The 57,671-nt window shown below is 44.2% G+C and carries 54 protein-coding genes and 9 pseudogenes (2 of these 63 cut by a window edge); 51 read left to right on the top strand and 12 right to left on the bottom strand.

Annotated elements, in window-relative coordinates; all coding sequences use genetic code 11:
• Positions 1-312: 312 nt before the first annotated feature.
• The 6 genes and pseudogenes from HT574_RS16440 to HT574_RS16415 all read left to right on the top strand — a co-directional run bounded on the left by HT574_RS16440 (position 313) and on the right by HT574_RS16415 (position 5,444).
• Positions 313-1,974: pseudogene (locus HT574_RS16440) on the top strand (AMP-binding protein).
• A 1-nt stretch (position 1,975) separates the two neighbouring features.
• Positions 1,976-3,522 (top strand): annotated as a pseudogene (locus HT574_RS16435) (acyl-CoA carboxylase subunit beta).
• A 235-nt stretch (positions 3,523-3,757) separates the two neighbouring features.
• Positions 3,758-4,147, top strand: coding sequence for a VOC family protein (locus HT574_RS16430; protein ID WP_017436050.1), 390 nt, complete (start codon positions 3,758-3,760; stop codon positions 4,145-4,147).
• Positions 4,148-4,167: 20 nt separating this feature from the next.
• The gene (locus tag HT574_RS16425; protein WP_175245431.1) at positions 4,168-4,959 is read left to right on the top strand and encodes a YhfC family intramembrane metalloprotease; all 792 of its coding nucleotides are present in this window, start codon (positions 4,168-4,170) and stop codon (positions 4,957-4,959) included.
• A complete protein-coding gene (locus HT574_RS16420) occupies positions 4,956-5,324 on the top strand; it encodes a VOC family protein (protein ID WP_175245430.1) in 369 nt (122 codons plus the stop codon). Before HT574_RS16425 ends, HT574_RS16420 begins: the two co-directional genes overlap by 4 nt.
• A 9-nt stretch (positions 5,325-5,333) precedes the next feature.
• Positions 5,334-5,444, top strand: coding sequence for an ArsB/NhaD family transporter (locus HT574_RS16415; protein ID WP_175245429.1), 111 nt, complete (start codon positions 5,334-5,336; stop codon positions 5,442-5,444).
• 180 nt (positions 5,445-5,624) lie between these two features.
• Here the strand turns inward: HT574_RS16415 and HT574_RS16410 are convergent, their stop codons facing one another.
• From HT574_RS16410 to HT574_RS16400, 3 genes are all read right to left on the bottom strand, one after another.
• Positions 5,625-6,290, bottom strand: a complete 666-nt coding sequence (locus HT574_RS16410; RefSeq protein ID WP_175245428.1) for a DUF2642 domain-containing protein — start codon at positions 6,288-6,290, stop codon at positions 5,625-5,627.
• A 251-nt stretch (positions 6,291-6,541) separates the two neighbouring features.
• Positions 6,542-7,972 (bottom strand): hypothetical protein, encoded by a 1,431-nt coding sequence (locus HT574_RS16405; protein ID WP_175245427.1) that lies wholly within the window; start codon positions 7,970-7,972, stop codon positions 6,542-6,544.
• Positions 7,973-8,092: 120 nt separating this feature from the next.
• Entirely contained in the window at positions 8,093-9,181 is a 1,089-nt protein-coding gene (locus HT574_RS16400; protein WP_175245426.1) for a CotH kinase family protein, read from the bottom strand.
• 201 nt (positions 9,182-9,382) lie between these two features.
• Between HT574_RS16400 and HT574_RS16395 the strand changes: the two genes are divergently transcribed.
• The 12 genes from HT574_RS16395 (at position 9,383) to HT574_RS16340 (ending at position 21,534) form a co-directional block, all read left to right on the top strand.
• Complete coding sequence (locus HT574_RS16395; RefSeq protein WP_175245425.1) at positions 9,383-9,955, top strand: CotG/ExsB N-terminal domain-containing protein; 573 nt, start codon at positions 9,383-9,385, stop codon at positions 9,953-9,955.
• 266 nt (positions 9,956-10,221) lie between these two features.
• Entirely contained in the window at positions 10,222-11,397 is a 1,176-nt protein-coding gene (gene bioF, locus HT574_RS16390; protein WP_175245424.1) for an 8-amino-7-oxononanoate synthase, read from the top strand.
• Between the two features lie 296 nt (positions 11,398-11,693).
• Positions 11,694-12,617, top strand: coding sequence for a glutaminase A (glsA, locus tag HT574_RS16385; protein ID WP_081161688.1), 924 nt, complete (start codon positions 11,694-11,696; stop codon positions 12,615-12,617).
• 20 nt (positions 12,618-12,637) lie between these two features.
• Complete coding sequence (locus HT574_RS16380; RefSeq protein WP_061579815.1) at positions 12,638-13,036, top strand: hypothetical protein; 399 nt, start codon at positions 12,638-12,640, stop codon at positions 13,034-13,036.
• 238 nt (positions 13,037-13,274) lie between these two features.
• Positions 13,275-14,282 carry a LacI family DNA-binding transcriptional regulator gene (locus HT574_RS16375; protein WP_175245423.1) on the top strand — a complete coding sequence of 336 codons (1,008 nt, stop codon included), beginning with the start codon at positions 13,275-13,277 and terminating at the stop codon, positions 14,280-14,282.
• Positions 14,283-14,379: 97 nt separating this feature from the next.
• Positions 14,380-15,669: an ABC transporter substrate-binding protein gene (locus tag HT574_RS16370; RefSeq protein ID WP_217499581.1), complete on the top strand. Its 1,290-nt coding sequence runs from the start codon at positions 14,380-14,382 to the stop codon at positions 15,667-15,669.
• Positions 15,670-15,765: 96 nt separating this feature from the next.
• Positions 15,766-16,740, top strand: coding sequence for a carbohydrate ABC transporter permease (locus tag HT574_RS16365; protein ID WP_217499580.1), 975 nt, complete (start codon positions 15,766-15,768; stop codon positions 16,738-16,740).
• Positions 16,741-16,745: 5 nt separating this feature from the next.
• A complete protein-coding gene (locus HT574_RS16360) occupies positions 16,746-17,510 on the top strand; it encodes a carbohydrate ABC transporter permease (RefSeq protein WP_061579834.1) in 765 nt (254 codons plus the stop codon).
• A 39-nt stretch (positions 17,511-17,549) separates the two neighbouring features.
• Complete coding sequence (locus tag HT574_RS16355; RefSeq protein WP_175245421.1) at positions 17,550-18,629, top strand: Gfo/Idh/MocA family protein; 1,080 nt, start codon at positions 17,550-17,552, stop codon at positions 18,627-18,629.
• Between the two features lie 12 nt (positions 18,630-18,641).
• Complete coding sequence (locus HT574_RS16350) at positions 18,642-19,391, top strand: ThuA domain-containing protein (protein WP_175245420.1); 750 nt, start codon at positions 18,642-18,644, stop codon at positions 19,389-19,391.
• Positions 19,388-20,542 (top strand): Gfo/Idh/MocA family protein, encoded by a 1,155-nt coding sequence (locus tag HT574_RS16345; RefSeq protein WP_175245419.1) that lies wholly within the window; start codon positions 19,388-19,390, stop codon positions 20,540-20,542. Before HT574_RS16350 ends, HT574_RS16345 begins: the two co-directional genes overlap by 4 nt.
• Positions 20,543-20,562: 20 nt before the next feature.
• On the top strand, positions 20,563-21,534 hold the full coding sequence (locus HT574_RS16340; protein ID WP_175245418.1) for a sugar phosphate isomerase/epimerase family protein: 972 nt from the start codon (positions 20,563-20,565) through the stop codon (positions 21,532-21,534).
• A 64-nt stretch (positions 21,535-21,598) separates the two neighbouring features.
• Here HT574_RS16340 and HT574_RS16335 read toward each other — a convergent pair whose 3' ends face one another.
• From HT574_RS16335 to HT574_RS20665, 4 genes are all read right to left on the bottom strand, one after another.
• On the bottom strand, positions 21,599-21,931 hold the full coding sequence (locus HT574_RS16335; RefSeq protein WP_175245417.1) for a hypothetical protein: 333 nt from the start codon (positions 21,929-21,931) through the stop codon (positions 21,599-21,601).
• A gap of 501 nt (positions 21,932-22,432) precedes the next feature.
• A complete protein-coding gene (locus tag HT574_RS16330) occupies positions 22,433-22,900 on the bottom strand; it encodes a CBO0543 family protein (RefSeq protein WP_175245416.1) in 468 nt (155 codons plus the stop codon).
• A gap of 136 nt (positions 22,901-23,036) precedes the next feature.
• Positions 23,037-23,456: a hypothetical protein gene (locus HT574_RS16325; protein ID WP_175245415.1), complete on the bottom strand. Its 420-nt coding sequence runs from the start codon at positions 23,454-23,456 to the stop codon at positions 23,037-23,039.
• 285 nt (positions 23,457-23,741) lie between these two features.
• A complete protein-coding gene (locus HT574_RS20665; RefSeq protein WP_483874551.1) occupies positions 23,742-24,014 on the bottom strand; it encodes a YoqH family protein in 273 nt (90 codons plus the stop codon).
• Between HT574_RS20665 and HT574_RS16320 the strand changes: the two are divergent.
• From HT574_RS16320 to HT574_RS20055, 13 genes and pseudogenes are all read left to right on the top strand, one after another.
• Positions 24,001-24,167: pseudogene (locus HT574_RS16320) on the top strand (nucleoside triphosphate pyrophosphohydrolase); the annotation flags it as partial. The gene HT574_RS20665 and the pseudogene HT574_RS16320 overlap by 14 nt on opposite strands.
• A pseudogene (locus HT574_RS16315) lies at positions 24,161-24,831 on the top strand (DEAD/DEAH box helicase); the annotation flags it as partial. The pseudogenes HT574_RS16320 and HT574_RS16315, both read left to right, overlap by 7 nt.
• 605 nt (positions 24,832-25,436) lie before the next feature.
• Positions 25,437-25,580 carry a hypothetical protein gene (locus HT574_RS16310; RefSeq protein WP_175245414.1) on the top strand — a complete coding sequence of 48 codons (144 nt, stop codon included), beginning with the start codon at positions 25,437-25,439 and terminating at the stop codon, positions 25,578-25,580.
• Positions 25,581-25,764: 184 nt separating this feature from the next.
• A complete protein-coding gene (locus HT574_RS16305) occupies positions 25,765-26,619 on the top strand; it encodes a Cof-type HAD-IIB family hydrolase (RefSeq protein WP_175245413.1) in 855 nt (284 codons plus the stop codon).
• A 542-nt stretch (positions 26,620-27,161) separates the two neighbouring features.
• Positions 27,162-27,371: a hypothetical protein gene (locus HT574_RS16300; RefSeq protein WP_175245412.1), complete on the top strand. Its 210-nt coding sequence runs from the start codon at positions 27,162-27,164 to the stop codon at positions 27,369-27,371.
• Positions 27,367-27,483: pseudogene (locus tag HT574_RS20065) on the top strand (aldehyde dehydrogenase family protein); the annotation flags it as partial. The gene HT574_RS16300 and the pseudogene HT574_RS20065, both read left to right, overlap by 5 nt.
• A 40-nt stretch (positions 27,484-27,523) precedes the next feature.
• The gene (locus HT574_RS16295) at positions 27,524-28,519 is read left to right on the top strand and encodes a zinc-dependent alcohol dehydrogenase (RefSeq protein WP_175245411.1); all 996 of its coding nucleotides are present in this window, start codon (positions 27,524-27,526) and stop codon (positions 28,517-28,519) included.
• Positions 28,516-30,280, top strand: a pseudogene (locus HT574_RS16290) (thiamine pyrophosphate-binding protein). Before HT574_RS16295 ends, HT574_RS16290 begins: the two are co-directional and overlap by 4 nt.
• Before the next feature lie 271 nt (positions 30,281-30,551).
• On the top strand, positions 30,552-30,734 hold the full coding sequence (locus tag HT574_RS20060; RefSeq protein WP_254698707.1) for a cupin domain-containing protein: 183 nt from the start codon (positions 30,552-30,554) through the stop codon (positions 30,732-30,734).
• Between the two features lie 161 nt (positions 30,735-30,895).
• Positions 30,896-31,087: a hypothetical protein gene (locus HT574_RS16280; protein WP_175245410.1), complete on the top strand. Its 192-nt coding sequence runs from the start codon at positions 30,896-30,898 to the stop codon at positions 31,085-31,087.
• Positions 31,030-31,308, top strand: a complete 279-nt coding sequence (locus HT574_RS16275; RefSeq protein ID WP_175245449.1) for a Gfo/Idh/MocA family protein — start codon at positions 31,030-31,032, stop codon at positions 31,306-31,308. The genes HT574_RS16280 and HT574_RS16275 overlap by 58 nt, the downstream gene beginning before the upstream one ends.
• A gap of 33 nt (positions 31,309-31,341) precedes the next feature.
• Positions 31,342-31,488: a Gfo/Idh/MocA family oxidoreductase gene (locus tag HT574_RS16270; RefSeq protein ID WP_175245409.1), complete on the top strand. Its 147-nt coding sequence runs from the start codon at positions 31,342-31,344 to the stop codon at positions 31,486-31,488.
• 269 nt (positions 31,489-31,757) lie between these two features.
• Positions 31,758-31,934 (top strand): hotdog family protein, encoded by a 177-nt coding sequence (locus HT574_RS20055; RefSeq protein ID WP_254698706.1) that lies wholly within the window; start codon positions 31,758-31,760, stop codon positions 31,932-31,934.
• A 296-nt stretch (positions 31,935-32,230) separates the two neighbouring features.
• Here HT574_RS20055 and HT574_RS16260 read toward each other — a convergent pair whose 3' ends face one another.
• Positions 32,231-33,538, bottom strand: a complete 1,308-nt coding sequence (locus HT574_RS16260) for an MFS transporter (RefSeq protein ID WP_175245408.1) — start codon at positions 33,536-33,538, stop codon at positions 32,231-32,233.
• Positions 33,539-34,069: 531 nt separating this feature from the next.
• On the opposite strand from HT574_RS16260, the gene HT574_RS16255 reads away from it, so the two are divergent.
• From HT574_RS16255 to HT574_RS16235, 5 genes and pseudogenes are all read left to right on the top strand, one after another.
• Entirely contained in the window at positions 34,070-34,846 is a 777-nt protein-coding gene (locus HT574_RS16255) for an IclR family transcriptional regulator (RefSeq protein WP_175245407.1), read from the top strand.
• A gap of 13 nt (positions 34,847-34,859) precedes the next feature.
• On the top strand, positions 34,860-35,639 hold the full coding sequence (gene aroD, locus HT574_RS16250) for a type I 3-dehydroquinate dehydratase (RefSeq protein ID WP_175245448.1): 780 nt from the start codon (positions 34,860-34,862) through the stop codon (positions 35,637-35,639).
• Positions 35,640-35,799: 160 nt separating this feature from the next.
• Positions 35,800-36,999: pseudogene (locus tag HT574_RS16245) on the top strand (CaiB/BaiF CoA transferase family protein).
• A gap of 462 nt (positions 37,000-37,461) precedes the next feature.
• Positions 37,462-38,506, top strand: a pseudogene (locus HT574_RS16240) (LacI family DNA-binding transcriptional regulator).
• A 15-nt stretch (positions 38,507-38,521) separates the two neighbouring features.
• Positions 38,522-39,085, top strand: coding sequence for a shikimate kinase (locus tag HT574_RS16235; RefSeq protein WP_175245406.1), 564 nt, complete (start codon positions 38,522-38,524; stop codon positions 39,083-39,085).
• A gap of 176 nt (positions 39,086-39,261) precedes the next feature.
• On the opposite strand, the pseudogene HT574_RS16230 reads toward HT574_RS16235, so the two are convergent.
• Positions 39,262-39,577 (bottom strand): annotated as a pseudogene (locus HT574_RS16230) (hypothetical protein).
• 193 nt (positions 39,578-39,770) lie between these two features.
• On the opposite strand from HT574_RS16230, the gene HT574_RS16225 reads away from it, so the two are divergent.
• The 4 genes from HT574_RS16225 to HT574_RS16210 all read left to right on the top strand — a co-directional run bounded on the left by HT574_RS16225 (position 39,771) and on the right by HT574_RS16210 (position 43,576).
• Positions 39,771-41,786: a glycosyltransferase family 39 protein gene (locus HT574_RS16225; protein WP_175245405.1), complete on the top strand. Its 2,016-nt coding sequence runs from the start codon at positions 39,771-39,773 to the stop codon at positions 41,784-41,786.
• Positions 41,787-41,798: 12 nt separating this feature from the next.
• Positions 41,799-42,761, top strand: coding sequence for a glycosyltransferase family 2 protein (locus HT574_RS16220; protein WP_175245404.1), 963 nt, complete (start codon positions 41,799-41,801; stop codon positions 42,759-42,761).
• Entirely contained in the window at positions 42,733-43,155 is a 423-nt protein-coding gene (locus tag HT574_RS16215; RefSeq protein WP_175245403.1) for a GtrA family protein, read from the top strand. Before HT574_RS16220 ends, HT574_RS16215 begins: the two co-directional genes overlap by 29 nt.
• 205 nt (positions 43,156-43,360) lie before the next feature.
• Positions 43,361-43,576, top strand: coding sequence for a hypothetical protein (locus HT574_RS16210; RefSeq protein WP_175245402.1), 216 nt, complete (start codon positions 43,361-43,363; stop codon positions 43,574-43,576).
• Here the strand turns inward: HT574_RS16210 and HT574_RS16205 are convergent.
• The 3 genes from HT574_RS16205 to HT574_RS16195 all read right to left on the bottom strand — a co-directional run bounded on the left by HT574_RS16205 (position 43,527) and on the right by HT574_RS16195 (position 46,772).
• Positions 43,527-44,768 carry a glutamate-5-semialdehyde dehydrogenase gene (locus HT574_RS16205; RefSeq protein WP_175245401.1) on the bottom strand — a complete coding sequence of 414 codons (1,242 nt, stop codon included), beginning with the start codon at positions 44,766-44,768 and terminating at the stop codon, positions 43,527-43,529. The two genes, HT574_RS16210 and HT574_RS16205, sit on opposite strands and share 50 nt — an antisense overlap.
• Positions 44,765-45,889, bottom strand: coding sequence for a glutamate 5-kinase (gene proB, locus HT574_RS16200; protein WP_175245400.1), 1,125 nt, complete (start codon positions 45,887-45,889; stop codon positions 44,765-44,767). The genes HT574_RS16205 and proB overlap by 4 nt, the downstream gene beginning before the upstream one ends.
• 325 nt (positions 45,890-46,214) lie before the next feature.
• Positions 46,215-46,772 carry a VanZ family protein gene (locus HT574_RS16195; protein WP_175245399.1) on the bottom strand — a complete coding sequence of 186 codons (558 nt, stop codon included), beginning with the start codon at positions 46,770-46,772 and terminating at the stop codon, positions 46,215-46,217.
• A 188-nt stretch (positions 46,773-46,960) separates the two neighbouring features.
• On the opposite strand from HT574_RS16195, the gene ilvD reads away from it, so the two are divergent.
• Positions 46,961-48,652, top strand: coding sequence for a dihydroxy-acid dehydratase (gene ilvD / locus HT574_RS16190; RefSeq protein ID WP_375154129.1), 1,692 nt, complete (start codon positions 46,961-46,963; stop codon positions 48,650-48,652).
• Positions 48,653-49,271: 619 nt separating this feature from the next.
• The gene (locus HT574_RS16185; protein WP_175245397.1) at positions 49,272-50,423 is read left to right on the top strand and encodes an iron-containing alcohol dehydrogenase; all 1,152 of its coding nucleotides are present in this window, start codon (positions 49,272-49,274) and stop codon (positions 50,421-50,423) included.
• A gap of 24 nt (positions 50,424-50,447) precedes the next feature.
• Positions 50,448-51,917, top strand: coding sequence for an aldehyde dehydrogenase family protein (locus HT574_RS16180; RefSeq protein ID WP_017436002.1), 1,470 nt, complete (start codon positions 50,448-50,450; stop codon positions 51,915-51,917).
• Positions 51,918-52,250: 333 nt separating this feature from the next.
• A complete protein-coding gene (paaI, locus tag HT574_RS16175) occupies positions 52,251-52,652 on the top strand; it encodes a hydroxyphenylacetyl-CoA thioesterase PaaI (RefSeq protein ID WP_175245396.1) in 402 nt (133 codons plus the stop codon).
• A gap of 578 nt (positions 52,653-53,230) precedes the next feature.
• The gene (gene paaK, locus HT574_RS16170; protein WP_175245395.1) at positions 53,231-54,556 is read left to right on the top strand and encodes a phenylacetate--CoA ligase PaaK; all 1,326 of its coding nucleotides are present in this window, start codon (positions 53,231-53,233) and stop codon (positions 54,554-54,556) included.
• 91 nt (positions 54,557-54,647) lie between these two features.
• Positions 54,648-55,616, top strand: a complete 969-nt coding sequence (gene paaA, locus HT574_RS16165; RefSeq protein WP_175245394.1) for a 1,2-phenylacetyl-CoA epoxidase subunit PaaA — start codon at positions 54,648-54,650, stop codon at positions 55,614-55,616.
• Between the two features lie 19 nt (positions 55,617-55,635).
• A complete protein-coding gene (paaB, locus tag HT574_RS16160; protein ID WP_017435998.1) occupies positions 55,636-55,989 on the top strand; it encodes a 1,2-phenylacetyl-CoA epoxidase subunit PaaB in 354 nt (117 codons plus the stop codon).
• Positions 55,965-56,807, top strand: coding sequence for a 1,2-phenylacetyl-CoA epoxidase subunit PaaC (paaC, locus tag HT574_RS16155; RefSeq protein WP_175245393.1), 843 nt, complete (start codon positions 55,965-55,967; stop codon positions 56,805-56,807). Before paaB ends, paaC begins: the two co-directional genes overlap by 25 nt.
• A gap of 30 nt (positions 56,808-56,837) precedes the next feature.
• Complete coding sequence (gene paaD, locus HT574_RS16150; protein ID WP_175245392.1) at positions 56,838-57,332, top strand: 1,2-phenylacetyl-CoA epoxidase subunit PaaD; 495 nt, start codon at positions 56,838-56,840, stop codon at positions 57,330-57,332.
• Positions 57,333-57,363: 31 nt separating this feature from the next.
• A protein-coding gene (locus HT574_RS16145; RefSeq protein WP_017435995.1) for an EthD family reductase crosses the window boundary here: on the top strand, positions 57,364-57,671 show its 5' portion. Its footprint extends 4 nt past the window's final position; the window shows 308 of its 312 coding nt (coding positions 1-308); it begins with the start codon at positions 57,364-57,366; the stop codon falls past the right edge of the window.
• Positions 57,668-57,671 carry the 5' portion of an enoyl-CoA hydratase/isomerase family protein gene (locus HT574_RS16140; RefSeq protein WP_042409885.1) on the top strand. It continues 773 nt past the right edge of the window, so 4 of the gene's 777 nt are visible here — the first part of the coding sequence; the start codon lies at positions 57,668-57,670; its stop codon lies beyond the right edge, outside the window. The genes HT574_RS16145 and HT574_RS16140 overlap by 8 nt, the downstream gene beginning before the upstream one ends.

The following is a 57,671-nucleotide window of genomic DNA, read 5'->3' as shown; positions in this document are numbered from 1 at the left end:
CACGTGACCACAATTTGACCACATATTTAATAGAAACTAATGAATTTGATTAATGGTTGATTTAATACTTGTAAAGCCCTTAAAAATGAATGTTTCATAAATGTTATTTTATTGATTATGGAACATGAATCGGTTACGATATAGAAAAAATATTCAGAATATTAACTTGCACAAAGGAATGAAAAAACACGCGAGCGGTGGTGATGAGCAAATGGAAACAGGCATATTGTTTAACTGAATATTTGTAAACGCTTACTATTTTTGTTATCACGGCATACTAACCGGTTAGAATGTTAAAAGGATGGTGGTAAGATGGAGAAAACGCATTTTTACTGGCCGGACTGCTTGCCAAAACAATTGCATTATCTGCTAGGTGAAAAAACGTTATATGAATATTTGCGCCATCATGGCCTGCATCAGGCAAATGAGCCTGCTTATATTTTTTACGATCGCACGATCACGTAGGGGATGCTGCTTGATCATGTCCACCGCTTCGCACGCTATTTGAAAGAAAAAGGCGTGGGCAAAGGAAGCTATGTCGCGCTTTACATGCAAAACTGCCCACAGTACATCATTGCCCACTTTGCCATTCAGCAGCTCGGCGGCATCGTCGTTCCGCTCAATCCAATGTACCGCGAGTCAGAGCTGGCGTATTTCTTTGCCGAAGTGCCTATAGTGGGAATTGTGACTGGCGAAGAAGGATTGGCGCGCGTCAAGAACGCCGAGCAGCAAACTTCTCCGCTGTCCTTCATCGTCACTTGCCACTACAGGGATTATGCAGCTAAAGACGGCGATATTCCGCTTTGCGGGGAGCTGCTGCAGCCGAAACAACGCTGTGACGGCGCCGATGATTTTGCCTCCATCATGGATACTTGTTCTCCATATGAAGGTGCCGCATCACTAGATTTATGGAACGATGTCGGGCTGATCATTTTCACGTCCGGAACGACGGGGCGGCCAAAAGGGGCAATGCTGACGTATGGAAACGCGTTGTTTAAAACCGCCGCTTCAGCGCACGCCAATCGGCTGACGGAAAGAGAACGGCTGATGGCGCACTCGCCGCTGTGCCATATCGCCGGGATGGTGATGGGATTAAATACTCCTGTATATACGAGAAATCCATGCGTATTGTTTACACGGTTTGACCCGCTCGCGACGATAAAGGTGATCGAGAAATACCGAATTACCGCATGGTACAGCATTGCACCGATGAACGTTGCGATTTTGCAGGCGGCAGAAAGCATCTGCTGCGATTTATCGAGCTTAAAGCGCAATTTAGTGACGAGTTTTGGCTTGCAAGTGACAAAAGAATTAGCCGAGAAATGGGCGCAGGCAACAGGTGGCTGCCTGCTGTACGAAGCTGCTTATGGCTTAAGCGAAACGCATACGTGTGATACGTTTATGCCGGAAGAAAAAGTGAAATTCGGTTCATGCGGCATTCCGACGTATGATACGGAAATCCGCATCGTCGACCCGGAAACGAAGGCGGAACTTGATCCCGGAAAATCAGGAGAAATTGTCGTCAAAAACCCCGGCGTGTTTAAAGGCTATTTCCGCCGTGAAGACGCGACGAACGAAACATTAAGAGACGGATGGGTATATACCGGAGATATTGGCTATTTGGATGAAGATGGCTATTTGTTTTTCCAAGGGCGCCTCAAAGAAATGATCAAAGTTTCCGGCTACAGTGTCTTTCCGGAAGACGTAGAAGCACTGTTGAACCAGCATCCAGCTATCAAGCAATGCGCGGTCATTGGCGTGCCTGATCCGGTCAAAGGGGAAGTACCGAAGGCGTTTGTCGTTGTCAAAGAAGAGTATGAAGGAAAGATTGGCGCGCAGGATATTATTGAATGGGCGAAAGCACATATGGCCGCCTTCAAATACCCGCGCTATGTCGAACTGATCGAACAATTGCCAACGACGCCATCGGGAAAAGTACTGCGAAAATTATTGAGGAAAGAACAGGAGAGATAGCATGAGCGATCTTCGCCATTTAACGCAAGAGTTGCTGGCAAGAAAAGAAAGAGCGCTGCTTGGCGGCGGCATGGACAAAATCAACAGGCAGCAGAAAAAGGATTGTTGACGGCAAGAAAGCGGATTGCCATGTTGGTCGATGCAGGGACATTTGTCGAGTTTGGCCAGCTCAATACATCGGACCAAAGCGGAATGGGAGAAAAAAGCTATGGGGACGGTCTTGTCGCTGGAATCGGTAAAGTGAACGGCTGCGCTGCCGTTATTATAGCAGGGGATAAAACGGTATTGGCGGGAACGGAAGGAAATGTGCATATCCGCAAGTCAAGGAAAATGCATGAGTTTGCTGTACGCAATGGCCTGCCGATGTTTTTCCTGCATGAAGGCGGCGGACTGCGGATGCCGGACGGAATGGGATCAGACGGGATTAGCGAGAAACTGTTTCCGCGCGAGCTGCTTACCCATCACCGTCAAGTGCCGACGATGGCGGCGATTTTAGGCGATAGCTACGGCGGCCCGACATGGACCGCGGTAAGCTGCGATTTTGCCACCCAGCTGAAAGGAACGTGCATGGCGATCGCTGGGCCGAGAATGCTTGAGCTGGCGAACGGGCAGCGGGTGACGTCGGAAAAATTAGGCGGTGTGGACGTGCATTACCAATATACGGGGCAGATTGACACCGACGGTGAGACAGAAGAAGAGTGCATCGAACAGTTAAAAACGTTTTCGCCTATATGCCGCAAAACGGAAACGAACGCCCGCCGATGGAAAAAACGAATGACGACCCGTACTGAATGGTGGACGAGGTATTTACGATTTTGCCAGAAAAAAGCAGCCGCGTCTATGATATGCGTAAAATGATCGCCTGTCTTGTCGATGACGGCCGGTTCTTTGGGTATCAGAAAAAGTTTGGCAAGGCTTTGATAACGGCATTGGCTCATATGAACGGACATGTCGTCGGCATCATTGCCAATCAACCAAGCCAGTACGCCGGTGCGCCGGGCCCGCAGGAATGCCAAAAGGCGGCGGAATTCATTTGCCTATGCGATTCGTATCACATTCCACTAATCTTTTTGCACGATACGCCGGGTTTTCGTATCAGCACGGAAGCGGAAAAAGCGAAAATGGCGACGAAAATCATGGTTTGGAATCAGGCGATGGCGTTGTCGACTGTTCCGAAAATCTCCATTGTCATTCGCAAAAGCATCGGCGCTGCTTACGGAAATATGTGCGGGCCGGGAATGGGGGCGGATATTGTCGTTGCTTGGCCGAGTGCGGAAATCAATTTCACCCGGCCAGGAAGTCGGCATTAACGTTGTCTACGGACGTGAGCTTGAAAAAGTGGAAAACCGTAAAGAGCTGTGCCAAGAACGGTTAAAACATTGGGCGTTTGACAGCTCCCCTTATAAAGCAGCCGGTAAACATTTCATCGATGACGTGATCCATCCGGCAGAGACGAGAAAATTTCTTTGCCAGGCGCTGGAGTTCTTGCTGACGTCGAAGCGGGGGAGAAGCGAGCGTTTGCTTGCCGTGTGGCTGACAGGATTTTAAAAGATATGATAAACGCGCATGGCCGCAGGTCAAGTGTTCAGGTGTGAGGTTTGTTTTTGATTTCCAATGTATAAACTCAACACGGCCAAACGGCGTCCTTATTTGCATCATCTTTTTGCTAGTTTAAGAGCGGGAATCATTCGCTCCTTTTTTCCTTTTATGGTATAATAAGGATGAATAAGTGGATATCAACAATTTGGAACAAGGAATCTAAAAAGCTAGGAGAATGGAACACATGAAAGTGCAAGGATTTAGCCATGTGACCATCAATGTGAAAGATTTGGCCCGTTCACTTCGTTTTTATGTAGATGTATTAGGAATGAAGCTCGTTCATCGTGGCCGGAAGGATGCGTACTTAGAATGGGGAAGCGCGTGGATTTGCTTACAGGAACGTTCGGACATGGCAGAACAGCGTCCACAGATCGGCGTGGACCATGTGGCGTTTTTTATCGATGAACAGGATTTTGCAGAAGCGGTCGAACAGCTAAAAGCGAACGAGGTGACGATTGTCCGGGAACCGACCCGCCGCGGCCGCGGTCTTTCAGTCAACTTTCTTGATCCGGACGGTACGCAATTGGAATTGCATACGTCGACGCTGGCCGAGCGGATGAAAGTATGGAAATAAATAGGAGAGGGTAGACGCAAATGATAAACTCGTTAAGCATTGCCGGGATGGCTGCACAGTTAGTCATATCTCTTTTAGTGCCGCTTGGTTTGCTCATTTACTTTCATAAGAAGAAATGGCTGTCATGGAAGCCTCTCGGCGTCGGCATTCTTATTTTTTTGCTATTTTCGCAGGTGCTCGAAAAAGCGCTGCATGTGGTGATGATTGACCCGAGCGGAACCTCATTAAAATGGACGGATAGCGTGGCGCTGTTTGTCCTGTATGCGGCGCTGGCGGCTGGGGTCTTTGAAGAAGTCGGCCGCTATGTCGGCTTTCGCTGGATGCTGAAAAAACATCATGAATATAAAGACGGGCTGTCGTTCGGGCTTGGGCACGGCGGCATTGAAGCGATTTTGATCGGCGTGTTTGGAGCAGTCAATGCGTTGGTGCTTGCGAGCTTGATTCAATCCGGAATGTTTGACAAAACGATCGCCCCGACATTGCCGGACGGGCAGGCGGAACTCATTAAAGATCAAATTTTGCATACGCCGTTTGCCATGTATATATTGGGTGGGTTAGAGCGGGCGTTGGCGCTCGTATTTCATATCGCGATGTCTCTTCTCGTTTTGCTTGGTGTGCGCAAACGGAATTTCCGTTATGTCATCTATGCGATTTTGCTGCACGCGTTGATGGATACAGCGCCTGCGTTATACCAAGCACATGTTGTCACAAACGTTTGGCTGATCGAAGCGGTGATCTTTTTATTTGCTGTCGCGGCGTTTCTATTTACGCGTCGCATGAAAGAAACATTTGAAGGTGGGGGAGAAGGATGAAGATTACTGTCAAACGATTGGATCATGTACAAATTTGCATTCCTTTTGGCGCCGAAGATGAGGCGCGCGCCTTTTACACCGCTTTGCTCGGTTTTATGGAAATCGAAAAGCCGGACTCCCTAAAAGCGAACGGCGGACTTTGGTACCAAGTCGGCGATATCGAGCTTCATATCGGCGTCGAAGACCGTGACGGCTACAACAGCAAAAGCCATCCTGCATTTGAAGTCGAAAACATCGATGAAGTGCGCCGCTACCTAGAAGAAAATGGCGTTCCGACCAAAGACGAAAAACCGATTCCGGGGGTGAAGCGGTTTTCGTTTCGCGACCCGTTCCACAATCGGATTGAGTTTTTGTCGAAAAGTTGACCACTCCCTATGCCTAAAATTATCGGAAGCGATATCGGTTCCTTGCTATTACCGATCAGGACATTAGCTACGCTATTGTGGCTGCACATTCTGAAGAAACATCATAAAAGGATTTCATGAGCTGCTTATATTAAAATTACGTTTGTTGTCATTCTGCCGGCCATCGTGTTTACCTTATACTGCTGTTTTTTATCTGGTGAATGAGGAAATCAGTCTCTTTTTATCATCCGCACCTTGCGCTAAAATAACTCCCCCCCTGTACATGAGCTTTTGGCGTTACAGAGAGGGAAGTTTATTTTATTAAGGAAGATGAATCGTTTTTACATGTATTAGTTTCCAAAATACGGATATTCCGCTAGCTGTTACAAGTTCAATAATGTTGTTTTGTACTTGCTTAAGCAAACCAATTTTCATCGGATGGTCGCCTAAATCAAATACGACTAACTGTCCCTCAAATTTTTTTAACTGTTCTTCTAATGACCTTTGTAGTGGCATGTCGGTTGGTTTTACTGGCAGCACTTCATTGCCTAGCGTGTATGGAGTAATGTTTGTCTGATAAGGGGTTAGCCATTTCAGATGATTTAAAGAAATAAACATCGTTTTATACACCGGTGAATAGAAAACGAAGTAATCATTTAAAATAGCCGTAACATAGCCATGGATCGATTTATTTCCTGTCACATAAATTTCGACAAAACGACCTTTCGCGTTGATTAATGTTTTCCGATAGGAAATCATCTCATTTTCATCAAAAGGTGATTCAGGGATCACATCCGATAATTCCGTCTGTGGGTTCGTAGATACTCTGATGTTGTGAATGTGCAAATGGGGAATATATAAATATTCTTTTCCGTTATAAATCACAATAATATCTAATCCTACATCGACAAGTATTCCTGTCAACAGGACTTTCCCAGATAATTCCATTTCTACTGGCTTTCCGATTAAAGAATTTAGGTTATTCATTTTCTCCCTCCTTTCAACAGAATAAAAGCAAGTAGTAGATGCACAAATGTGCATCTACTAGACAATGATCTTCTTGTTCACACCAAAGAACGACTGGCAATCGGCATTACAACACATATAACTATTTTCCGATCTTTTACGAAATATAGGAACAAAATGACAAGGAAGCGATTCAAAAGGAGCTGTTGGCGAGAAATGATGATTTTTATTCATGAACGTCGACAATTTTAAAGTAGGGAATAAGAAACGATTTACTTTTTCGGATCCCAAATATAATCAATCGTTTTAACGATTGTTTCCTTAACGATTTTTTCTTTTGGAGAGCTTCTTTGACTTGTAAGCTGTTCTTTGCCCGATGTTCTGTCATATTTGACTTCATATTCTACTTTTTCTACTTTTGTCCGCTGTTCTCTATCCGATGTTCTGTTGTCTTCTGCTTTTGTCCGCTGTTCTCTGCCCGATGTTCTGTCAACTTCTACAACGATGGTTTCCTGTGAAGAGCTTCTTCGACTTGTATGATCATCTCTGTCCGATGTGCTATTATCTTCTACTTTGTTTGACATAACCCAATCTTTGGTGTTGGAATTCTCAGTAGTTTCATTATTTTGTTGTTGCTGTTGTTCTTGTTGTTCTTGCTTTTGTTGTTGTTTGAGAAAGCCTTTTGTACCAATACTAATGCTTTTAATGTGATAAGGGTAAATCCGAATGACTTCATCATTGTTTACCAGTGTAAAATGTTCTCCCTCTTCTTGCACAAGAATTCCTTCTGCCGCTTCAGGACCGCCGCGGTTAATAGAGACCCATTTATAAGCAAAATAATCAAATAACTCATCGAAACTTTGCGCATGGATGTCATCAAAATTGATGGCATTAAAATAATTATTAAGGATAGAGGAATTGTTGTGAGGTGTGTTTTGATCGATATTTTGATCGATATTTTGGCTCGTATTTTGTACACTTACACTTTTGATGTGAGTTATATTATAAAATACAATGCCATCGTCTTCCGTTAAGAGAGCCATATAATTACCAGCAACAGCGAGCACTATTCCTTTTTTAGATTCAGGACCGCCTTGATTCACCTTGATCATACTGCCGATAAATTTTTTTAATAATTCTGTAAAGTTATTCGCTGATACCAGTTCTGGATGGCCGTCAAAATCGATCGACCATTCAACAGAGTTAGCTTTTGAATTTTCATCGATGTTTAGGATATGTCTTAAGTTAGATTCAACATCGTTAGCTTCTGAATTTTTACTGATGCTTCGGACGTGTTTTAAGTTAGCTATTAAATTTTCACTAATGCTTTGAACCTGTTTTAAATTACTATAAATACTTTCATTGATGCTTTGGACGATGTTTTGGACATTTCGTAAGTTAGATTCAATAGAATTAGCTTTTAAATTTTCACTAATGCTCTGGACATGTTTTAAGTTATAATAAATAATTGCGTTGTCGTTTTTCGAGTTATTGTTTTTTGGGTTATCATTTTGTGCGTTGTTATTTTTTGCTTTGTCGTTTGATTGCTCTGGCATTAGTGCAACATAATCGGTCTGAACATCTAAAAGCCTACCTTCACAAGATTCTGGTCCCCCTCTGTATACTTTTACTTTTTTGCCCACTAACGATTTTAGATAATCATTTGACTCCACTGATTGACTATCCATTTGTTTTCTAATCATATATTTGTTCCTCCTTGTTATTTATCCATAATGGTTATTCGTAATGCATATATACGTATCCCATTAGTCAAAAGTTATCCATCAATCGCCCAACATGAAAAAATTCCACTTTAGCCCATTTTATAATAGGACGGACAACTGACTTTTTAAATAAGCGTTTCGTTTTTCGATGAACTCGCAAATCCAATCGGGTTCATCATCAAACTGTTCCATACGGTCTTTTATATACGGATCATTGAGGACATGTGGTCGCAATTGCTGATAAAGTTGCTCCACTTTTGGCTTCATAAACTCCACGGTGAATTCATGATCTAATGTATGTTTCATGATGTCATAATACATTTTTCGAAAGCGCTCTGTATCTAATAATCGGGCGGTTAACGTATTAAATCCCTCGATACGTACGTAATCATAATCCATTTGTTTTCCATTAATATCCCTTCCCCAAGTAGCGTCAAAATCCCAAGGAATGATTTCGAATAAACCGGAATCTGGATTGCGATATAGCGCGTAATTGTGAACGAAGCCATCGAAATTTTGCGTGCAAACAACGCCTGTGAGCCAGCGTAAATATTTATTTACGTCCAAAATCTTTGTTATGACAGATTCGTACTCATATTTTGGTGTCGTATTTATTTGGAAAATGAATTCCTCCAGGTATCGGTGATCCTCTTGAGTTCCCAGCTTCCTTTCATAGCCCGCATCTAAAGACGTTTTAGGGGCCTTGTCAAACGAACTAATCAGCGAAAAATTAGCGTCATCATCAACCGCGTAAAAAATGGGCCCTATTGGCAATTGACGTTTTTTTAAGAAAAATTCATCCACCGATTCTAATTGAAGATAAATTCCCTCATGTTTTCCATTGATGGATAAAAGAACGTGTTGGGAGGAAGGAGAAAGGACGCCAAGTGCCGAGAAAAAATCGAAGGAAAGTTTATTTCTCATGAGAGAAGGATCTTTATATTCCGCGTTCAAGTGAAGTTCATGAGCTCCATGAAAGAAATAAGGTTTATAAAACGAGATAAAATAGGATTTTTTCTTAAATTTTCGAATGTGTGAGCCGCGATAGCTTATATCGATATGAAATTTTTTCTTATGAAATGTAAGCGTGGCAGGAACAAGTTCATCGTTCCAAATGTTGCGACGCAGCTCCCGCAAATCATCAGGGTGGATATAAATCGCAAACAGAGGAAGCTGACTGGTTGACATCTATCATCTCCACCTTTCTGACCATGTTCAATAAATCCTATGTGAATGGTAAGGCTCCTGTTACTGTAGGCATTTATCCTATTTTTATAAAAAACAGACAAGTGTCTAAATCAGCATAAAGGAAAATAACGTAGATTATTATCAGGTAAAGATAGATGACTATCTTTTCTAACAATGAACATGGTATTAGGAGGTTAAAAAATGAGCGTTTATACTCATGATGACATTAAAAACGCTGTAGACGTACTTGAAGCAGAAGGGCTAGGGGAGTTTTTATATCAAGAGCCGACAGGCCGTAGGCATCGTACGCATGGTACAAGTCGTTCCCGCGGGACAGGTCGTATAACAGGGCGGCCAGGTCGCATAACAGGGCGGCCAGGTCGCATAATAGGGCAGACAGGTCGCATAACAGGGCGGCCAGGTCGCATAACAGGGCAGACAGGTCGCACAACAGGGTGGATGGATCGTACAACAGAGCGGACGGGTCGCACAACCGGGCGGACGGATCGCACAACAGAGGGGATGGATCATACAACAGAGCAGACAGGTCGCACAACCGGGCGAACGGATCGCACAACAGAAGGGATGGATCATACAACAGAGCGGACAGATCGCACAACCGGGCGAACGTATCACACAACAGAGGGGATGGATCGCACAACAGGATGGACGGATCACACAACAGAGCGCACAAGTCGTTCTCATAGAAAACGAAGATACTGGCATGACGGAAATATGAAGATTTTATGGATAAAATTGGATGGCATGTTATGAACTAACCATATTTTTCTAGCATCAAAATAGGCGGTGTTAACAAAGCATCTCGCCTATTTTTCTTTTAAAAGGATTCATGGTCGTTAATATGCAAATTTTTTATTAACAAAACATTGTGCTAAATAAACAGTCAGAAAAAGAAAAATTATTCACTAGGCGATTTTGATTTTCTGAGGGAAAAATAGTTTGAAGTATTGTGTAGATTCAAGACGTGTAGTTATAATGTAAACAATAAAAATATTTTGGTTAACAATCGGGGGATGAGGATGAAAAATCATATTCAATCCGTACTTCATCAATTAGAACAAAAAACACAAAAGCGCATGTTGAAGAATGTATCCTCTTCGGATGGCGCATGGATTGTCATGAATGGTAGGAAGATGTTAAATTTAGCATCAAACAATTATCTAGGGCTGGCGAATGATGAACGATTAATCAAAGCAGGTTGCCAAGCAATGCGTACATACGGAGCGGGAGCCACTGCTTCGCGTCTTATTGTCGGCAATTATGAACTATATACGAGAGCCGAAGAAGCGTTAAAAAAATGGAAAAAGACGGAGGCAGCGCTTATTTTCAATAGCGGGTATACAGCTAATCTCGGAATTATTTCGTCTCTGATCGGCCGCGATGATATTGTGTTTAGCGACTGGCTCAATCACGCGAGCATTATTGATGGAATCAGATTAAGCAAGGCAGAACGATATCGTTATCGCCATAACGATTTGGATCATTTGGAGTCATTGTTGAAACAAGCATCTCCGCATAAGCGAAAGTTGATTGTCACCGATTCGATTTTCAGCATGGATGGGGATATAGCGCAGTTGGAAGGATTAGTGACGCTGAAGAAACGTTATAACGCCATCTTAATGGTTGATGAAGCGCATAGCAGCGGCATTTATGGAAAAAGAGGAGAAGGTCTTGTTCACCATCTTCATTTGCAAGACGAGGTCGACATCCAGATGGGCACCTTCAGCAAGGCGTTAGGATGTTTTGGAGCTTATGTCACGGGAGAACAGTGGCTCATTGATTACTTGATGAATACGATGCGCAGCTTTATTTTTACGACCGCTTTACCTCCGGCTGTTCTTGGCGCAATTGAAAAATCGATTGAGATTGTTCAACAAGAACATGCAAGAAGGCAAACGTTGCAAGTTCATAGCCATTATTTCCGCGATGAGCTTCAAAAGCTAGGATTTGATATCGGAAAAAGCACGACACACATCGTTCCGATCATCATCGGTTCAAACGAACAGACGGTTCAAATGAGCGAGCGGCTTCAGGAACACGGAATCGCCGCGGTAGCGATCCGGCCGCCAACCGTTCCCGAAGGCACGTCCCGCATCCGCTTCTCTCTTTCTTCTTCTTTAACGAAGGAAGAATTAGATTGGGCGCTGGAGCGGATTGCGGAAGTAGGAAGAGAAATGGGATTGATAGCTTCATGATGAAATTTTACAACTTTGAACCGATAGGATAGTCATACGAATAGTCGAGCAAAGTTACACCCGCGCTCCGATGTCGCATGTTGTTTGATTTTCTATAATCAATGCAAACAAGACAGAGGAGCGTGAGAAAATGTTGCTCATCCATGATGTCATTCATAAAATGATTTATGATTTCGAAAAAAGACCAGACACGAAAGTCCAAAACAATCGTCAATCAAACCGCTAAACAGACAATGTTTGGCGGTTTTTTACATATTGAACATGTTGCTGGCCATACTAACAACAGGTGATGGCGAATGTACACAAAATCGGAATTAGAACAATTTGTCAAACAAGCAAAACAGTATGCGCGTTATGGAAAAGTCGCTGATTATATTCCCGCCCTTGGCAAGGCGAATCCAAACGATTTGTCAATCGCTATTTACATGCCCGACGGCAATGTCATCGACGCGGGGGATACGACCCATAAAGTGACGCTGCAAAGCATCTCGAAAATTATCGCGTTGGCGCTTGTCCTAATGGACCGAGGGGAACAAGAAGTGTTTCGAAAGGTAGGCATGGAGCCGACGGGAGATCCGTTTAATTCCATTGCCAAACTGGAGGAAGTGCAGCCGGCAAAGCCGCTCAACCCAATGATCAACGCAGGTGCGCTCGCGGTGACGCATATGATTGCTGGAGCTTCGGTGACCGAGCGGTTCGAGCGGCTTTTGCAGTTTGTCCGGAAACTTGCAGGAAATCCGACCATCACGTATTCGGAAGAAGTAGCCCAGTCCGAATTTGAAACGGCGTTTTTAAACCGCTCGCTCTGTTATTTTCTTAAGCAGCATGGTATTATCAATGAAGATGTCGAAGAGCTGATGGATCTTTACACGAAACAATGCGCGATCGAAATGACGTGCGACGACCTAGCGCGCATCGGCCTTGTGTTCGCAATGGATGGACGCGATCCGTTTACCGGGGAGCAAATAATGCCGCTCGATGTCGCCCGCATTTGCAAGACGTTTATGGTCACGTGCGGCATGTACAACGCCTCCGGCGAATTTGCGATTAAAATCGGCATCCCGGCAAAGAGCGGAGTCTCGGGTGGCATCCTCGCCGCCGTGCCAAAGCGGTGCGGCATCGGTATTTTCGGTCCGGCGTTGGACGAGAAAGGCAACAGCATCACCGGCATGAAACTGCTAGAACTGCTTTCAAAAACGTATTCGTTAAGCATTTTCTAAAAACAAGGAGGAAACGACACATGCAAACCTTTACGGTTCAATTTCACCGGGAAGATGAAGTAGAAGCGATGAAAGTGCAAAAACTAAACCAACAAGATTTCGACAAAGCCACCGAAGGCGGGACAAGACATTTATTTGACTTGGATACGAACATCGGCTATTTCGTCTTTTTTGACGCCGAGGACGCAGAGGGAAATGTTTCGTATCTTGTCCTGCAATATGAGGAGGACAACGAAGATCCAAGTGCATGCTACGGATTTGAGCTAAAAGATTTCTATGAATTTCTCGCTCTTTATTTGAACGATCTGGAATTCGGTGACGAACAAGAAGAAAGTGAAGAAGAGGAGTACGGCCCAATCCATCATTTGGCCCATCTTCTTTATCATATTGTAGAAGAAGGGAACTCGATCGAAGTGTAACAACACGATCCTGGATCAGGTGTGATCCAGGATTTATCTTGCCCTCTTTTTGTACTTTTCCACACTGCCTTTCATCAGCCGAAGCTTATGCCCGTCGATGCTCCAATGGATCAGCACTACGTTTTTTAAAAAAAATAATAAAGCCCAAATATACCGCATAAAGTGATAACAAATGTAATCGATTACATAAAATGTCGTCTTCCGGATAGCTTCTAAAATAATGAAAGGAATTGTAACAATGGTAAGAATCAAAGATGTTGCAAAATTAGCTAATGTATCCACAGCAACAGTATCACGCGTTTTACGCAATGCGGGCAATGTTAAGGAAGAAACGAGAAAGCGGGTGCTGGAAGCCATCGAAAAGCTCCATTATCAGCCAAATGTTCTTGGAAGAAATCTGCGCAGAATGGAAACCGAAACGATATTGGTGGTAGTGCCGGATATGACGAACCCTTTCTTTTCGAAAGTATTGAGGGGGATTGAATCGGTCGCCATCCAAAATGGATATCGGGTACTATTAGGCGATACGCAAAATAATATCCGTCTGGAAGAAGAATACTTAAATCTTTTGCGCCAAAAACAAGTAGATGGAACGATTTTTCTAACTGCCCGTATCAACAAAGAGCTTATGGAAGAAATGTCACAGCAATTTCCGATTGTTCTTGCTTGTGAGTATTTAGAAGGGGCAACCATTCCTACCGTTTCCATTGATAATATTAGCAGCGCCCGCAAGGCGACAGAACATTTGATTAAACTAGGGCATCGTCGCATCGCCCATCTTTCCGGCCCGATGAATATTATTTTAAGCCGTGACCGTTTGCGCGGATACCAACAAGCGATAATGCAATATGAATTGGATGTGGATCCGGTACTTATTCAGGAAGGGGATTTTTCATATGAAAGTGGTTATAATTTAACGCTAAAACTCCTTGCCCTTAAAAATCCGCCGACAGCCATTTTTGCAGCGAATGACGAGATGGCAATCGGAGCAATCAAAGCAATTCAAAAACTTTCATTGCATGTTCCAGATGATATAGCTGTCGTTGGCTTTGATGATATTAAAATTGCATCGATTTTCGAACCAAATTTGACTACGATTTCCCAGCCGATGTTTGAAATCGGGGAGAAGGCGATGAATCTTTTACTCCAGCTAATGGAAGGAAAAAAGTTGGATAGACGGCAGTTCGTATTAGAGGATCGGCTGATCGTCCGTGATTCTTGCGGAGGAAAAGGAATGGAAAAATGAATGTGTAATCGATTACATCTTGAGGAGGTGGTGGCAGGGAGCTTAAAAGCTATCGCCACAAATTCATTTTTAGTTTAAACCAAGGGGGGATTTTGAAGTGAAAAAGTGGTTGCGAAGAACGATGACGTTTATTTTTGCCACAACACTGATGGCAACAGTTGGCTGTTCATCCAATTCCTCTAGCGGCAGCGCTTCATCAGATGGAAAGGAAAAAATTAAGATTGTTTGGGCCCATGGCAAGGATGATACACCGCAATCGAAGAAATTGGTGGAAGCGTTTAATGCGAAACATAAGAACATTGAAGTCGTTGAATTGGAAATGCCGCAGAAATCAGACGCCCAGCATGACGATTATGTGACTAAGCTGGCTGCGGGAGATACGAGCATCGATGTATTTTCCCTTGATATTATTTGGCCGGCTGAATTTGGGGCTGCCGGTTGGCTGGAGCCGCTCAACAACTATTTTAGCAAGGAGGACCTTGAAAAACTTTTGCCAGGTCCGGTAGAAGGGACACAGTATAAGGGAAAACAAATCGCCATTCCATTGTATACAGATGCAGGAGTTTTGTTCTACCGCAAAGACATTTTGCAAAAATACGGAAAACAGCCGCCAAAAACGTTTGAAGAACTGATGTCGCTGGCGAAGGAGCTGCAAGGAAAGGAAGGAACGAAATACGGATTTGTATTTCAAGCGAATCAGTATGAGGGGCTCGTATGTGACTGGTTGGAATACGTATGGGCAAACGGCGGAAACGTGCTTGACAAAGACGGAAAAGTAGTCGTCAATAGCCCGAACACCATCGAAGCGACGAAATTTATGAAAGACTTGGTTACACAAGTCGCACCGCCAGGAGTGACTACGTATCAGGAACCGGAAAGCTTGACTGTGTTTTTGGAAGGAAAAGCGGTATTCCATCGCAACTGGCCTTACGCCTGGAAAGCTTCATCTGGACCGGAGTCGAAGATTAAAGGAAAAGTCGGCGTCATTCCAATGCCGAAGGGGCCAAAAGGGACATCCGGCGCTGCGACGCTTGGAGGATGGAATCTTGGCATTAATAAAAATATTGACGAGAAAAAGAAGGAAGCGGCTGTAAAATTTATTAAGTTCGCCGTAAGTCCCGAAGGACAAAAAATTGTCGCCATCGAAGGCGGCCGTTTGCCGGTTTTAAAAGAAATGTATAAAGATCCGGAAGTATTGAAAGCAAATCCATACTTTGCCGAGTTTTTCGAACCGTTAATGGCCGCGAAGCCTCGCCCAGTGTCTCCGAAATATCCAGAAATTTCTGACTCCATCCAACGCAATATTCATAAAGTTCTTACCGGAGTGCTTAGCGCAGAAGAAGCAGTCGCGAATATTCAAAAAGAGATCGAGACGATAGTGAAGTAAATGTACCTTGTCCTTCCCGCTGGCGGAAGAACCAGAGGGGGGATTTCCAGCGTAACGAAGTTTTGTGCGGAGAGGCGGGGAGAGAAAGTGAACAAAATGAAACAACGGGAAGCAAGGCTTGGTTGGTTGATGGTGACCCCAGCTCTTTTGGCGATTGCAGCTGTTGCACTGTACCCAATTGTACATACATTTTGGCTCAGCCTCCATACAGTCAAACTGACTGAACCGGGACTTGGCCGGCCGTTTGTAGGATTGCAAAATTATATCAACCTGTTAACCGATAATCGAACGTTAAATGCCCTATGGAATACGATTATCTTTACCGTTTCATCAGTAAGTTTGGAATTTGTTTTCGGCCTTGCCATTGCGTTATTAATTCATCGCAATTTCTTTGGCCGAGGGATCGTGCGGGCTGCCGTATTGGTGCCGTGGGCGATACCAACAGTTGTCTCAGCCATGATGTGGAAATTTATGTACAATGACCAATATGGCGTCATTAACGATATTTTGAAGAAGTTAGGAATTATTTCGGAGTATAAAGCCTGGTTAGGAGACGCTTCGTGGGCGCTTATCTCGCTGATTGTCACCGATGTGTGGAAAACAATCCCTTTTATGGCACTTCTGCTGTTGGCAGGGCTCCAGCTGATCCCGGAGGAGCTGTACGAATCGGCGAAGGTGGATGGCGCCGGCGCTTGGAAAAGATTTTGGCATATTACGTTGCCGATGTTAAAGCCAACGATTTTGGTGGCTCTTTTATTCCGCACCCTTGATGCGTTTCGTGTCTTCGATATCGTGATGGTCATGACCGGCGGAGGACCTGGAAACAGCACGGAAGTGATTTCTACGTACGCCTACAAGGTGCTCATGCGCTATCTAGATTTCGGAAATGGCTCTGCTTTGGCGGTTATTGTGTTTGTATGTGTATTTCTTATCTGCTTGTTCTTTATTACCGTTCTTGGCGTGCAGCTTGTCGACGATGAAGAGGGAGGGAGAAACTTTTGGTCCAAAAGACGATTCGCTCAATCGGCAAAAACGTTCTCTTCTACGGAGCAGTCGCACTCTTCGTTTTAATTGTTATGTTCCCATTTATTTGGCAGTTTCTTACATCGATGAAACCGCCGGAGCAAATTAATAAGATGCCTCCCGATTGGTGGCCAAACCGCCTATGGATCGATTATTACATCAATGTATTTACGAAACGGCCGTTTCTCCTTTACTTAAAAAACAGTGCCATCGTTTCGGTAGCAACGACGCTGGTTTCATTGGTCATCGGCTCTTTTTGCGCCTATGCGCTGGCAAGGCTTCATTTTAGCGGAAAAAAAATCATCTTGGCTCTAGTATTATCTGTATCAATGTTTCCGCATATTGCGACATTGAGCCCAATATTCCTATTTTTGCGCGAGATGAAGCTGTTAAACACATACACGGGGCTCGTGCTTCCATATACGACCTTTGCCTTGCCGTTAACGATTTGGACGTTAACAAGCTTTTTTCGGGAGCTTCCAAAGGAGTTGGAGGAAGCGGCGATCATCGATGGCTGCTCGCGGATGAAGGCATTCTGGAAAGTTACCGTTCCTTTGGCAGCGCCGGGGATGTTTACGACAGCGATTTTAGTGTTTATCGCGGCATGGAATGAGTTCTTATATGCTCTCTCGTTTATGACCAGAGATGAGATGCGCACCGTGCCGCCCGGCATCGCCATGTTTCCGGGGGAGCATGATCTCCCATGGGGCGATATTGCGGCAGCATCAGTTGTCGTTACCATTCCGTTGATTATTCTCGTTCTTGCTTTTCAACGCCGCATTATTGCCGGTTTGACTTCTGGCGGTGTGAAAGGATAAAGGGGTAACCAAAACAGGAAGTTCAAGGGGGAAGAGTTAATGCAAAAACAAGAAAAAATACGGCTGGGGTTTATCGGGGCCGGAAGCATTTCTAGGTTTCATATGGCTGCGGCGGCCAAACTGGCAGACCGCGTCACGTTGCAGGCCGTTTGCGACATCAATGAAACAGCCGCCGAGGAGAAAGCAGAGAAATACGGAATTCGTTTCGTCTATACAGATTATAAAGATTTGTTGGCATCCCAGGATATTGACGCGGTCATTATCACGTTGCCTAATTTTTTGCATGCCAAAGTATCGGTTGAAGCTCTAGAAGCAGGAAAGCATGTGTTGTGCGAGAAGCCAATGGTTACGAATACGGCGGAGGCTCATGCGGTCATTCGCGCCCGGGATCAATCAGGAAAACAATTTATGGTCAGCATGAACAACCGCTTCCGCAAAGCGGCCCAATGGATCCACCATTATGTACAATCCGGAAAACTAGGGGAGGTTTACTACGCCAAAACAGGATGGATACGTCGCAGGGGAATTCCTGTATGGGGAACTTGGTTTTTCGACAAGAATTTATCCGGCGGCGGGCCGTTGATTGATTTAGGCGTGCATATGCTGGACTTGACGTTGTGGATGCTAGGATATCCACGGCCTATCTCGGTGGTCGGAAAAACATATGCCAAATTTGGCCCACGACATAAAGGGGCCTGGCCTGGGAAATTATTTGCGGCGGATGCCGTATATACGGTAGAGGATTTTGCTGCTGCATTCATCGAGCTGGAAAACGAAGCGACCATCGTCTTAGAAACTAGCTGGGCTTCCCATATTGAGCAGGAAAGAGTATATGTAGAACTGCTTGGCACGGAAGGCGGGGTATGCTGGAACATTGATTTATCCGGCGACGGTCAGGAAGTCAAGCTGTTTCGTGAAGAAAAAGGGGTTCCGGCGGATGTATTGCTGCATTTTGAGGAGAATGATGAACGGTTTGATGTATTTAAAAGCTTTATTACGAGCATTGAAAACAATACTCCGCCGCTTTGCACCGCAGAGCAGGGGCTGTTGATTGGAAAAATACTAGAATCTGTCTATCAATCATCCGAACAAGGCAAGCAAGTGTTTATGGAATGGTAAGGAGGAGAAGGAATGACATTTGCAATTCGCGTGGTCGTTTGGAACGAGTTTCGTCACGAAAGGCAAGAGGAGAAGGTAAGAAACATATATCCGAACGGAATGCATCATGTCATTGGAGATTATTTAAAAAAGGAAGCATTTCATGTTACAACCGCCACCTTGGATGAACCGGAACACGGTTTAACGGATGAAGTGTTAGACCGTTGCGACGTACTCATTTGGTGGGGCCATGTCGCCCACGTGGAAGTAAAGGATGAAGTGGTAGAAAAAATCCACCAGCGGGTGCTGCAAGGGATGGGGCTGATCGTTCTTCACTCCGGACACTTTTCGAAAATTTTTAAAAAGCTCATGGGCACGAGCTGCAATTTAAAATGGCGCGAGGCGAACGAAAAAGAACGTTTATGGGTCGTGGCTCCAGGCCACCCGATTGTCGAAGGGATCGGGCCGTACATCGAGTTGGATCAGGAAGAAATGTATGGCGAATTTTTTGATATCCCTAAACCGGATCAAGTCATTTTCATCAGCTGGTTTGAAGGTGGCGAAGTGTTCCGCAGCGGATGCACTTTTACCCGCGGAAAAGGGAAAATATTCTATTTCCGTCCCGGACATGAAACGTATCCGACTTATTACCATCCGCAAATTTTAAAAGTCATTGCCAATGCGGTTCGTTGGGCCGCACCTGTTAACCGCGGGGAGATGGTCTTTGGCAATGTTCCTCCGCTCGAGGAGATTGCAGCAAAGGGGGAAGGAATCGGACGATGAGAAAAATTAACGTCGGCATTATCGGCACCGGATTTTCTGCCGTTTCCCACATCGAGGCGTTGCGCCGCCTCCCTCAAGTGCAAATTGTCGCCATTGCTTCAAGCAGCCAAGAAAAAGCAAGAGAAAAGGCGAAACAATTTGGAATTCCGAAAGCATACGGCGACTATGATGCACTCATTCAAGATCCCGAAGTAGAAGTGGTTCATAACTGCACAAGAAACTATCTGCATTTTCCGATAAATAAAGCCGTATTGGAAGCCGGCAAGCATTTATTATCGGAAAAGCCTCTGGCCATCAACAGCGAACAATCCGATGAACTCAACGAATTAGCGAAAAAAAGTCCGGTCATCAGCGCCGTCTGCTTTAATTATCGGCATTATCCATTGGTGGCAGAAGCAAAAGAAATACTTGCCCGCGAATGCAGCCGGGTCCACTTAGTCTATGGCGGATATGTCCAAGATTGGCTCTTATATGATACGGATTATAACTGGCGGCTGGACCCATTACAGAACGGCGCCTCAAGGGCCATTGCCGATATCGGCTCGCACTGGTGTGATACAGTGCAATATGTGCTTGGAAAGAAAATTACGGAAGTGTTCGCTGATCTAAAGACGGTGCATCCGATCCGGAGGAAATCAAAACATCAAGCAAGCACATTTGCATCCAGCAACGAAAAAGAGAGAGAAAATATCTATATTGATACAGAGGATTGTGGAAGTGTGCTCATTCATTTTGAGGATGGCACTCACGGAGTGTTCACCGTTTCACAAGTAAGCGCCGGACGAAAAAATCGGTTGTACTTCGAGATTGCCGCTGACACGGCAACGATTGCGTGGGATCAGGAAGACCCTAACCGCCTATGGGTCGGAAAGCGCGATGAGCCAAACCGGGAGATCGTGCGCGACCCTTCCATTTTGTCGCCGCAAGCAGCTGCTTTGTCCCATTACCCAGGCGGCCATCAGGAAGGATGGCCAGATGGGTTAAAAAATCTATTTCTTGAGTTTTACGCCACAGTAAGCGAACGAAAAGCCGGGAAAACAGAAAGTGGGCATTTTTCCTTTGCCACGATCGAGGACGGCCATCAGCTTATGAAATTAGTAGATGCAATATTAGAAAGCCATCGTTTGCAAAAATGGGTTTCCATTTCTTGATTTTGAAGAGGGGGATTCAAGTGAAACTAGGTGTGTTTACCGTATTATATCAAGATTTGCCATTCGAGCAGATGTTAGATAAGGTTGCCGAGATGGGAGTAGAAGCGGTTGAATTGGGAACAGGGAATTACCCTGGCAATAAACATTGCGATCCTGATCAGCTGTTGGAAGATCCGACAAAGATAAAGGCTTTCAAGAAAGCGGTGGAAGGCCGGAGCTTGACCATCAGCTCTCTAAGCTGTCATGGGAATCCGATTCATCCAGACAAGAACTTTGCCAAACAGTCGCATGACACATGGAGAAAAACCGTACTGTTGGCAGAAAAACTCGAAGTTCCCGTCATCAATGTATTTTCCGGGTGTCCAGGCGATCATCCGGGCGCCAAATACCCGAACTGGGTCACTTGTTCGTGGCCGCCGGAATATTTGGAGATTCTGAAATGGCAATGGGAGGAAATCGTCATTCCTTATTGGCGCGAAGAAGCACAATTCGCTTCTTCCCATGGCATTCACCAAATTGCATTTGAGATGCATCCTGGCTTTGTCGTATATAATCCAGAAACGCTATTAAAATTACGCGAACATGTCGGTGCCAGCATCGGCGCCAATTTTGACCCGAGCCATCTGCTATGGCAGGGAATTGACCCCGTCGAAGCAATTAAAAAGCTAGGGCGCGAAAAGGCTATCTTCCATGTGCATGCGAAAGATACGTACATGGATCAGGCAAATATCCGGGTTAATGGTGTACTCGATACGAAGCATTACAGCAACATATTAGAACGGTCTTGGGTGTTCCGCACCGTCGGATACGGGCAAAACGAAAAAATGTGGCGAGACATTGTCAGTACGCTTCGCGCGGTAGGATATGATTATGTACTTTCGATTGAACATGAAGATATGTTGGCTTCGATTGATGAAGGATTATCGAAGGCGATTGATTTGCTGAAAAAGTTGCTTTTCAAAGAGGAATTGCCAAATATGTGGTGGGCGTAAAGAGAAAAGGAAGGTGGCAAGGAGGTCTCCGTCTCTCTTTGCCACCTTATTATTGCCACTGACGTCATATCGCTTGTTTTTCATATTTTTCAATATTTCCTTTCAATAGTTTTAACTCCTGCCCATCGATGCTTAAATCAATCAGCACCCCATTGAAAATATCTTCATTCTTCTTTTTATCATTCGACTGCAAATATCGTACGCGATACCACTTGCGGCCGTATTGAAAATACATATACCGCCCTTTTGCAAAGTCAAACCAAAACTTAACCCGTTCCCCGTTCACCGTTTTCCAGACATATCCCCATGCCCTTTTGTGAGGGAAATTTGTCATTTTTGGTCGGCCCGAATTGATGACTTTGTAGAATAGCTTGTTTTTCACATCGTACAGCATCATGATCTGCTCTGCTGCCCCCCTTTTAGAATCTATTACTACATATATAGAAAAAGCAGCAGAAAATTAGACTTATTTTTTAAGAATGAAGCTTTACATATTGCAACGCATGTTGCGGTTTCTGAAGAACAGCTAGTATCCTGCCATCGCGAAAAAGTATAAGCTGCGCCCCGGCGTTGGGTTGTCGGTGAATCAATTAGATTAAAATTGTTCTCTAACTTGCCATCCATCCTGTTTGCACAAGAAACGAAACCATCGTGCATGGCGGGTCATCAACGTGGTTAGGCTTGAGCCGTTTCGACAAAAGCAAAATTCTAAACGGCAACCTAACGTTTTACTTAACAGCGAATCTTTAGAAATAAAAGGATTTCTTTCTGGCAATGAATAGGTGGGCGCACCATCTTCGTTAGAAAGGAGTCCTTAATGTGTTGGTTGGTGTTAGGTAGAAATCAGTTTACTCTTAGGGGGGGAAACTTCCATTGGCCGAAAGAAACGGTCATGACACTAGCTTGCTGACTGTTCCCTCTTGTTGATTAGCTTCATCAGCATACGGACGAAAAACGATAGAAGAAAAATCGTGATAAACGAATACTCCCACGTCCATGTATGGTACTCAATTAAATCCGTATACTTTTCACAAAGAACCTCAAGGATCGTTAAAGCAGAGGTATACAATGCACATTGCACAATAATGCCTAAAATGCTGGAATGATAAGAGGTTTGATAAAAATAAACACACATGATCGGATACAGAAAGTATTCAAAAAGAATGCTCGTGTCGAAATATTGGCCCAAAAACCTTACAGGGTATTCAATTAAGTGTGCTTCTGCAACAATAACGCCAAAAAAGCTGGAAAAATAGGCTTTCAATAAGTACACTAAAACCGTGTCTTTGATTAATGGTTTTCGTAAACTAAGAAGCAATAAGATCATACCAATAATCAGCAATGCCCACAAAAGGATTCTGTCCATGGATCCATCGTCTCCTATGATTGATTTGCTTATCGTTTAGTATGACCAGGAGAAAATGAAATATTAAAAATGCTTCTTTAAAGTACTGATTTGGTTGTTTCAGCTAACTGTCAGCACAAATAGACAAAAGACGTGCTTATTGATCTCTAAATACGATCATGCCGCAAATCATCGGAATGACCATTAACATGGCGACGGTTAGAGTAGGTATCGGCAGCCGGTTTGCGAATATTGCGCCCATCTCTCCTAGAAAACCGCCCATCACAAAAGGAATGGCGGTTTTTGACTTGTCCGCATTCGGTTTTGCGTAATACCATGCGTCCCATACGCAATAAGCGTAAAATCCAGGATAAAATAGCAAATACCCAAAATTAGTTATTTCAACCGCCTGTTGATGTAATCCGTTAAAATCAAGATGAATGGCTTGGTTGATTCGTCCAAATATATTGTGAAAGTGTTCCACAATGATAAAGAAGGCCCCTTTCATGAATTGGCCATTATATATTTGCCCAAATCCAGGCATCAGTATGGAAAATAAAGCGGCAATGTTTCTCATCGTATCCCCTTTCGTTCTCTGCCAGCGGAAATGATCATCGTTTGTTACTTATATTTCCTTATGAGTATGTTCAGTATGTATATCATGTTTCGGTTTGGATATGAATTTTTTCTTTCATGAATACCGCGTTGTCCGAAGTGCTTAACCAAGCTCGCAGGTGAACCATAGAAGCCATTTATGGACGATTCATCCCGGTTTTTCGGCAGAATATTTAGTTGCATTGACGAATGTCGCTGGTTAAGATAATGGGTTCTAGCGTTTGGGTGTTGAGGCTGGAAGGTGAACTCAAATAGGGGTATTTCTTAGGTTGGCGGTGATGTCATCCAATCTCCCAGACCATGTGGGATTATCTTGTTTGGGAGTTGGATAGAGAGGAAGCTGCCAACTAATAACATTGGTCGTAAAGACAAACCCTTTAAAGCGATTATCGTTTCCGAAAGACGATGATTCATTTTTCGATAGAGAGCAGAAAAGTGCACATTTTAAACAAGGGAATAATCCTGTAAAATATGTAAAAAGAAAACAAAAAATAGGAGAGGATATAATGCCGGTATACAACAAACTTGTCCGTGATAAAATTCCGCAAATTATTGAACAAGCGGGAAAAACATTTGCAACGAGAATATTGGGAGATGACGAATATCGCAAAGAGCTCGAAAAAAAGCATTTGAAGAATTAGAAGAATATATGAATGCGAGTGATGACGAAAGTATTTGGCCGCGTTTTTCCCCGTCGCTTTCCAAAAGTGTTGTTTATTGCGCACCGTGAAGAAATTCTTCGTCAGGCAAAACGCTCATTTAAGCGGGTTATCTCGAATAAAACGTTTGGCATTTATGATAGAAATGAAAAAGAAAAGGATGCTGACATTATTTTTGCTTCCATTTTTACGTTAAGCATGAAAAAACATTTAAAATCCTTTTCCAAAGACGCGTTCGATTTAACTATCATTGATGAATTCCATCACGCTGCGGCGCGTTCTTACCAGCGGGTGCTTGACTATTTCGAGCCAAAATTTCTGCTTGGCATTACCGCAACTCCAGATCGAAATGACAACAAAGACGTATATGCGATTTGTGGCGGAAATGTCGCCTGCAAAATTGATTTTATTGAAGCGGTTCAGCGTGGATGGCTTGCCCCATTCCATTACTATGGGGTATATGACGATACGGATTATTCCAAGATCAAATGGCTCGGCAACCGCTATGATGGGGCAGAGCTGCTTCAAGCGCAGCTAAGGGAAGACATGGCGGACAAGATTTTAAAGGCATGGGAGAAATATAAGAAAACAAGAACGCTTGTATTTTGTTCATCAATCAAGCAAGCCGACTTTTTATCGAACTATTTTCGAAAACGAAATTATCGAACGGTTCTCTTAACTTTTCCATTGCAAAAGAAGATGAAGAAATTCTGTATCAATGGACAAAAGAGATTTGCGAGTATCGGTTGCATGTCTATTTTGAAAGGAAAGAAAACAAAAAATAGAATAGTTTTGCACATTATCTTTCTAGTTTAAGAGGTAACCTTCTTTTTCTACAAGCATGACAAGAGCAAAACAATACTCCTAACATTTCCTATTCAGACGAATCGGAGTTTACGAATATTTTAAGACGATTCACCAAGATCGCCAAAAACCGGATGCGTAGCGATAAAAACTGGATAAATCAAAAAAGTAGAGTGGTTATTTTGCCCCACTCTACTTTCTATTTTTCTCCTAACCCTTACACGTTGCGACGAGTTCTTTTGTGATCATGTTGTTTTCAAATACCGTTTCAAGCGTTGCTTTGTAGTCGAGCGTTTCAAATTCAGTATATTCGTGTTGATGGCCGACGGATCAGTTGACAGCTGGAATGCCGAATTCGGCGAAGATTTTGGTATTGCCAGAACCGCCGGGCCAATTTTCAGCCGGTCATACCGGCGAGTTGGCCGGCGGTTTCGAAAATGCGGCCGTAGTGGTCGGGACAAAATGGGACGATTGCCGGCATGGGAAGTGACGATATCGCGCGATCCGGGGCAGCCGATCTCTTCTTCAACGGTGAGCGCGATTTTCAACGAATATTTCTAGAATGCCAGATGGAAAAAGAGTATGATAAGCTAGTAAAGAACGGAATCATTGTCAACGCTTAAAAAAGAAACGCGTGAACGATCGTATTTTGTCCTGTTTTCGCAGCATCACAATCATGTTTATGATAGAATGAAAAAAGAAAAATTAATGATGATCTGGAATAAAATGGTTTAATTTATCAATTTAAAGATTTGATTACGTGGAGTAGTGATTTACAAACGCACATTGAGAAAGAGGGATGCAATAGTGTTAATCGCATTAGATATGGATGGAACGCTGCTCAATTCGCAAGGGCGGGTGAGCAAAAGAAATAAAGAGGCCATTGCAAAAGCGCAAAAGCATGGCCATATCGTGGCGATCGTAACGGGCAGGGCGTATAAAGACGCGCGCACGCCGCTTGGTGATGCAGGGCTTGTTTGCCCAATTATGAGTTTAAACGGCGCGGTGATGACATTAGAGGATGGGACGGTGCTTGGCGATGTGCCGCTTGACAAGGAAAAGTTGATTCCTTCGCTCGAATGGGTGCGCGCGCAGCTCGATTTATACTGCGAAATTTATGCAGGCGATGCTGTCTACGTCGGGCTCCATAACCGCGCCCACCTCGAGGCGATGGCCGAGCGGGCAAGCGATGTCGCTCCTGAATTAAAGCGCATCGTCGAAAAGCAGTTCCAGCAGGCGCGCGTGACATATGTCGATGACATCCGCATTGTGTGGGAAAAACCAGATATTGTGTTTTATAAGGTGCTTATTTTTTCTCTCAATCAAGAACGTTTACAAGAAGCGGCCGCCCAGTTTTCCGGCATTTCCGGCATTACCGTCACCTCGTCACATCCAAACAACATCGAAATTAACCATGAACAGGCGACGAAAGGACAGGCGCTCATGAAACTGGCCGCCCATTACGGCATCGATCTGAAAGATACGGTTGTTTTCGGTGATAGCCATAACGATTTATCGATGTTCGCTGTCGCCGGCTACCGTGTGGCGATGGGAAACGCCGCTCCCGAATTAAAAGAAGTCAGCGACATGGTAACCGTCTCACATGAGGAAGACGGCGTGGCGGTCGTATTGGAAAAGCTGATTGACAAGCGAAAACAGTGACGGTGGGCATCATGCTCTTTCCCCCGTCCTATTGCCGATGCATGGTCCAAAAACGGCCGAAAAATGGGGGATGCACTGGCGATTTTGCTTTCGCCAGCTAAAGCGGGATGTTGATATATCAAGGATTTGGATGTTTGACGTTTTTTGTTCAAATCGTTTAGTTTACATAACAACAATTTATTTTTTGCGTGGACTGAGGGTGGTGGGCAAAAATGTCCTTTGCCGCCCTAGAAAATCAATGGCAAAATGAAAATGCTCTTTTTACTCTTTTTTAAGGATGGCCTCATTCAGAGGATTAGCACATCCCACGATCCAGATTTTTATCTAGATGTTTTCTGTTTGGTTAAGAAAATCACGGTTTTCCGACGTGGCAAACGGAATTTTTTGCAGTAATGCATGTTAACAGCCAGCTCTCTATAAACAGAGGGCTGGCTGTGTTTTCATATTGTATAGATTCACCGTAAAATATAGGCTGGAAGGATTTTCGGACTGCTTCATTTGTTGTACTATTATGAACAAAGACAAAAAGAGGGGGGATTTTGTTGCGAGTTTTGCTTTATACGTCTGTTGTTCTGCTCTATGTCGTGTCGCAGTTTGTGTCTGGAAGTGTCATTCATTACAGTACCGGGATTCTGGCGATGGCTGCGCTTATTGTTTCCGCTTTTTATGCGCGAGGAGTGTACGCCATTTCAGGGGCTGTATTTTTCGTGATGGGAACGATATTATTTTTGTATCATGATTATCCTTCTTAACCACTGGCCTTACGGCGGAGTGAAAAACAGCAAAATTGGCCGCGAGGGTCCTCGTTATGCGATTGAGGAGATGACAGAATTAAAGATGATTGTCTTTCAGATCACGGAATAGATATGCCGTTATCAGCAAAACAAACATGGTGGTGAATTTAATGATTGAACTATATGTAACAAAACCAAATGAACTCGAATTGCGGCATGCAGATCCTCTACGCGCTCCTAGAGGGGACGAAGTAAAAATCCAGCTCATTTACGGCGGAATTTGCGGCTCTGATTTAAGCGTTTTCAAAGGGAAGCTGCCACACGCAACATATCCTGTACGGCCTGGCCACGAACTGCTAGGCATTGTAGTAGAAAAGGGAGAAAATGCGGTGTATGACATAGGGACGCGCGTTGTTATCCTGCCCAATACGTATTGCGGAACTTGTGATTTATGTATAAAAGGTTATACGAATATATGCCGGCATAAAAAATCATTAGGCATTAATATGGACGGCGGTTTTTCCGAGGAGTTTATCATTTCCTCTAAATATGTTTTACCGGTTCCTGATGATTTACCGGATGAGAAAGCAGTGCTCGTTGAGCCATTTGCAGTTGTGGTCCACGCTTTCAAAAAGGTGAATGTTACGAAGGATACGACAGTCGCTGTGGTTGGCTGCGGCAATGAAGGAATGATGGCAGCGGTGCTGGCGCATCATTTGGGAGCAAAAGTGACCGCAGTGGATATTAATCCACATAAATTTCAGCTCGCGAAAAAAATTGGCGATATTCGCACGCTTTTCCCTCATGAGCTACAACACGAAACATTTGATATCGTATTCGAAGCAGCAGGAACAAAAAGCGCGGTGGAACAGGCGATTCAAATAGCAAATCCTGGCGGTGATGTCATTTTAATAGGATTAGCAACGGAAGCTACTTTTCCAGTAGTTCATATCGTACGCAGCGAATTAACCATTCATGGAACGATTATTTATCAGTTTCCGGATGATTATTTACAAGCTATCGAATATTTGCGGGATCCTTCCTTTTCTATTGATCCCGTTGTTTCAAAAATTTTGCCAGTCACTGATTATCAACAAGCTTATGAAATAGCTGCTTCAGGAAATGTCGGCAAGGTTATTTTGAGTTTCAAGGGAGTTGACGGGTGAAAGAACTTATTTCCCATCGATTAGTGAAGTATTTAGAAAAACGGGGGAGTAGAACATATTTTTGGTCTTTGCGGTCATACGAATATTGCTGTATTAGCTGCCTTAGAAAAAAGCAAGATTAAATTTATCAATGTAAGGCATGAACAAATTGCCGCACATATGGCGGATGGATATGCGAGAGCAAAAAAGACAACATCGGTCATTTTGTGCCATGTTGGTCCCGGATTAACCAATGCGGCGACTGGAGTTGCCAATGCGGCTCTTGATTCTATACCAATGGTTGTGATTGCCGGAGAGGTACCGAGCCACTATTATGGGAAGCATCCACACCAAGAAATTAACCTACATGCAGATGCGTCCCAGTATGAGATTTATCGCCCATTTGTGAAACGGGCTTGAAGAGTAGACCGGACGGAGCTATTTCCAGAAATTATCGAAAAGGCGTTTCAATTAGCGGAAAGCGGCAGACCAGGACCTGTTTTAGTATCGGTGCCAATGGATATTTTTTCGAAAGAAATTGATGCTTCGTTATTTGAAAAACAATATCGCCATACGAAAACATTGCATAAACCTTCGATCGATGAAAAAACAGCAAAACAAATCGTAGAAAGGTTGTTGAATGCAGAACGTCCGTTGCTTTACGTCGGCGGCGGAATCATGCTGGCCGATGCTTCCAAAGAGTTGAAAGAATTGGTTGATCACCTCAGCATTCCGGTGGCTTACACGCTAATGGGAAAAGGAGCCATTTCTGATGATCATCCATTTACGCTCGGAATGACGGGCTTTTGGGGCATGAAATTCGTTAACGATACTTGCTGCAATGCCGATTTAATTTTAGCGTTGGGTACAAGATTCTCCGAAGCAGATTGCAGCTCTTGGGTGTCTGAGTATACATTTAATATTCCAACGACGAAGTTGATTCATATTGATATTGATCCAAATGAAATCGGGAGAAATTATCCGACGGAAATCGGAGTCGTCGCCGATTTGAAGCAGGCTCTTATCGTTTTGAATCGCGTTGCCAAAGAGTTGATCCCGCAAGGTAGACAAAATCATGAACTGAAACAGCGGATTGCTCAGTATAAACAAGAATTTAGAAAATCTAACGAGGAACATATTTGCAACAATAGTTACCCGATGAGTCCGGAACGCATTCTTCAAGCAGTGCGCGAGGTCGTACCGAGAGATGCCTATATTACGACAGACGTTGGTTGGAACAAAAACGGAGTCGGACAGCAGTTTCTAGTATATGAAGCGGGGACGATTCTGACACCTGGCAGGTATGCGACGATGGGATTTGGCGCCCCTGCCGCGTTAGGCGCAAAAATTGCCCATCCGGATAAAGTGGTCGTTTCGTTAGTCGGTGATGGAGGTTTTGGTCAAAATCCAGCCGTTCTTGCTACCGCTGCCGAAGAAAATATTGCTGTTGTTTGGGTGATCATGAACAACTACGCATTTGGAACGATTGCAGGTCTGGAAAAAGCGCATTTTGGCACCACGCACGGAACCGTATTCCAGAAGAATGGAAAACCATATTCACCGGATTATGCAAGCATTGCCAAAGCGTATGGCATTGAAGGAATTAAAATTCAATCGGCGGAAGAATTTAAACCGGCTTTAAAACGCGCGATTGAAGCAAATAAACCGTTTGTTATTGATGTCGAGATGTTGAATGTCCCAACACCAACGTCTGGTCACTGGAATATAATGGGTATTTATTCGCCTGGTAAGAAAGTGCACCACGTATCCGTAAGTTTATAACAATTTTATATATAAATTAACAATAAAAAATTTAGGAGGAATGTAAAGATGCAAGAAACAAAAAATGAAATGAAAATTAAGGTTCCTTGATCTATTCAAGGACGGAAAAACGTTCTAGTTGGGTTTAGAAAAGCCTGAATTAAACCAAATTCGTAAAGTGTTTCAGCTTATTACACCTGAAACAGTAGGATCTAAACACATTATGACCGGAATTACCATTTTTGCTCCTAGAGAAGTAAGTTCGCTTCATAATCATCCTTAATCGGAAGAAATGGATGTAGTAATTAGAGGATCGGGCGAGGTAGTTGACGCTAATGGCAATAGACGTTCGTTTAAAGAAGGAGACTATATATTTATTCCTGAAGGTGAATATCATCAGCATGTTAACACAAGGGGTGAGCCGCTTTGGCTGTTATGGTGCTATAGCCCGCAAGGATATTTGCCTAAAGACTAAGTAGAAAAGTTGAACAGCCTGCCGATGTCGTCGGTAAGCTGTTCAGTTTTTGTTTTGTCTAAAATTAATGACAATCATGTTCATAACCTAATCTATCTTATAAAGTTTAGATGCAATCAATGAAACAGGTAAGCTCTAAAAGATGAAAGGGAGATTGTTTTATGAAAACTATTAGGATAGCGGTATCAGGGATGAATCATGGGCATAAGTTTGCCAGAGACGCGCTGAAAATAAACGGGGTAGATCTTGTGGCTGTGGCAGGTAACAACGAGTTAGCGATGCAAAGAGCCAAGGAATTGAATGTACCTCTATACACCAACCAAATAAAGATCTTATTCATGAATATGATTTAGATGGGGTGATTATTACTCTGCCGAATCGTTTACACAGAGAAGCCGTTGAGCTATGTGCAAACAAAGGGCTGCATGTTCTGGTCGAGAAACCGATTGCTGATACGGTTGAGGACGGAACAGCAACGATTGAAGTATGCAAGCAAAATAATGTTAAACTGATGGTCGGACATCATCACCGTTTTTCCAGTAAAATACAAAAGCCCAATGGGAAGATGAATTGATAACGGAAGAATTTAATAGAAGATAATGATCCAATGACTGCGGAGTTGTTACATTTTATTGATGTATTGAGAGGAGGAGCAGAGCCTTTAGTGACGGGAGAAGATGGTTTAGAAATACTAAAGGTAATCAACGCTATTATGGAATCAGCTAATAAAGGACAGAAAATAGACATTTATTGATCACATGCGACGCTATTATGGACAGAAACAGGCGGTAACAGAACATGAAAAGAACTAAACCGGGGATGAGTCCATTTTGGGATTGTATTGGGATGAGAGAAACAGTAATGAAAGAAGGGTACGCTGAAATTGAGATGACATCACATCAAATCTTCATCAACGCAGGGGGACTGTACACGGCGGCGTTCTTGCCTCGCTCATTAATGCAGCCATTGGTTTGGCTGTTCGTTCTTACTTTGTAGGGGGATCAAGCTTCAGCAACAGTAGAAATGAAAATGAACTGTTTCCGCCCAGCGTATGCGAAACGTTTGATAGCAAAAGCAACATTAAATCATCGCGGAAATGCTGTCGGTACAGCTGAAATGATTGATCCAAACAGAAAAGCTGTTGCTGCTGGTAGTGCCACTTATATGATATTATCGCCAGAAGCAAGTAATAATGAGTAAAAATGTGATAAGAGGCCAAAAAATTAAAGTATGAGCTAACGCCGACCTTTTCTCGATACTGTCATCGGGAAAAGGTCTTTGGTTTTTCATGAAAAAGTATGGTAGATACTGAATGATGGAAAAAATGAGATGTAAGCCTATGTATTTTTACGATGTAAAATTGTTACGGAGAAACTAGGCATTAGCCTTATGAAAAAAAGAGAAGTAACATGATTGAGAAGATCATAAAATATGGCCGGCTTCACATTGCCTTCCAATGAGAAAAAAGCCGACCTTCTTTATATCATTCGTTATTTTTATCGAGCGCTTATGTCTTTCATGTCATATTCCGCAGAATTATCTAGCATGGGCTCGATTGGTTCTAAATCAGTGAGTAAAAATACATAGCTGAAAATACCGATAATCAAAATAACCGCTGCTACTAGAAAAGCGTACATAAATGATCCAGTTGCCTGCACAATAAATCCGGTGATGATGGGAGCAAGAATGGCCATAGAATTATTCCCAAACGTTAAAATTCCTACCAGTGTTCCGACAGTTCCCTGCGGGGCAATGAAGGTTGGAATGCTGTAAGCGATCGATGAAGTAATGACAAGACCGCCAAGAGCAATGGAAATACAGAGTATCGCAATGTTTGGATTGCTTGTAAAAGCTGCTCCTATGACAGACATGCCAAGAAGCATGCCGATTACAAGGAATGTCTTACGTACATGTGTCGAATTGTATCCTTTATTTACTAAACGGTCAATTAGCCATCCTCCTATTAAAAGCTCTGAGATGGTTCCTACAATCCAAGGTATTGACGCATACCATCCAGATTTTAATACGGACATATGCATTTCCGTGACAAGATAACCAGGAAGCCATGTGAGAAAGAGGAACCAGGAGTAACCATATGCCGCAAACCCAATGAGCGTTGCCCAAACTTTTCGCTTTGTTAATAAATATCGAAGATCTTTCCATACACTTCCTGATGATTCGCCTGTTTTCTGAGCGCCTCCTTCTACAATATAGGTGTACTCTTCTTTAGATAGTCGTTTGTCTTCATGTGGGTCCCGATACGAAATCCAAAACACAATAGCATAGACAAGACTAAGAACTGCAGTGACATAAAACCCTGCTCTCCATCCCCATTCAGTTATTACCCAAGCGATAATAGGGGTACCGATTGCGTTGGACAGTTTTGACTGGGCATCATAAAGCGCAACGGCTGTTCCGCGTTCGTTACGAGGAAACCAGTAGCCAATGGCTTTTGTAGCAGCTGGAAAATATGGTGCTTCCCCAATTCCTAGTAAAATCCGTGATAAAATCACAAGCCCCTGGCCGCTGGCAATCGCCGTGATGAAACAAGCAGCTGACCAAATAATGGTGCCAATTCGTGCTACCCATTTGACTCCAATTTTATCTAGTAAGGCACCTGAAGGGATCTGAAGAAGGGCGTAAGACCATGCAAAGGAAGATAAAAGAATTCCGAGTTGTCCAGGAGTTAGATGAAACTCTTCTGATAATGGTTTTATCGCAACGGACATATTGATGCGGTCAAAATAATTAATAATAACCCCAACTGCGATTAAAAAGGCTATAGCCCAGCGTCGTTTTTTCATACGTATAATCACCATCCATTATATTTTTTATCGCTGGTTGTAAACGCGCACATTTCATAAAAAACAGTGCTAGACTTTCATAATGGCGAAACACCTCCTAGTATGTACAGCGGTTGAGAACAACGTCTAAAAATGTTCCGATGTGTGTAACTGGATTACGTAATACGGAACTTTTGAGTGAATTATAACAAACTTTTTGGCATTTGCCTAGATTATAAACAAGAATCTTTAAACTTTTCTAAATTATATTACTCATTATGTATATTTTCTAGTTTTTGTCTGTTTGCATTCCGAAAAACAGCTTCATTTCTTGTTATTTATCTAAAAGAATTCCCTTCATTTCTGTCTGCAATTCTCTAACTGGACAACTAAGAATACAGGAATGTTACGGCATCAAAGTTTTATCAAACTCAGGCAACGAAAATATCTGAAAACTCTTGATAAAAATAGAAAACGAATGTAAAATGAACTCAAATAGTTCCGTACAGAGAAATTAATTTCCGTTTGACGGAACAAAAAGAGGTGAATTTTATGATAAAATCTACGAACGAACAAGATAGCAAAAAAACAGAAACAGGGTTACGCACTGTGCAACGAGCAATCGATATTTTGTATTGTTTTACTTTGGAAGAGCAGGAGCTTTCCTTAACAGAGATTGCAAATAAAATTTCGCTTGCGAAATCCACTACTACTAGATTGTTATCTACTTTAGAACAAAATAATCTAGTTGTAAAAGATCCGGTTACTTTAAAATACCGCCTTGGGCAAGGAATATACTATCTTGGACACATTGCTGGAAAATCGATTAAAATTAGAGAAATTGCCAGACCAATTATGGAACAGCTGCGTAACAAGACTCGCGAAACAGTAAATTTATATATGTTGGAGAGAGATTCAAGGGTTTGTGTGGAGCAATGTGAAGGACTTCAATCGATCCGTCACATGGTTAAAATCGGAGAAAAATTACCGTTGTGGGCAGGGGCTGGTGGAAAGGCGATTTTGGCCTATCAATCACCTGCTTTTCAACAGCAAATTTTTGAGCAAGTTCCATCAAAGGAAAAATTAACTCAATTAAAGGAAGAACTTGAAAAGATTAAGTTACAGCAGTGTGCTGCGAGCATTGACGAACGTGAAGTTGGTTCCGCTGCGGTTGCTGCACCTATTTTCAATATTAACGGTGAAGTTAAGGCGTGTTTGTCTGTGTCAGGTCCTACGAACCGATTTACTTCTGAAGTAATAGAAAAATATAAGCTACTTGTCAAAGAAGGGGCTAAGGCCATTTCAGAAAAGTTAGGATATCGAGAATAGGGGGATAATCATGATGAATATATCACAAAAAATTGTATCTGTGAGGGGCAAACAAATTGGCGGAGAACAGCCATGCATTTGTACTCCTGTAGTAGGAGCGAGTATGGAACAAATTTTGTTGGAAACGGAAGAAATATGCCGAAAGGGTCCTGATATTATTGAGTGGCGCGCCGATTTTTTTAAGGATATTTGCGATACGCAAAAGGTGCTAGAAACAGCACTGGCGATTAGAAAAATTGCAGGAGAAATTCCCATTCTTTTTACGGTTCGCTCGGAAAAGGAAGGCGGGAATCCTATTCCGTTAACAGAAACAGAAAAAATCCAACTACTTATAGAGGTTTGCAAACGCCAAGTAGTAGATATGATTGATTACGAGTTGCTTTATGAAAAAGAACTGGTATCGCTTCGTCAAGTATCAAAGGAATATGGCATTCGCATGATTATGTCCTATCATAATTTCAGCTTCACTCCTCAAAAAGAAGAAATTGTTCAAAAAATGCTGAAAGCAGAATCATATGGGGCTGATATTGCCAAAGTCGCTGTTATGCCTACTTCGCCACAAGACTTGCTTGTTTTATTCCACGCGACCCAAGAGGCACGAAGTCAGTTAAGTATTCCCCTTATCACCATGTCGATGGGAGGATTAGGGGTCATTACTCGCTTGGCCGGATGGATGTTTGGTTCGGCCGTTACTTTTGCTGTTGGTCAAAATAGCTCTGCTCCAGGTCAAATACCAATCGAAGATCTAAAAGATGCCATTCGCATTGTTCAAAAATATATGTTGAGCAGTTAATAAATATGTAAGAAGCAAGTGCTGGGAGAAGTAGATAGTGATTTGCGGTTATGTAACATATAGAGGATGTCTATTTTTACAGAATTTATGATAAAAAAGCTAGACTATCATCTGGTTGCCATATATAAATCAGTTTATTTTCAGGGGAGAGGGGGAGATCATGAGCAGACTGCCATTGGAAGGAGTTAAAGTGCTAGATGTATCCACAATGATTGCCGCTTCCTTTGGCGTGGTGTTGCTTGGAGATTTTGGTGCGGATGTTATCAAAATTGAAATGCCCGGTAAAGGAGACACTTTGCGGCATGTAGGTCCTTTTCTTGATCATGGAACCGTTAAGGTGGCCTGGACTGTCACGAAATAAAAAACTTTGACACTCGATTTGCGTAAAAAAGAAGGTTATGGAGATTTTTAAGAAATTGGTCAGCAAAGTCGATATTGCTATTGAAAACTTTCGTCCTGGCGCGTTGGAAAAATGGGGAGGGGGATATGAGGAGCTTAAAAAATCAATTCGAATTTGGTAATGATTCGCGTATCTGGTTATGGCCAGACGGGACCATTTCGGGAAAAAGCAGGATTTGGCACGCCGGCTACCGCCTTTAGCGGCTTTACGTATTTGCAAGGATATCCAGATCGGCCGCCAGTCAGCCCGCCGTTTTCTTTAACGGACTATATTACAGGTATTTACGTTGCTTTTGCCGCGGTGACCGCCATCTATTACCGCGATGTCCACCCGCAATGCGAGGGGCAAAAGGTCGATATCGCTTTATATGAATCCGTATTCCGGATGATGGAATTTTTAATCGCTGAATACGATAAGCTTGGAAAAATTAGAGGGCATTCCCCAGGGTTAACTGGCCACTCGAGTCCGGCGGGGACATTTATGACAAAGGATGGCCATTGAGTTGTTTTAGTTACAAGTACTGATTCCCCCTTTGAGCGATTGGCAAAAGCGATGAACAGGGGAGATCTTTTAACGAATGAAAAATTTTGCGCCAATGAACGTCGCTTGCAGCATCATGATGAAATGAACCAAATGGTTGCCGATTGGATTCGTTCGATGACGCGCGAAGATCTGCTTCAGCCGCTAGACGAATATGGCGTTCCTGTCAGTCCGATTTTGAATATTAAAGATATTTTTGAACATCCACATTATCAGGCTCGGGAGAATATTATCGAAGTGAAACATCCGCGACTTGGAAAAATAAAAGTTCCTGGAATTGTCCCGAAATTCGAAAAAACACCTGGAACTATTCGCCATATTGCCCCTGACTTAGGAGAGCACAATCAAGAAATTCTTCAGGATATGCTAGGATTATCACCAGAAGAAATACAAACACTTGAGCAAAAAAATGTAATATAGCCGTTTTATAACATGTTGCATATTAGCCCCAAGCAGTTTGGTGATCAATCTGTTTTTTAACATTTCCCGAGAAGTCTCCCCTTCGAAACGAAGGGAAGGTGGGAGAGAAATCGGGAGTTTTTTTATTCACAAAAACTTTTGTTGAACCAAAACTTCGACGCATTCCTATTCTAATAATGCGAAGCATTTAGGATGAGTACAGCTGTATTTAAGACAATGGATGCCCCGACTAGAATCTTTGATTTAGCCGGGGAGGTTCACCTATCGTATTAGGCAGGGAAAGAAGCCCTCCTCCTGCGTTGCTGCCAAAAACGGATATAGAATGAAGAGGGAAGAGATTCATATTAATTATGAATTGACAACGTTTGTCAATAACGCTTATACTCTTATTTGATCCATTTCGTCCGTTAAAAAGCAGATAGTGAAACAAAGATAAGTGCATCTAACAGCAAGCAGGTGTTGATCGATGGCGAAAAAAAGCGATCGCGCGTCACTTTAGAGCAAGTAGCCAAACATGCCGGCGTATCGCGGGCGACAGCTTCCCTCGTTGTCCGCGGGAGCTCGTCCATTTCAAAAGAAACGCGGAAAAAAGTATTAAAGGCAATGAAAGAATTAGGATATGTGTATGATCGAGTGGCCGCAAATTTGCGGTCGCAGCGTTCTTCCACCGTCGGGTTGATTATTACGGAAATCGGCAACCCATTTTTTTTCTGAATTATTAGTCGGTGTTCATGAAGCTTTAGATAAAGAAGGGTATACTGTGATTTTAGGGACGACGTTTGACTCCCCGGAGAAGCAGGATGCGCTTTTATCGACGATGCTTGAGTATCGGGTAGGCGGCGTCATCATGAGCCCTGTGCCCGGATGCTCAGTGGACATGGTCGGGCGCCTAAAACAGCGGGAAATTCCAGTCGTATTAATAGCGAGGGAGTTGCCATCCAAGGAACAGTTTGATTACGTTGGAATTGATAATGTAGCTGGTGGAAGATTGGCGACAGAACATTTAATTCAGCAAGGGCATCGCCGCATTGCTTTTTTAGGCGGTTTTGCTGATTCATCTGTATGGAGGGACCGAAAAAAAAGCTATTGTCAAGCGCTAGAACAAGCAGGCATTGAAATAGATGAATCGTTATTCATACAAGCGTTTACAACAAGGCAGGGAGGAAAAAAGGCGATGAAACAAGCGCTGCAACATCCTAACCCGCCAACAGCGGTATTTTGTTATAATGATGTTGTGGCGTTTGGCGCTATGCTAGGTTTAAAGGAAGCTGGAATGGTGCCGGGCCGTGACATAGCTGTAGTCGGGTTTGACAATATTCAAGAATCCGCCTTATTTCATCCTCCTTTAACCACGATTGCGGCGTTTCCTGAAAAAATCGGCATTCATGCGGCTGATATTTTGCATCAACGCATGACAGGTGAAATAAGTGAACCGAAACGGCTTATTTTACAGCCGGAGCTTGTCGTGCGGCAGTCGAGTTCATCTCATTTTCATGATCTGTTTTAAAGGAAGGGCGCTGATATGGGGACATATTTTAACATTCCGCTTCGGGAAAGAAATATAGTGTTAATCGGTTTTATGGGGGTAGGAAAAACAACGATTGGCCAGCTTGTAGCGAAAAAGCTGTATCGTGACTTTATTGATGTAGATCAGGAAATCGAGAAACGGCATCAAATGTCGATTCCGGCCATTTTTGAACAAATGGGAGAAGACTATTTTCGAAAAGTGGAGAGGGAACTGATCGTTGATCTTTGCACGAACACCCGCTTAAAAATTCTTTCCCTCGGGGGAGGCGCGTATTTGCAAGAGGAAGTAAGAAACGCTTGTTTATCCCATTGTATTGTCTTCTTTTTAGATTTGTCATGGGAGTGTTGGAAAGAGCGCCTTCCGTTAATTGTCGATAATCGTCCTGTGCTAAAGAATAAAACATTAGAGGAAATCGAACAATTATTTTTCCAGCGAAGAAACGCCTACTCCATCCACAATTCCCGTGTGTTAACGAACAACCTTGATCCGGAAACAGTAGCAAACGAAATCGTGGAATCGATCAAATGGACATGGGAAGTGTACGAACCAAATGAGTAACAGCGAGTTTGTTCCCATGCGATTCCGCTGAGCGGTGGCTGTTGTACAGACAGACGGCTTAATTAAAGATCGAATAGCTTATTTATTGTAATGAGAAACGGCGAGTCCGCAAATGGCGGGCTTGTTTTTTTATGGGAAAAATAGATAGGCAGACAACGGGAGAGGAAGTAAAAAGATTATTGCTGCCGGTACAACTCGCGGATTTTCCGTTCATGCTGGAGCGTTTTGCTTGAAAGAAAGTCGACCGTTTCCTGTGTTTCTGACAGTTCGATGCGCAGGCTGTCCACTTTTGTTTCCAAGCTGATTAAATCGCTTATCCATTTTTTCTTCTAGTTTTCCGGCCATCTCTCGCATTTCTGTTCTAAGTTGGTTACCCACCTCTTGCGTATCCGCTCTAAGCTGGCTGCTCATTTGTTGAATTTCTGCATGAATATGGCCAGAATGCAGTTCCAATGCCTTCAAAATTTCTTTTAGCATGGCTTCTTGTTCCATTCTCTCCCCTCCTCCTTCTCCTATAAAAGCAAAGTAGAAAAGGAACATCTATTTTTATTTTGATATGTTGGTATGTAACTCGAATCAGCGTATGCGGCGAATGAGCTTTTTCACTCAATTTTCACCGTCCTGTTGTATGTTGGAAACACGTAAAAGAAGAGGTGGCGAATCAAGAAAGGGAGTGGGAAGGAAGATGAAATCGATCAGGCGGGTGGATGGATGGCTGCTTGTCATTGTCCTTCTATCTATTTTTTTCAATTTTTATCATATCGGCAATGAAGGGTCAAATGTATATTATACCGCGGCGGCGAAAAGCATGACGGCGAACTGGAAGGCGTTTTTCTTCGCATCGCTTGATCCAGAAGGATTTATTACCGTTGACAAGCCGCCTGTCGCGTTATGGTTTCAAGCGTTAAGCGTGGCCATCTTTGGTGTAAGCGACTGGGGTGTCCTGCTTCCCGAAGCGCTCGCTGGCGTCGGTTCGACGCTGCTGATTTATTTTATTGTCAGGCCATTTGCCGGCAAGGCGGCCGCTAGGTGGTCGAGTCTGATTTTCGCTTGTACCCCTATTTTTGTGGCGGTGGCGCGCACGAACAATATTGACGCGATCTTAATTTTCACCTTGCTGGCGGCGTCATGGGCATTGATGAAAGCCGTACGGAAACAGCGGGTTTCGTGGCTGCTCGTTAGCTTTGCGCTCGTGGGCGTGGGCTTTAACATGAAAATGCTGCAGGCGTATATGGTGCTGCCGGCGTTTTATTTGTTCTATTGGCTGGCAGGAAAAGCGTCCTGGAAAAAGCGGCTTTGGCATTTAACGGCCGCTACGGTCGTCGTCTTGGCTGTTTCGCTTTCCTATGCGGTCATCGTCGACGCGATTCCGAAAGATAAACGTCCGTATATCGGCAGCAGTCAAACGAATTCGGTGCTCGAGCTGGCGCTTGGCTATAATGGGATCGACCGTTTAACAGGAGCGGCGGGGCCGGGCGGGAAGCGGGCCATGCACGGCGATGTTGTATTACAAGGTGGAAATGGACAAACGAATCGTTCCGCAAACGAATCTTCTCCTTCATCGCTTTCTGATCATCCAAACGATCCGCTACATAGTCGGCCAAATTTCCCGAACGACGGGCGGCCTCCTGGCGGAATGGGGGGAATCGGAAAAGGAGAGACGGGAGATCCAGGTTTGTTCCGCCTGTTTCAGCAACAGTTAGCCGGACAAATCAGCTGGCTTCTGCCGTTTGTGCTGTTTGCCGCGATTGGGTTGTTCGCGTCGATCCGCCGGCAGCGGGCGTTCACGCCGTTTCATCAATTTATGCTGTTTTGGTTCGCTTGGCTCGTGCCGATGGCCGTGTTTTTTAGCGTAGCCGGATTTTATCACCGTTATTATTTAAGCATGATGGCGCCGGCGATCGCTGTGCTGGTCGCGGTCGGAAGCGAGCTTTTGTGGCAGTTTTACAAGGAACAGAGCGGCTTTTGGCAATGGTTGTTTCCATGCGCGCTGCTTATGACGCTTTTATTCGAATCTTATATTGTATTTCAATCCAGCTCTTCATTATCAAGCATTTGGCCGCTGTCGATTGCGCTCTATGGACTGGCCATGTTTTGTTTTCTCATCGCATTTCGCCAGCAAAGGAAAGCGGCGCGCTATTTGAAAATAGCCAGCTTGTTTGGACTTCTTGTCATGCCGTTTTATTGGTCGCTCACCCCGCTATTGTATGGAGGCAATAGCACGCTTCCGTACGCCGGACCGGATTTAAAGAGTCCAAACGAATACGGACAGCGCGTTTTCGGAGATAGGGAGGAAAGAGAAGTCCATGCGGATTTGCTTGCCTATCTGGAAAAGCATTATAACGGGGAAAAATATTTGGCGGCAACTATCCGCGCGAATACGGCGGCCGAGCTGATGCTAAAGACAGATAAAGCGGTCATGGCGATGGGGGGATTTTTAGGGACGGATCCGGTGTTGACAACGGAACAATTAGCGAAAATGGTGAGAGATGGAGAAGTGAAATATTTTCTTATCTCCAGATTTGGTGGCGGAGGCGGCGAAGGAAACAGCAAGCTGATTCAGTGGATTCAGACACATTGTCAGGAAGTGCCGCAATCGGAGTGGCAAACGAATGCGGCAACAGCGGAGCGCTGGAGCGAACAGAATGGAATGTCGTCGCCGATGGAGCGCGGTGTGAAGCTTTACAAATATGAAGGATAGGAGGGTTGGTGTATGGTAAAATATTCCGTGGTGATTCCGGTCTATAATGAGGCGCTTGTCATTCGCGAAACGTACCGCCGGCTAAAGCGCGTGATGGAACAAACCGATGGGCCGTATGAACTGTTGTTTGTCAACGACGGCAGCGAAGATGAAACCATGGACATTTTAAAAGAACTTGCCGTGAAAGACGAAACGGTCAAATATGTAGATTTTTCCCGCAACTTTGGCCACCAAATCGCGATTACGGCTGGAATGGATTATGCGGCGGGAAAAGCGATCGTCATTATTGACGCCGATTTGCAAGATCCGCCTGAATTAATTTTAGACATGATTGACAAATGGAAAGAAGGGTATGACGTTGTTTATGCGAAGCGCGTGAAACGAAAAGGAGAAACGATGTTTAAAAAGTTTACCGCCTATCTGTTTTACCGGGTGCTGCGGGCGGCGACCGAAATCGATATTCCTGTTGATACCGGCGATTTCCGTCTTATTGACCGGAAAGTGCGCGATCAGTTAGTCTATATGAGAGAGCGGAGCCGCTTTGTCCGTGGGCTCGTAAGCTGGGTCGGATTCAAGCAGACAGCCGTGGAATATGAGCGGGAGGAGCGGTTTGCCGGGGAGACGAAGTATCCGCTCAAGAAAATGATTCGCTTTTCGCTCGACGGAATCACTTCGTTTTCGTATAAACCATTGAAGTTCGCCAGTTTGTTAGGCTTTTTCCTTTCTGCCTCAAGCGTGCTTGGCATCATCATCACTTTATATTTAAAGCTATTTACGCATTCGACGGTGGCGGGATGGGCGTCGCTTTTCATGGCGACCTTATTGTGCAACGGCGTTATGTTTATGATGCTTGGCGTGATGGGGGAATATATCGGTCGTATCTATGATGAAGTAAAGCAGCGCCCGCTATATATCGTCAAAGATACATGGGGAGTCGGAACAAAATATGAAAAAGTACCGTTTTATATGGAATGAACGAGAAAACATGCGAACGTTATGGCGCTTTTGCCTTGTCGGGGTCGGAAATACGCTCGTGGACTTTATTGTCTTTTTTCTTCTTACCTCGTTTGGTGTTTCCGCGCTATTGGCGCAAGTATGCTCTTATACCGCCGGCGTGGTCAACAGCTATGTATGGAACCGAATGTGGACGTTTCAAGTGAAACAAAAAGCCAACATCGGAGAGTTTTTGCGTTTTATGATCGTCAATGTGCTGTCGCTGGCGGTGACGCTTCTTCTGCTCTTTCTCTGCCGGGACGTTGGGCACTGGCCGCTGTTTGCCGGAAAACTGATCGCGACGTTGGGAGGCATTGCCGTCAATTTTGCCGGCAGCCGCTTTTGGGTGTTTGCCTCGAAACCGTCCCATTCCTAACATGGGTGTACAGAGTTTCTCGTACATCTATGTTCTATTAGTTAGGCGTTTGATATTCCGAATCGGATGAACAAAGAACAAAAAGGAAAAGCACCATGCAAATGTATTTTTTTTTGGGAAAAATATATGTGGTTACTTGTCCGGATACCATTAGCGGCGCATTCGTGATCAAGAAAAACTGGCGGGAATGATGGGGAAATATAATATGATCGTTGGTATTGCCGCAGCGGCTGGAAGTATGATTGATCATCCTGATACGATGGTTATTTTCCCGCTTGCCGTCATTGGGCATGTGGCCTTGCGGCTTATGCGAACGTCAAAATGGCAGAGTCAAAGCCGAATCCATCGCGTTGGATTCGGCTTTTTCCGTGTTAAGAGCGGATTTGTCCCGTGCCGTAGACGAGCGATTTGGTCGTCGTGATCGCGCGCAATCCCATCGGGCCGCGGGCGTGGAGCTTCTGTGTGCTAATGCCGATTTCCGCTCCGTAGCCAAACTGTTCGCCGTCGGTGAAGCGGGTTGAGGCGTTATGGTAAAGCACGGCGGCGTCAATCGCTTGGAAAAAGAAGCGGACGTTGTCGTTTTGTTCGGAAATAATCGCTTCCGAATGCTTCGTGCCGTAACGGTTAATATGGTCGACCGCTTCTTTGACGTCTTGCACGAGTTTAACGGCTAAAATCGGCGCCAAATATTCGGTGCTCCAGTCGGCTTCGGTAGCCTGCTGGATAAAGGAATACGATGAAGCAAGTCGCGAATCGCCGCGCAGCTCGACGCCGCGCGCATGAAGCGTTTCGATGAGTTCGCTGATATACGGCCAGTTTTGATGGATTAACACCGTTTCCACCGCATTACAAACGGATGGACGCTGCAATTTCGCGTTCAATACAATATCGATTGCCATTTGTTTTTGTGCTGATTCATCGATAAAAATATGGCAGTTGCCGACACCGGTCTCCAGCACCGGAACGGTGGCGTTTTCGATGACGGAGCGAATCAGCCCTGCCCCGCCGCGCGGAATTAATACGTCTAAGTAGCCGTTTAAACGAAACATTTGCTGGGCCACCTCCCGGCTGGTGTCTTCAAGAAGCTGGATGGCATCGGCAGGGACGGCAGTATCGTGAAGCGCCTCTTTCATGACGTAAACGAGCGATTTGTTCGAATGAAGCGCAGAGGAGCTGCCGCGCAATAAGACGGCGTTTCCCGTTTTTAGGCAAAGGCTGGCGGCATCGACGGTGACGTTTGGCCGCGCTTCGTACACCATGCCGATGACGCCAAGCGGCACGCGCACCGTTTGAATGCGCAGGCCATTTGGCCGCGTCCATTCTTCGACGATTTCGCCGATTGGATCAGGAAGCCCCGCAACTTGGCGGACGCCGTCGACGATTTGGTCGATTCGTTCGTTGGTTAGCTGCAACCGGTCGATTAAGGCAGGAGAAAGTCCTTGTTCTTTTCCGAGCGCAACGTCTTTTTCGTTTTCTTGCAAAATCCATTCTTTTTGTTTTATCAGCGCTTCGGCGATGCGTGCTAACGCTTCGTTTTTTTCTTCCGCTGACAGGAGGGCTAACGTTTTCGCTGCTTGTTGCAGCCGCTTGGCTTTGGTAAGCAATTCGTTCATTTGATAACACTCTCCTTTCGTAATGATACCCAATTATCGCGGTGGATCACTTCAGGGCGATGGTTAATCGAATATTTTCTTGCCTCATTGCTGGCAAGGCCTTTGACTTGTTCTAAATCGCCAGAGGAGTAATACACTTGGCCGTGGCCGATGACGGCTCCTTTTCGGTTGACGACTTCAACGACATCCATGGCGGAAAACGTGCCATACACGGCGGTAACACCGGCGGGCAGCAAGCTTTTTCCACGCTGCAATAGGGCGGTTTCCGCTCCTTCGTCAATTTCGATTTTCCCAGCCACAGGTGCGTGATAAGCAATCCATTGCTTGCGCATTTGCATATGTCCGTGGAACGGTGAACCGATATACGTCCCATCTCCTTTTCCTTCCAAAATGTCGAAAAGTTTTTCTTTCCCTGTACCCGTTCCGACAAACACGCTTACCCCAAACGATAACGCTTTTTGCGCGGCGAGAAGCTTTGATTTCATGCCGCCGGTTCCGACCGCAGAGCCGCTGCCGCCCGCCGCTTCAATCATTTCATCGGTAATATTCGGAAGAAACGCGTATTTTTTCGCTTTTGGATTTGTTCTCGGATTATCATCATACAACCCGTTAATATCGGTTAAGATAATGAGCGCATCCGCGTGCAAAAAGCCGCTGACAAGGGCGGAAAGCATATCGTTGTCGCCAAATGTCAATTCCTCGACGGACACGGAGTCGTTTTCGTTAATGATCGGCAAAACTCCGCATTCCAGCAATGTGGTGATGGTGGAAAATAAATTATGAAACCGTTCGCGGCTATAAAAGTCTTCTCTTGTTAATAAAATTTGTCCGGTCGTAATACCGAACTGTTTAAACGCGGAAATATAGCCTTGCATCAGCAGCCCTTGCCCGACTGCCGCCGCTGCTTGTTTTCCCGCGGTGGTCGTTGGTCGGGACGGATAGCCGAGCGGTCCAAATCCGGCAGCGACCGCACCCGATGTAATCAAAATGACTTCGTGGCCTAATTGTTTCATATAGGCGATCGCTTCGACATGGTCGAAAAGTTTTTCGTGGCAAAGAACGCCTTTCGCATCCGTTAATGAACTGCTTCCGATTTTCACGACGACTCGCTGCTTTTTCATACGTATCCTCCTTTCTGCCTGCTAATAAAAAACGCTTTTTCCTTCCTTGTAAAAGGACGGAAAAAGCGTTCCGCGGTACCACCTTTTTTGGCGCGACATGCGCCCACCTCTTGGCCCGTAACGAGGGCGGACGGCTTATGTTTGCATAAGCGGCCTTTGTAGGGCAGGTTCAATCGACTTCCCGTGAGGAACCTTCCAGCCTACGAGTTCCACTCTCTTGCACGTTCCATCGATTTACTAGTCCCGTACCGTTTTCCGTATCAACGATTTGTTAGAAATTATCCATACAAATCAGCAGATTGTCAAGGGGTTTTTCTTCACTTTGTTATTTGCTAGAGTAATTGCTTTGTTTAGCGCGTGACGGCTTTGCCATCAGCTGGTCTAATAGGCGAAACAATAACACTCCGATTGCTGTTCCGAACGTGTTTAAAAGAATGTCATCGATATCAAACGAGCGAAACGGAACGAAAAACAATTGGACGATCTCAATGCATAAGGAAAGAAGAAATCCAACGATAACGATGGTTTTCGGCCGAAGGGTAGAAGAATAGCAAGAAGCAAAAAAACCAAACGGTATAAACAACGCAATATTACCGCCAATGTTTCGCACGGGAACGAGCCAATAAAAATGGTGAAGCGACTGCCGGATGCTCGCAAATGGAATGAGATTGATGCCGACATACGTTTCCCTTTGCAAGTGCGGATATGCATAAAACGGAAATGGGAAAATCGTTACACTATATGTAAATGCGAGGGAAAAAGCGAATAATCCATGGATGGTTTCGTGTTTGATAGAAAAAGTCCGTTTCCATATGTACACAATACCGCGAAATAATGCCCAAATGACCACAAACCCAATCAATGGCACAGCAAAATCGAACATAATAAACTCTCCCTCTATTTCCATTATACTGGAATTGTAATATATGATCTTGCAATAATTCAAGCAGTTTCCAATTTTGACAAAATGATAGATGAAAGCGATGATTGCTTTTATCGAAATAAATGTAATTGTCATTTTATTTAAAAAAATGGTACAATACTAAAAACATCGAGCCTACAAAACTGCTAATGGAGGGATTCAGATTGAGAGAACTTCGCAGCAATATGATCAAAAAAGGATTTGACCGGGCGCCGCACCGCAGTTTGCTGCGCGCGGCAGGAGTAAAGGAAGAAGATTTTGACAAGCCGTTTATCGCCGTGGTGAACTCGTATATTGATATTATTCCGGGACACGTTCATTTACAGGAGTTCGGGAAACTTGTCAAAGAAGCGATTCGCGAAGCGGGCGGGGTTCCGTTTGAAATGAATACGATCGGCGTGGATGACGGAATCGCGATGGGGCATATCGGCATGCGCTATTCGCTGCCAAGCCGCGAACTTATCGCCGATTCGATCGAAACGGTCATTTCTGCCCATTGGTTTGACGGAATGGTATGCATCCCAAACTGTGACAAAATTACACCGGGTATGATGATGGCAGCGATGCGGCTAAACATCCCGACGATTTTCGTCAGCGGCGGACCGATGAAGGCGGGCGTGACGAGCGATGGGCGCAAAATTTCGCTTTCTTCCGTATTTGAAGGGGTCGGCGCCTATCAGGCAGGGAAAATTGATGAAAAAGGATTGCTGGAATTAGAAAAATACGGCTGTCCGACGTGCGGCTCCTGTTCGGGAATGTTTACGGCGAACTCGATGAACTGCTTGGCGGAAGCGTTAGGGCTTGCGTTGCCAGGAAACGGCACGATTTTAGCGGTAGATCCGGCCCGGAAAGAATTGGTCCGCCAAGCGGCCAAACAATTGATGTATTTGATCGAGCATGACATTAAACCGCGTGATATTGTCACAGAAAAAGCGATTGACAACGCGTTTGCGCTTGATATGGCGCTTGGCGGCTCGACGAACACCGTATTACATACGCTGGCGATTGCGAACGAAGCAGGCATCAACTATTCGCTCGAACGAATTAACGAAATCGCCGCGCGCGTGCCGCATCTTGCCAAACTGGCGCCAGCTTCCGATGTGCATATTGAAGATTTGCACGAAGCGGGCGGCGTATCGGCCGTATTACATGAATTAGCGAAAAAAGAAGGAACGCTGCATCTCGATACGTTGACCGTGACCGGAAAGACGCTTGGGGAAAACATTGCCGGCTGTGAAGTCAAAGACTATAACGTCATCCGCCCAATTGACAATCCGTATTCCGAAACAGGCGGACTTGCCGTATTGTTCGGCAATCTCGCTCCGGATGGCGCGATCATTAAAACAGGCGGCGTGCAAGACGGCATTACGCGCCACGAAGGGCCGGCGATCGTATTTGATTCGCAAGAAGAGGCGCTCGAAGGGATCGCAAGCGGGAAAGTAAAACCAGGCCATGTCGTCGTCATCCGCTATGAAGGGCCAAAAGGCGGACCGGGAATGCCGGAAATGCTCGCGCCAACTTCGCAAATCGTCGGCATGGGGCTTGGCACGAAAGTCGCGCTCGTGACGGACGGACGGTTCTCGGGGGCCTCGCGCGGTTTATCCGTTGGCCACGTTTCTCCGGAAGCGGCGGAAGGCGGCCCGATTGCCTTTATCGAAGACGGGGACATCATTGAAATCGACATTACGAACAGAACGATTAACGTGAAGCTTTCGGACGAAGAATGGGAAAAACGGAAAGCAAACTGGAAAGGGTTTGAACCAAAAGTGAAAACCGGTTATCTCGCGCGCTACTCGAAGCTCGTTACTTCCGCAAGCACGGGCGGGATTATGAAAATTTAATAGTCTTGTCCAAAGGCCTGTTCAACGGTTTTGCGACCGAAGTGAACAGGTCTTTTTATTGAAAAATAAAAAGACAGTGCCTAAAACTATACGCGATAGAAGTATAGCAGGGATATTAGATTAATAATCCCAATAAAAAAGATATTTGCATGTTCTTCAATTTAGAAAAGGATGATTATTTTTCTTTTTCACGTAAAGGTAAAGGAATAATTGACAATTTTGAATATTAATGCTATTTTTAGTTTGTATATAATGATAAATACATATAACGTTTTATAAACGTAATATATATTTACGATTTTTTGATTAAGGATTATGTGTTATAGAAACAAGAAGGAGGAAAAATGATTTTACATTACATTGATACATCTGCAAGAAATGAAGGTATTGAGCTGTAAATTAAATACTATTTGTTAATTTTATCAATTGCAATATGTTGTTGCTAATATGGTAGGATTCCATGTTGATATAAATATATATTTATATGGTATATTTTTTGAATTTTTAAATAAAAGGAGGCGGAATTTTTTGAATTATGTAATTTTAATACATTATGGATCTTAATGATGGAATACTATTTGCGAATAAAAGAACAAGAAACATTAAAGGAGGTTTTTATATGCAATTTCAATTTGGAATCCCAAGCCAAGCAATATTTGGGGAGGGAAGTATTCAAAAACTTCCAGAAGTTTTAGCGCAATTTGACGCGAAAAAGATCCTATTAGTGTATGATAGCGGTGTGAAAGCAGCAGGTATTATAGATCATGTTCATCATCTATTAAGTAATGTGGAAGCGGATGTTGTTGTTTTTGATAAAGTACTTCCAAATCCACCAGATACCATCGTGGAAGAAGGGGCGAAATTAGCGAAAAATGAACAGGTGGATGCTATCGTTGCAGTTGGTGGCGGGAGCACAATTGATTGCGCCAAAGCTATCAATATTTTGCTAACAAACCCAAGGCCTATTCATCAATATGATGGATTAAACCTTGTAAAAAATCCGACAAAACCTCTCATTGCAGTTCCAACTACAGCAGGTACGGGCAGTGAAGTGACAGCATTTACTGTGATTACCGATACGACAGGTCTAAAAAAGATGGTTATTGGCGGGCAACATTGTGGGGCAACTATTGCTTTGCTAGATCCTGAACTAACTATTGGGCTTCCGCCTGCGGTTACAGCTGCCACTGGGATGGATGCTTTGACTCATGCTATTGAAGCGTACGTTTCAAAAGCCGCCTCCATTCCAAGTGATATTAATGCGTTAAAAGCGGTTGAACTTATTTTCCATAACCTTGAAGAAGCTTATAAAAATGGAACAAATAAAGAAGCCCGAACAAATATGCTTCTCGGAAGCATGTTGGCTGGATACGCTTTTAATTCTGCGGTGCTCGGATTAGTTCATGCGATTGCCCACCCGCTTAGCGTTCATTGCGGGTTAGCTCACGGTGTGGCGAACGCTTGCTGTTTGCCTTATGTAATGGAGTTTAATGCGGAATGCGAAAATGTTGCGAAAAAATACAAAGACATTGCTATTGCTATGGGGCTTAATGTACAAGGTTTATCTATTAAAGAATCTGCTCAATGTGCAATTGATGCGGTTAAAGAATTGTCTAAAAGAATCGATATTCCTACTTTACGGGAATTAGGTGTTAGAAAAGAACAATTTGATAGACTCGCAGAAGATACGTTAAAAGAAATTGCGATTTTATTTAATCCGCGAGAGGCAACAAAGGAAGATGTTTTACGTATTCTCGAAACCGCTTACTAAAGCTATGGGTAAAGGAGGAAAATGATGAAAAAGTATCAACTATTTATTGATGGAAAATGGGTAGATTCTGTTTCGGGGAAAACGTTTACGTCCATTAATCCGGCAACGAAAGAAATTAACGGAATCATCGCAGAAGGGGATGCAGCGGATGTTGATTTGGCGGTAAAAGCGGCCCGCAAAGCATTTGAATCGGGTCCATGGGCTTCGATGTCTCCAAGCGAACGCGGCCGGTTATTATATCGAGCTGCCCAAAAACTATGGGAGAATGTTGATTATTTAGCAGAAGTGGAATCAAATGACAACGGACTCACGATTAATGAGACAAAGCTGATCGCCATTCCAGCTGCCATTGATGTACTTGAATTTTACGCGGGAATGGCAAACAAAATTCAGGGGGATACGCTTGCGTCTCCGGCAAATCGTTTTAATTATACGCTCCGTGAGCCAGTTGGAGTAGTCGGTGCCATTGTTCCGTGGAATTTCCCGATCATGCTGACAATGTGGAAATTGGCGCCGGCACTGGCGGCAGGGAATACGATTGTGATCAAACCGGCAGAACAAACACCAATTAGTGTACTAGAATTAGCAAGATTGTTGCAGGAAGCCGGTATTCCAGACGGTGTCATTAATGTGGTGAACGGTTACGGCCCTACGGCAGGGGCTGCACTTGCTTCTCATCCAGATGTGGACAAAATCGCATTTACCGGTTCAACGGCAACAGGAAGGCTTATTATGCAGGCAGCAAGTAAACATTTAAAGCCGATTTCTCTGGAATTAGGAGGAAAATCCCCAAATATCGTGTTTGATGATGCTGATATTGATGCGGCAATTAGCGGGTCATTATTTGGCATTTACTTCGCGCAAGGGCAAGTGTGTGCGGCAGGTTCAAGGCTGTTTGTACAAGAAACTATTTACGACCGTTTCGTCGAAGAGTTTGCCCGCAAAGCAGAGTCAATCCGCGTCGGCCATCCGCTTGACCCGAATACACAGATGGGTCCGCAAGTATCCGAAGAGCAGTTAAATATCATTGAAAGGTATGTTCAAATTGGCAAGCAAGAAGGTGCCACACTTGTAACAGGAGGTAAGCGAAATGAAGAGTGTGGCAATGGATTCTATTATACTCCGACCGTATTTGCGGACGTTGACAACAATATGACGATAGCAAGGGAAGAAATCTTTGGTCCTGTTGTATCCATTATTCGTTTTAAAGACGAAGAAGATGTATTAAAAAAGGCAAACGAAAGTATTTACGGATTAGCTTCAGGTGTATGGACAACAAATTTAGTCCGCGCCCATCGAATGGCACGCGGATTGAAAGCGGGAACAGTGTATGTGAATACGTTTAGTATGCTAGACAGCGCCGCCCCATTTGGCGGAATGAAACAAAGCGGATTTGGACGTGAGCTTGGTATAGAAGCAATGAACATGTATACACAAACAAAACATGTGTGGGTGGATTTAAGTCAAGAGAAATTTAATTGGTATGGCTTATAAAATAACCATTACTCGTTTAAGGTCTTTCCATGTTCTTCGATTTAGGAAAGACCATTATTTTTGAAATTCTTCTTTTTCATGTAAAAGCAATAAAATAACGATTGACAATTTTTAATATTCTATATATTTTTGGTTTAAAAATAATATCTGCCTCGTTATAGAAACGTTATATCATATAACTTAATGTGTGATGATATCGTTTTCGTACTGATCAGAAGAAAAGCGGATATTGAAGCAGTTATCCTTTCAGAAATAAGAGAAAGTGATGCAGTACATCATCCATGAGGCCCAATGAAAAGAACTATTGATAAAAAAGTAATTAGGGGTGGGAAGATGGGCGGTTTGATGGAAAAAATGAAGGAAGATCCTTTTGCTAATTATTTAGGGATCACTATTGAAGATGTCGAAGAAGGATATGCCAAAGTATCAATGGAAGTAAAGGAACATTTGCTGAACTTTCACGGCAATACCAATGGAGGAGCTATTTTTTCTTTGGCTGACGTGGCTTTTGCTTGTGCTAGCAACTCTCATAATCAAGCGGCGGTTGGCATCGCGATGACCATGTATTATATGCAAGCCAGCGAAATAGGTGATAGATTGGTGGCGATCGCGCGCGAGGAAACAAAACCGAACCGTCTCGGGGTATATCGAATCGAGGTGTTGAATGACAAAGGAGAGTTAATTGCTTTGGCCGAAGGAATGGTATATCGGAAGAAAGACAAACTCGTTCCATAAACGACAAGGAAGGGAAAATGAACCCCAGTTCCGCAAAATGTTTAAAAGAAGCCAAGGTTTTTCCTGGAGCAGACAAGATGTCCAAATGATGGAAGGAAATACTAGGAAAGCGAACAGAGGTCGCTTCTAATTTCGCATCTTGGATACGATAATCAGACGTGCTCCAGCAGCCTGGTGCAGCACGGAATGTCACTCCATTTGGGGAGCAGGCAGAATCAGACGTTCCAATGAGATTGCTAAGTTGCGGTCTTTTCACGATATTTAATCGGGAAAAGGCCGTTTCGTTTTTCTTGAGAGCGACGGTGATTGTAAAAATGGATATGCTCTGCCTCCTACAACAGGGTTCGCCATTTTTAGGAGTGGCCATAAAAAATCTCCTCCCAAGCAGATTCCTAGTAACATCCTATCCAAGGGCCTCTTTTTTGCATAAAAGCAATAAAATAATAGTTGACAATTTAGAATATTAGCGATATTTTTAACTTGAGTATGATGATAAATATGTATTACGTTATATAAACGTGATATATATTTGATTTTTTAAAATATTAATGAAAGCGATTTAAAAAGGAGATGGGAGCATGATTTTGCATCGCATTGAAACGGCTTCGAGAGCGGAAATGGAAGCGTTGCAGCTTGAGAGGCTGCAACAAACGGTCAAGCGGGTATACGAGCATGTGACATTTTATCGCCAAAAGCTGGACGAAAATGGCGTAAAACCGGAGCATATTCGCACACTGGATGATGTGAAGAAGCTGCCGTTTACAACGAAAAAAGATTTGCGGGACCATTATCCGTTTGGGATGCTTGCCGTTAGAATCCAAGATTGCATCCGCGTTCACGCCTCGAGCGGAACGAGCGGAAAGCCGACGGTAGTGGCGTATACGAAAAACGACATTGACCATTGGGCAGATGTGGTGGCGCGCGCGATTACCATTGCTGGCGGAGAACCGGGGCATATTGTGCATAACGCCTACGGATACGGGCTGTTTACCGGCGGGCTTGGACTTCATTACGGAAGCGAACGGTTAGGCGCGGTAACCGTCCCGGTGTCGGGAGGAAATACGGACCGGCAAATCATGATCATTGAAGACTTCCAGCCAGATATTATTTGCGGTACTCCTTCCTATGTGCTAAACATCGCTGAACGGATGAAAGAGCTCGGCAAAGATCCGCGCAAAACATCGCTGAAATACGGAATTTTTGGAGCGGAACCGTGGTCGGAGGAAATGCGGAGAGCGTTGGAAGAGGAGTTTGCGATTAAAGCGTGCGATATTTATGGATTGAGCGAAGTCATCGGACCTGGCGTCGCCATGGAGTGCCATGAGGCACAAAACGGCCTGCATGTGGCGGAAGACCATTTCTTCGTCGAGGTGATCAATCCGAAAACATTGGAACCGGTCGAAGAAGGGGAAGAAGGAGAACTTGTCTTTACGAGTCTAACAAAAGAAGCGTTTCCAGTCATTCGCTATCGCACGGGTGACGTCGCTTCGATTACAAAAGAACGATGTATCTGTGGCCGGACGACAATCAGAATGTCAAGAATAAAAGGCCGTGTCGACGATATGCTCATCATCCGCGGCGTCAACGTCTTCCCGTCGGAAATTGAGCATCATTTATTGACGGTACCGGAACTTGCCCCTCATTATCAGCTGCATCTTTTCCGCAAAGGAACACTAGATGTCGTGGAGTTGCAAGTCGAAGTTTGTGACCGCTTCTATCAGGAAGTCGGCGGAAATCTTCACGATGAACGCGTTCATTCCTTAGTAAAGGAAATACAGTATCTGTTGAAAACGAATCTCCTTGTATCGATGGATGTTCATGTGCATCCGCCTAGATCGCTTCCTCGTTCGGAAGGGAAAGCGGTCCGTGTCGTAGACCGTCGCAAAGAAAAGGCATTATTATGAGAAAATTAATAATTTTATAGTTGCAATATTTATAACGTTATTTTATAATTACGTTAGAAAAACGTTATATAGAAATAGGAGGCAAAGAAAAATGCCTGTTGTCACATCGTTTAGGCGGTTATCGGAAGAGGAAAAGTATGAGCGGTTTATGCGAAGAATTGAAGCGGGGGAAAAAATTGAAGCGGACGATTGGATGCCGGAAGACTATCGCATGACGTTAATTAAGCTTATTGCGATGCATGCTATTAGCGAAATTATGGGAGCGCTTCCGGAGAAGGAATGGGTTCCGAAAGCTCCTTCGCTAAGAAGAAAGCTTGGCATTATGGCGAAAGTGCAGGATGAAATGGGGCATGGCCAGCTTCTGCTTCGCGTTGCCGAAGACTTAATGGCCCCGCTTGGAAAAACGCGCGAGGAAATTATGCAAGATTTGTTCAAAGGAGATTTAAAGTTTCATAACGTGTTCCATATGCCTGCGCCGACCTGGGCGGACGCCGGTTTAATCGGCTGGCTCGTCGACGGGGCAGCGATCATTACACAGACCAATATGCTTGATGCGTCTTACGGACCGTATGCGCGGGCGCTAAAGCGGATTTGTGCCGAAGAAGTGTTTCACGCCCAGCACGGCGAATCGATCATTTTGGCGCTTGCCGAAGGAACGAAGGAGCAGAAAGAGATGCTACAGGATGCATTAAATCGCTGGTGGGAAGCGCTGCTGATGTTCTTCGGTCCGGCAAGCTCGGAGACGACAGGTGCGTCCAAACAAGACATTACGATTAAATACCGCATTCGTACGAAAACAAATGAACAATTGCGCCAAGATTTCTTTACAAAATATGTGCCGCGCATTTTGGCGCTTGGGCTAAAGCTTCCAGATGAAACAATGCATTTTGATGAAAAGCAAGGAAAGTGGATTTACAAACAGCCGGATTGGAACAAATTTAAAGAAATCATCCGCAACAACGGGCCAAAATCAAAAGAGCGGCTTCGCCTTCGCGAATTATCTTACTACCATAATGCTTGGGTTCGTGAAGCGTTAAGCGGCCAATCAGCAGCAGTGTGAAAAGTGGAGGGATTTAGCAATGAGTGATGGCGCAAAAGGCTTTTATCAAGTGTTTGAGGTATTTAGCAGGAAAAATGACACGGCACCGCTCCAGCATCAATTTAGCCTGCTTGCCCCAAACCATGAAATCGCGCTGGTGATGGCGCAGGAAAATTTTATGCGGCGTGAGCCGGTGTCCGATATATGGGTCGTGAAACGCTCCGATATCCGCATGATGACGGAAGAAGAAAAAACATCGTTGCAGCGGCTCGATAATAAAGACTATCGTACTACAAAAGGGTACGGGTACTTGAAAAAGAAATGGCGTCAATACGAACAGCAAATGCTCGATGAAAAAGAGATTTTTTCATGGAAAGGCGAGATCAGGCGATGAAAATCACGAAACCAGAGGAACTTCATCAACATCCTGAATATAAAGAAGCGCTTGTCGAGCTGTTGTTCCAGCTTGCGGATGACGATTTTATCCTTTCTTACCGCGGTTCGGAATGGCTTGGACTTGCGCCGCATATTGAAGAAGATATCGCGTTTTCTTCCATCAATCAAGATACGATGGGACATGCGGCGATGTATTATCAACTGCTAGAAGACATTGGTATTGGAAAGGCGGATGATTTGGCGCACCAACGTCCATCGTCCGAACGCCGAAACGCAGTTTTGCTCGAGGAGGTAAACGGACCTGGTCATTATTTGCACGAGCCCCGCTATGATTGGGCGTTTGCGGTTGTTCGCCATTATTTTTACACGCAGGCGAAAAAAGTGCGCATCGACTCGTTGAAGCATAGTTCGTATGAACCACTCGCTCAAGTTGCTGTTAAAATCAATATGGAACTTTATTACCATCTCATGCATTGGAGAACATGGTTCATTCAGCTTACGAATGCTCAAGGAGAGGCCCGCGAACGTATGAAAAATGCGGTTGCGAAAGTATTTGAAGATTTTGGCGGCGTGCTGACGCTCGGAGCGAAAGGAGATAGAATGGTAGAATTTGGACTTATCGAAAGCGAAGAGACGCTAAAACAACGTTGGGCTCAAACGATGAAACCGGTTTTTGAAGAGGTAAACCTCGATTTGCCAAGCGAGTTTGGCATGAAACGAGGCAATGGACGAAATGGGGAACATACGGCAGATTTAGACGAAGCGATTATGACATTGTCGGAAGTATATCGCTTAGACCCTCTGACAGCGTGGTAATCTACAAGTTTCTCAGAAAGAAGGGGTAACATGACCTTCAATCTTGCGGTAGAAAGAATTATAGAAACATTAGATTCCGTCAAAGATCCTGAAATTGATTCGGTCAGTGTCATAGATTTAGGGATGGTCGAAGACGTTCAGGTGCAACACGGCAAAGTTACAGTCAAACTACTTCCGACATTTATTGGCTGCCCGGCACTCGATATTATTCGACAACGTGTCGAACAGACTCTTTTGCGGTTAGAAGGAATCGAGCGCGTTAATGTAGAATTTATCCGCCATCCACCATGGACATCTGACCGAATTACAGAGAAGGGACGGGAAAAGTTAAAAGAATTTGGCATCGCGCCGCCGCCGCGGCAAATCGGCCCAAACGGCGAGTGGCATGTTGAGTGCCCATATTGCGGATCCGCCTTGACGGTGATGGAAAACTTATTCGGTCCGACCGCCTGCCGCAGCATTTTTTACTGCAAGCAATGCAAAAATCCATTTGAAACGATGAAACCGGTTTCGACATGGATGTGAAAAAATTTAAATAGAAAAGGAGAAGAGGACAATGGTAAAAATGATTGCCCTTTACAAACAACCGCAAGATAAAGAAAAATTTGACGAGCATTATTTTCAGACACATGTGCCGATTACGGCGAAAATCCCAGGGCTTCGCAACATGAAAGTGACGAAAATTACCGGAACGCCGATGGGAGGGGAGAGTGAATATTACTTATTATGCGAAATGTACTATGACAGCTATGAGGCGTTTAAGGAAGCGATGAAGACGAGCGAAGCGAAAGCGTCCGCCAAAGACTTAATGTCCTTTGCCGGCGATATCGTCACATTGATGGTTGGCGAGGAAGTGGAAAATGA

This window comes from Parageobacillus sp. VR-IP (assembly GCF_013357975.1).
GTDB lineage: Bacteria > Bacillota > Bacilli > Bacillales > Anoxybacillaceae > Saccharococcus > Saccharococcus caldoxylosilyticus.
The sequence above is the reverse complement of the archived record's forward strand: the minus strand, read 5'-3'. Positions and strand labels throughout refer to the sequence as shown.

Excerpts from the sequence above, each read along its gene's own strand:
- HT574_RS16430 (WP_017436050.1), top strand. The coding sequence starts at position 3,758 with ATGAAAGTGCAAGGATTTAGCCATGTGACCATCAATGTGAAAGATTTG.
- HT574_RS16425 (WP_175245431.1), top strand. The coding sequence starts at position 4,168 with ATGATAAACTCGTTAAGCATTGCCGGGATGGCTGCACAGTTAGTCATA.
- HT574_RS16420 (WP_175245430.1), top strand. The coding sequence starts at position 4,956 with ATGAAGATTACTGTCAAACGATTGGATCATGTACAAATTTGCATTCCT.
- HT574_RS16415 (WP_175245429.1), top strand. The coding sequence starts at position 5,334 with ATGCCTAAAATTATCGGAAGCGATATCGGTTCCTTGCTATTACCGATC.
- HT574_RS16410 (WP_175245428.1), bottom strand. The coding sequence starts at position 6,290 with ATGAATAACCTAAATTCTTTAATCGGAAAGCCAGTAGAAATGGAATTA.
- HT574_RS16405 (WP_175245427.1), bottom strand. The coding sequence starts at position 7,972 with ATGATTAGAAAACAAATGGATAGTCAATCAGTGGAGTCAAATGATTAT.
- HT574_RS16400 (WP_175245426.1), bottom strand. The coding sequence starts at position 9,181 with ATGTCAACCAGTCAGCTTCCTCTGTTTGCGATTTATATCCACCCTGAT.
- HT574_RS16395 (WP_175245425.1), top strand. The coding sequence starts at position 9,383 with ATGAGCGTTTATACTCATGATGACATTAAAAACGCTGTAGACGTACTT.
- bioF (WP_175245424.1), top strand. The coding sequence starts at position 10,222 with ATGAAAAATCATATTCAATCCGTACTTCATCAATTAGAACAAAAAACA.
- glsA (WP_081161688.1), top strand. The coding sequence starts at position 11,694 with ATGTACACAAAATCGGAATTAGAACAATTTGTCAAACAAGCAAAACAG.
- HT574_RS16380 (WP_061579815.1), top strand. The coding sequence starts at position 12,638 with ATGCAAACCTTTACGGTTCAATTTCACCGGGAAGATGAAGTAGAAGCG.
- HT574_RS16375 (WP_175245423.1), top strand. The coding sequence starts at position 13,275 with ATGGTAAGAATCAAAGATGTTGCAAAATTAGCTAATGTATCCACAGCA.
- HT574_RS16365 (WP_217499580.1), top strand. The coding sequence starts at position 15,766 with ATGAAACAACGGGAAGCAAGGCTTGGTTGGTTGATGGTGACCCCAGCT.
- HT574_RS16360 (WP_061579834.1), top strand. The coding sequence starts at position 16,746 with ATGTTCCCATTTATTTGGCAGTTTCTTACATCGATGAAACCGCCGGAG.
- HT574_RS16355 (WP_175245421.1), top strand. The coding sequence starts at position 17,550 with ATGCAAAAACAAGAAAAAATACGGCTGGGGTTTATCGGGGCCGGAAGC.
- HT574_RS16350 (WP_175245420.1), top strand. The coding sequence starts at position 18,642 with ATGACATTTGCAATTCGCGTGGTCGTTTGGAACGAGTTTCGTCACGAA.
- HT574_RS16345 (WP_175245419.1), top strand. The coding sequence starts at position 19,388 with ATGAGAAAAATTAACGTCGGCATTATCGGCACCGGATTTTCTGCCGTT.
- HT574_RS16335 (WP_175245417.1), bottom strand. The coding sequence starts at position 21,931 with ATGATGCTGTACGATGTGAAAAACAAGCTATTCTACAAAGTCATCAAT.
- HT574_RS16330 (WP_175245416.1), bottom strand. The coding sequence starts at position 22,900 with ATGGACAGAATCCTTTTGTGGGCATTGCTGATTATTGGTATGATCTTA.
- HT574_RS16325 (WP_175245415.1), bottom strand. The coding sequence starts at position 23,456 with ATGAGAAACATTGCCGCTTTATTTTCCATACTGATGCCTGGATTTGGG.
- HT574_RS16310 (WP_175245414.1), top strand. The coding sequence starts at position 25,437 with ATGGGAAGTGACGATATCGCGCGATCCGGGGCAGCCGATCTCTTCTTC.
- HT574_RS16295 (WP_175245411.1), top strand. The coding sequence starts at position 27,524 with ATGATTGAACTATATGTAACAAAACCAAATGAACTCGAATTGCGGCAT.
- HT574_RS20060 (WP_254698707.1), top strand. The coding sequence starts at position 30,552 with ATGGATGTAGTAATTAGAGGATCGGGCGAGGTAGTTGACGCTAATGGC.
- HT574_RS16280 (WP_175245410.1), top strand. The coding sequence starts at position 30,896 with ATGAAAACTATTAGGATAGCGGTATCAGGGATGAATCATGGGCATAAG.
- HT574_RS16270 (WP_175245409.1), top strand. The coding sequence starts at position 31,342 with ATGACTGCGGAGTTGTTACATTTTATTGATGTATTGAGAGGAGGAGCA.
- HT574_RS20055 (WP_254698706.1), top strand. The coding sequence starts at position 31,758 with ATGAAAATGAACTGTTTCCGCCCAGCGTATGCGAAACGTTTGATAGCA.
- HT574_RS16260 (WP_175245408.1), bottom strand. The coding sequence starts at position 33,538 with ATGAAAAAACGACGCTGGGCTATAGCCTTTTTAATCGCAGTTGGGGTT.
- HT574_RS16255 (WP_175245407.1), top strand. The coding sequence starts at position 34,070 with ATGATAAAATCTACGAACGAACAAGATAGCAAAAAAACAGAAACAGGG.
- aroD (WP_175245448.1), top strand. The coding sequence starts at position 34,860 with ATGAATATATCACAAAAAATTGTATCTGTGAGGGGCAAACAAATTGGC.
- HT574_RS16235 (WP_175245406.1), top strand. The coding sequence starts at position 38,522 with ATGGGGACATATTTTAACATTCCGCTTCGGGAAAGAAATATAGTGTTA.
- HT574_RS16225 (WP_175245405.1), top strand. The coding sequence starts at position 39,771 with ATGAAATCGATCAGGCGGGTGGATGGATGGCTGCTTGTCATTGTCCTT.
- HT574_RS16220 (WP_175245404.1), top strand. The coding sequence starts at position 41,799 with ATGGTAAAATATTCCGTGGTGATTCCGGTCTATAATGAGGCGCTTGTC.
- HT574_RS16215 (WP_175245403.1), top strand. The coding sequence starts at position 42,733 with ATGAAAAAGTACCGTTTTATATGGAATGAACGAGAAAACATGCGAACG.
- HT574_RS16210 (WP_175245402.1), top strand. The coding sequence starts at position 43,361 with ATGATCGTTGGTATTGCCGCAGCGGCTGGAAGTATGATTGATCATCCT.
- HT574_RS16205 (WP_175245401.1), bottom strand. The coding sequence starts at position 44,768 with ATGAACGAATTGCTTACCAAAGCCAAGCGGCTGCAACAAGCAGCGAAA.
- proB (WP_175245400.1), bottom strand. The coding sequence starts at position 45,889 with ATGAAAAAGCAGCGAGTCGTCGTGAAAATCGGAAGCAGTTCATTAACG.
- HT574_RS16195 (WP_175245399.1), bottom strand. The coding sequence starts at position 46,772 with ATGTTCGATTTTGCTGTGCCATTGATTGGGTTTGTGGTCATTTGGGCA.
- ilvD (WP_375154129.1), top strand. The coding sequence starts at position 46,961 with ATGGAGGGATTCAGATTGAGAGAACTTCGCAGCAATATGATCAAAAAA.
- HT574_RS16185 (WP_175245397.1), top strand. The coding sequence starts at position 49,272 with ATGCAATTTCAATTTGGAATCCCAAGCCAAGCAATATTTGGGGAGGGA.
- HT574_RS16180 (WP_017436002.1), top strand. The coding sequence starts at position 50,448 with ATGAAAAAGTATCAACTATTTATTGATGGAAAATGGGTAGATTCTGTT.
- paaI (WP_175245396.1), top strand. The coding sequence starts at position 52,251 with ATGGGCGGTTTGATGGAAAAAATGAAGGAAGATCCTTTTGCTAATTAT.
- paaK (WP_175245395.1), top strand. The coding sequence starts at position 53,231 with ATGATTTTGCATCGCATTGAAACGGCTTCGAGAGCGGAAATGGAAGCG.
- paaA (WP_175245394.1), top strand. The coding sequence starts at position 54,648 with ATGCCTGTTGTCACATCGTTTAGGCGGTTATCGGAAGAGGAAAAGTAT.
- paaB (WP_017435998.1), top strand. The coding sequence starts at position 55,636 with ATGAGTGATGGCGCAAAAGGCTTTTATCAAGTGTTTGAGGTATTTAGC.
- paaC (WP_175245393.1), top strand. The coding sequence starts at position 55,965 with ATGGAAAGGCGAGATCAGGCGATGAAAATCACGAAACCAGAGGAACTT.
- paaD (WP_175245392.1), top strand. The coding sequence starts at position 56,838 with ATGACCTTCAATCTTGCGGTAGAAAGAATTATAGAAACATTAGATTCC.